The organism is Falsiruegeria mediterranea M17 (genome assembly GCF_900302455.1).
Taxonomy (GTDB): domain Bacteria; phylum Pseudomonadota; class Alphaproteobacteria; order Rhodobacterales; family Rhodobacteraceae; genus Falsiruegeria; species Falsiruegeria mediterranea.
In genome coordinates this window covers 1-56011 of the sequence record NZ_ONZG01000013.1, presented here as the reverse complement: position 1 = coordinate 56011, position 56011 = coordinate 1, and the positions used below count along the sequence as shown (strand labels likewise).

Here is a 56011-nt window from a genome sequence, read left to right as displayed (position 1 = left end):
GGTGGGGCAGGATGGCCAGGCGGCGATTGCCGGCTACAAGCTGGACGGTGAACAGCTGTTTTTTCCTAACGCACGGTAGCCTCTGCGCGACCTATCGGTCTTGCGTCCTGCGGACGGCGGGGGCCAGGCTCATGCGGGCAATGCCCGCATGAGCCTGGCCCAACGGGAGGAGGTGTCCCGCCAGGGGCATCGACGACGGGCGGGAGTGCTTCGGCTGCTGTCGATTTGGTCAGCGGCCAAAGCCTTCGGTGATCGTGTTTTGAAACGAGACAAAAAGGGCCTGTCAGCCGCTGGCGCCGTTGTGGTGGATCTGGCCTGCGTGGGTCAGGTCATAGCTGCCCATCTCGTCTGCGCGGGCAGCGAAACGGTCTGAGCGCAGGAATGACAAGAGCGCCTGCATAGGCGCGTCAAAAGCCGCGCGGCGCCAGATCGCCAGATCGACGCGCTCGCTGTGGGTGGGAACAAAGCCCAGCCGATAGAGCTTGGCCATGGCCCCCAGCCCAAACCCGACCTCTCCCTTGCCGCCTTGCAGAGCAATGGCCATGTCCTCTTCGGTGCGGGCACAGGGGGCTGGAGTTTGCAGGTCTTCCTGGGACAAGTCATGTGCGGCCAGTTCTGACAGGAACAGATGTTGGCTCGCCGCCGTCGATTGGCGCAGGACAACGCGCCGCCCTGCCAAATCGCCAAAGCCCTCGATGCCCACGACGTCGGGGGCCAACAGCAATCCGCGTTGCCGGCGGGCCACTTCGATTAACACCACCGGTGCCTCGCCCAAGCGATCACGCAGGGAACCGGCGTTGAACCCGTCCTCTTCATGGATGTGTAACGAAGCAGCCTGGGCAGAGCGGTCGGCCAGCCGTGTCAGCCCGTCGAAAGAGCCGTCATAGTAGGTTGCCAGCCCCGAGCCGCTTTCGCGGATCGCCCAGTCCAGCAAGGGGTCGTGACTGCCTGCAACGATAGCGGGCAGGGGCGGTTCAGCCACTTGCGGACCTGTACGTGACGAGGCCAACCAGGCGGTGATTTCGGCCCGCGGAAACAACAGCTTGCCGGTGGCCCGCACGCAAGGGATCTCGCCCGAGGAGGCAAGGTCATAAACCTTGCGTTCGCCCAGGCGCAGCAATTCGGCCAATTCGCGGGTGGTCAGGTAGTCGGACATCTAAGTTTGGCTACGTTTGATAACAGGCTGAGTTTTCACCAGATACCACCAGCGCCTGAATGTCGAGGCACGCTGTGCGGGCCCGAAGCCGCAGTCGTGGGATTAGTCGAGGCGCACCGATGAGCTGGTGGTGCTGTCGGCCGCGGTGAACCCCACGGCTTGCAGCGCATAGGGGGCGGCAACGGTGATCACGGCCATTGCGGCAAGAGCGGCAAGAAAGGCTTTCATTTCGTGTCCTCCGGTGCTGTGGCACGACGCAAATAGGCGATCAGATCAGCGCGGTCCTGCGCCTGTGTGATCCGTTGCATCGGCATCTTTGATCCGGGAATATAATGGTCCGGGCCCAGATCGAAAAGCTGATTTATCGTGTCATCAGACCAGATAATGTCCGACCCCGTCAATGTCCGGGAATAAAGATATCCCGGCACGGTGCCCGCCGCCCTGCCAAAAACTCCGTGAAGTGTCGGCCCCGCGCGCCGCTGCCCGTCAGGCGTCAGCGCGTGGCAGATCGAACATTTGCGAGCAAACTGTCGCTCGCCATTGTCCATCCCATCGGGGTCTTTGAGAAAACTGCGGGCGTCCTGCGCCATCTGCTGATGTTCGCTGAGCGAGGCGAGCGGCCAGCTGTACATGGCGTCATCAATGCCGCCTGCGTGGATGTTTCGGCCATCGGCCGAAAAGGCCAGCGCCCAGATGGGGCCGCGCAGGGTGGCGCGAAAATCGCGCGTGATGCGCCAGCTTTGGGTGTCGATCACCATGATATAGCCCTCACCATCCCCTACAGAGAGATGACGCCGGTCGGGGCTGAGCGCCAGAGCCAGAATGGGGCGGCGGTCCAAGGTGAAATCGTGTAGCTCCTCGCCACTTTGCAGATCCAGAATTCGGGTGCCACCATCGACTGCACCATAGGCGAGCCAGCCGTCATCCGGGTTGATCAGCAGCTCGTTCAGGCCAAATCCATGTCGCAGCAGTTGTTGGCGTTCTTCGCCTGTTTCCACGTCCCACAGACGCAGGGTGCCGTCGGTTCCAGCAGAATAGAGCTGCGATCCGTCTGGTGAAAAAGCCACCGAATTGATGCCACCGTTTCCCACGGGCAACATTTGCGGCGGGCTGCCATCCAGTGGCCAGATCCCGATGGTGCCGTCCCAGCTGGCACTGGCGACATGGGTCTTGCTGGCGGCGAGATCGACGATCTTGCCTTTGTGGCGGCCCAGAACCTCGCCTCCGGGCCAGTGGCGCAGGGTAAAATCATCGCCCGCGGAATAGACACCGGTGCCGTTGAACAGCACGACGTTGACAGCAGCCTCGTGTCCTTCAAGCCATTGGGGGGCGCCATCGGTCCAGAGCCCCACCGTGTTGTCGAAACTTGCGGTGGCGATGCGACCGTCAGGGGCACTGGCGATTCCCATGATGGGTCCGCCGTGGCCCTTGAGGGTATAGAAATCCGCCACCGCCGTGGCAGGCGGCAGCAACAAGAGCGCGGCCAGCAGCGCGCGCATTTATTCGGCGGGGGAGGCCGCGCCGCCTTTGGGTTCGGCGTCTTTGACCTCTTCCAGCCAGTTGGGGTGATGTTCGCGCGCCCACTGTTCTTCGACTTCGCCAGTGCTCATGGCGTCGAACGCACCCTCCATTCCGACAGAGCCCAGATAGATGTGGGCAAAGATGATGGCGAGGAAGCCGTAGGCGACCATCACGTGCCAGATTTGGGCATATTGCATTTCTTCATGGGGCGACATCTGCTCGGGCAGGTTCAGGCCCATGAGCTCGGGCAGACCGGTGGCATTGGCGATGACAAAGGTCTTGGCAAACATCGGCATTTCAAAGGGAAACAGCAGCGACAGGCCCGACAAGCTGATCGAGATCCCCAACACTACGCAAGCCCAGAAGATTATCTTTTGTCCCGCGTTGAACTTGCGGGCGGGTGGGTGCGAGCCTTTGGTGAACAATCCCCCGCCAGCGGCCAGCCATTTCAGGTCGTGCCGGTTGGGAATGTTGTGGGCGACCCAGTTTACAGTGATGATCACCAGCCCCAGCATAAAGGCCCAGGCGATGTTGTTGTGCAGCCATTTGCAGCCCTGCGCGATCATGGCAAAGCCGTCGCGGCCAAGCAGCGGGATCAGGAAATCGCGGCCATAGAGCGTGATAAGCCCGGTCGCGCCCAGGATCAGGAACGACCCGCCAAAGAGCCAATGGCCAAAACGCTCGAAGCCGTTGAAGCGCAGGATGCGGCGGCCGGTGCGTTCGCCCTCAATACGGATCTTGCCACGCAGGATGAAGAACAGGACCAGCACACCCAGCATTCCACCCAGAATGTAGGTGCCATAGGTGCGCAGCGGGCCGGTTCGGAAGGTCAGCCACCACATGCCACCGTCCTGGATGATCACATCCGAGGCTGGTCCACGAGAGGAAACCGTAATGTCCGCAGAACCATAACGAAGCGAACGATAGAGATCGCTGTCGGACGCCACACCGCGTGTGCCAAGTTGCCCGATCAACGCCTCGGTGTTGCTAGCGCCTGTGTTAGAGGATCGATACTCGTCATCGACCTTTTCGCCGCGCTGTCGCGCCATGATGTCTTCGAGCGTTGTGGCGCCACCAGTTTCAGCGCGAGGCGCCTCTGGGGCAGCCTCTTGCGCAGCAACGGGGAGGGCCGTCACGAAACAGGCAAGGATAAGGGCGGCAATGAAACGGAACATGTCGGCAGTCCTGTTGTCTATGCGTCAGGGAACGGCCCGCAAAGGCGGGCCATCCCAAGGATCAGAGTGGGGTCACATCAGTGCGACCCCAGCGGCATCAGCCGCCTTTCTGTTCATAGGCGGTTCCCCAGCCCCAGGCGCCGGTGCCAAAACCGCGCGCGACAACGCGTTCGCGGTAGATGGCTGACACCACGTCGCCGTCACCGGCGAGCAGGGCCTTGGTGGCACACATCTCGGCGCAAAGGGGCAGCTTGCCCTCGGCGATCCGGTTGCGGCCATATTTGGCGAACTCGGCGGTGGAGTGGTTCTCTTCGGGGCCACCGGCGCAGAAGGTACATTTGTCCATCTTGCCGCGTGAGCCGAAGTTGCCCGCCTGCGGATACTGCGGCGCGCCAAAGGGGCACGCGTAGAAGCAATAGCCACAACCGATGCACAGGTCCTTGGAGTGCAGAACCACGCCTTCTTCGTTCTGGTAGAAACAATCCACCGGACACACCGCCATGCAGGGCGCGTCGGAACAATGCATGCAGGCCACGGAAATCGACCGTTCGCCAGGTTGACCATCATTGATGGTCACCACGCGGCGGCGGTTGATGCCCCAAGGCACTTCATGCTCGTTCTTACAGGCCGTTACACAGGCATTGCATTCGATGCAGCGTTCAGAGTCACAAAGAAACTTTGCTCTTGCCATGTTGGGTCCTCCTTACGCTGTCCAGATTTTGCAGAGAGTGGTCTTGGTCTCTTGCATCTGGGTCACTGAATCATAGCCATAGGTCTGTGCCGTGTTCGAGCTTTCGCCCAGCACATAAGGATCTGCGCCTGAGGGGTATTTGTGCCTCAGGTCGTCCCCTTGGAAATGGCCACCGAAATGGAATGGCATGAAGGCCACTCCGGCTCCGACCCTTTCGGTCAGCATCGCCATCACTTTGACTTTGCCGCCCTCGGGGCCCTCGACCCAGACCTGAGAACCATCCCGAATGCCAAGGTTGTTGGCATCGCGTGGATTGATCTCGACGAACATGTCCTGCTGAAGCTCAGCAAGCCAGGGGTTCGACCGGCTCTCGTCGCCGCCGCCTTCGTATTCCACCAGACGACCAGACGTCAGGATTATCGGGTAATCCTTTGAAAAGTCGTTCTTTTGGATCGACGCATAGAGGGTCGGCAAGCGATAGCTCTGACGGTCCTCATAGGTGGGATAGTCTTCCACAAGGTCACGACGCGGAGTATAGAGCGGTTCGCGGTGCAGCGGGATCGGATCCGGGAAGGTCCAAACCACGGCACGGGCCTTAGCGTTGCCAAACGGGGCGCAGCCATGTGCGATCGCAACCCTCTGGATGCCGCCCGAAAGGTCGGTCTTCCAGTTGGTCTTGGGACCGGCAACCGCGTCGATTGCGGCGCGTTCGTCGTCGGTCAGATCACCATCCCAGCCAAGATCCATCAGCATCTGCATCGTGAACTCAGGATAGCCATCCTGAATTTCCGAGCCCGCTGAGTAGACCCCTTCGGCCAACAGGTTGTCGCCATCGCGTTCCACGCCAAAGCGGGCGCGGAATGTCAGGCCACCTTCGGCCACCGGTTTGGACATGTCATACAGGTTCGGCGTACCGGGATGACCCATCTCGGCGGTGCCCCAGCATGGCCATGGCAGACCATAGTAGTCGCCATCTGCCGGTCCACCGTTGGCGCGCAGTGTGGTGCGGTCAAAGGTGTGCTGGTTCGCCATATGCAGCTTGAGCCGGTCCGGATCCTGCCCGGTGTAGCCGATGGTCCAGAGACCTCGGTTGAACTCTCGCGTGATGCTTTCGACGTTTGGCGTTTCCGGATCATCCATCTCGATGTTGCGGAACAGACGGTCGGCCCAGCCGAACTTGTTGGCGAACTTGGCCATGATGACCTCATCCGGCAAGCTCTCGAACAGGGGATCGACAACCTTGTCGCGCCATTGGAACGAGCGGTTCGACGCGGTGACCGAGCCACGGGTTTCGAACTGCGTACACGCTGGCAGCAGATAGACCCCGTCGGTGCGGTCATGCAGAACGGCCGAGACAGTCGGGTAGGGGTCGACCACCACCAGCATGTCCAGCTGTTCCATCGCCGTCTTCATCTCCGGCCCGCGCGTTTGCGAGTTGGGCGCGTGACCCCAGAGAACCATGGCCCGAACCTTGTTCGGCTGGTCCATGTTGTCGACGTCCTCAAGAACCCCGTCGATCCAGCGGCTGACCGGGATACCCCGTTCATTCTGGAGCGACTTGTCCTTGCCGTCCTTGTCCTTGATGGAATCGAATTGGCTGGCAAGCCATTCGGGCTCTTCTTCCCAGACACGTGCCCAGTGACCCCATGCACCTTTGGACAGGCCATAGTAGCCGGGCAGGGTGTGGGACAGCACGCCAAGGTCGGTTGCACCTTGCACGTTGTCGTGGCCGCGGAAGATGTTGGTGCCGCCACCGCTGGTGCCCATGTTGCCAAGAGCCAGCTGCAACACGCAGTATGCGCGCGTGTTGTTGTTGCCGTTGGTGTGCTGCGTGCCACCCATGCACCAGATCACCGTACCGGGACGGTTGTTGGCCATGGTACGGGCCACGCGGCGCAGCTGCTCACCGGGGGTGCCGGTGACGCGTTCGACCTCTTCGGGGTTCCACTTGCGAACCTCATCTCGGATCTGATCCATGCCCCAGACACGGGTGCGGATGAACTCCTTGTCCTCCCAGCTGTTTTCAAAGATGTGCCACAGGATGCCCCAGATCAGGGCAACATCCGTACCCGGACGGAAGCGGACATATTCATCAGCGTGGGCTGCAGTGCGCGTAAAGCGCGGGTCGCAGACGATGAGCGGTGCGTTGTTCTGCTCTTTCGCGCGCAGAACATGCAACAGCGAGACGGGGTGCGCCTCGGCCGGGTTGCCGCCGATGATGAAGATGGCCTTGGAGTTGTGGATGTCGTTGTAGCTGTTGGTCATGGCGCCGTAGCCCCATGTGTTCGCCACACCCGCAACAGTGGTCGAGTGACAGATCCGAGCCTGGTGATCCACGTTGTTCGTGCCCCAATAGGCGGCAAACTTGCGGAACAGATAGGCCTGTTCGTTGTTGTGCTTGGCCGATCCCAGCCAGTACACGCTGTCAGGTCCGCTCTCTTCGCGGATCTTCATCATGCCGTCGCCGATCTCGTTGATCGCCTCATCCCAGCTGATGCGCTTCCACTCGCCACCCTCTTTCTTCATCGGGTACTTGAGACGGCGTTCGCCATGCGCGTGTTCACGCACAGACGCGCCCTTGGCGCAGTGGGCGCCCAGGTTGAAGGGGCTGTCCCAACCGGGCTCTTGCCCGATCCAGACCCCGCTGGAAACCTCAGCCACCACGGTGCAGCCGACGGAACAATGGGTACAAACGGATTTCACTGTATCAACGGCGGTGCCCGCCGCTGTCTGGGCGTTGGCCTGTGTCACGGTTCCACCCGTGGCACTGATCGCGGCCAAACCGCCGATCGCCAGGCCCGAACCACGCAGGAATGCGCGGCGGTCGACGGTTTTCTCGCCAACCTGGGACAGGATACTTGTCCGCTGGGGGCGTCTCGCAACCCCGTTGGTCTTTTTCCTTAACATTTCTTTCCTCCCTTGCTGGCCACGTGATGTGGCTGGCTTGGTACTCTCTCCCTAAAGCCGGGGATCAAGGGCCTCTCGCTACCTCTCTCTCCGGGGTGACCGGCGTCCGGTGGTTCCGGGCGGCGTCATTTTATGGCCCGCAGTGCGGGTGTGTCAGAAACGGGCGCTGTCCAGATAGGCGCGGGTGTGCGCTGTGTCCTGAATGCGGGTTTCGTTCACGGGCGGTTCGGCTGCTTCGGCCTTGCCGCTTATTGTGGCTGCGGCGACAGCAGCAGGGGCTGCAGTACCGGCCAGTTTCAGGAAGTCGCGGCGGGTTGCGCCGGTTTCCTCAGTTTTGCTCATGGGATTCTCCTCTCCCTTGGCAGTTATGGTACCCAGGCGGGCACCGGTGTGTGGCGGTTCAGTCCGCCGTCATCCGAAAGCCGTCGCGCTCAATCTCCATGAACACCCGGCCGGCAGCGCCGACCGAGGCATAGAGCACCGAGTGTTCGGCGGCTTCGAGATCTGAATAAAAGTGTCCGGCCCAGGGGCCGATGTGTTTGTTAAAGAACGCTTTTTGATCCTCGAGCGAGGCAGGCGTACCAAAGCGACCGACGATGAGCCCGGCCATCATCTCCATCAGCGAGGCGATGTTGTCTTCAGGCTCATAGACATTGGGCGCGCGGGTGATCGCGCGAACGGCCATGTCGTTGCGGAGCTGCGCCAGAGGTTTCTCGTTGAGAAATCCGGTGAGGTAATAGCTGGCATAAGGCAGCAGCTCACCGCGTCCCAGACCAATGAAAAGTGCATTGAATTCGCGCTCGGAGGCGGCGGGTTTGGTGACGCGGGCCACACGGGAGAGCGCCGTGATCGCCTGGCCAAGGTCGGTGTTGTCCCCTGCAAGACCCGCGATCTGGTCCAGCAGCATCTGATCCGGTGGACCGGCCAGGATCAGCCCGAGGAAATTGTAGAAATCGGCGCGCAGCCGGTCTTCCTCGGTGACTGTGATATCTGGCTGCTGGGCTGTGACCATGGGTTATCCTTCGAATTCGAACCGCATGCGACGCGGTGTTGGGGAGTGCACAGGGAGGGCGGGCTCTTCGCCGACCCCTGACGGGGTCGCCTCATCGCCCGCGTCGGATGCTGGCGCATCCTCTTCCAGCGCCGCCAGCGGTGTGGGATCGTCTGGGTCGGGGAGGCTGGGAGCGGTGTCGTCGTCGAGGTCTTCGGCGGTGGGGTCTTGTTCTTCGGGATCTTCGTCTGCCTTGGCCAGCGCCTCGACATGGGCCAGCATGCCCTTGCCGACCTGATAGGCGGTTTGCAGGTTTTCGACCACACACGCCGCATCAGTGTAGTCCTCGCCGTAATCCACGAGCCCGTCGACATTGGCCAGCACCGGGTTGAGCCGCCACAGCCTGCGCAGCGCACGACGGCGAAGACGATCAGGCACGGCTTTTGCCATGAAGCCCGTGACATCATCGCCCATTTTAAGGGTGTCCGGATCGGGGAGGTTCAACTCGGTCAGGATTTCAGCGTCGCTGCGCTCATCCGTATCCAGTTCCGCGTCTTCCTGTTGCAAGGCCAAGGCGACCTCTTCCGCTTCTGCCTCGGCCTGAACGGCAGCTTTGCGCTTGCTCCAGAAATCGCGGGATTGGGTCATTGCACGACCCTCCTTGGTGCCCTGTAGACATCTGATGTTTGCCGGATCCTTGGATCGCCCTTGCCATCTTCGGTCAAGTCAACGCGTGACTTGTCGCGGCGGCGTTTGACGAAATGCTCGGGTTGGAAATGCTCTTGCGTGAAATCCCGGACCCAGGCGATCAAGCCCGGTGTCATGGGGATTTTCTCGACGATGTCTTCGCCTGTGTCTGCGTAATCCTGCCCCTCGAACGGGGAGGCGGTCACAAGGACAGCCTCGAGCGGTGGGTCGCCATCGCGTTCCTCGCGCAGCACCAAATAGATCGAGGGCAGGCTGTCTGCCAGATTGGCAACATAGGCCTCGGCCTCGGCCGCCCAGAGAACAAGAGGAAGGGTGGCGGCGTGGTAGTCCACGACCGCCCCCTCGCGGCGCACCTCGACCCAATCCGCAGGGCCTGCACCTGGAAGCACCGCAACAGCCTTCCACGTCCATTTGGCCCAGCGGGTTACGCCGGGTGATTTCCGGACGACCACGCCCAGAGGCATTTCTATGTGAATAGCGGCCTGCGCCACGATCTCCTCCCCGAAAGGCTCTCCCCTTCCTTCCGTAGGAGGAACTATAAACGGAACAGGCAGTCTGCCAAGCCCTGCGGTGGGCAAACTGTTCATTTAGTTGTTACATTTTTTGGAGCAATGGCGGAATGCTGTATCGCCTGTCGTCACGACCTAGGACGTGTGGCGTGCAGGGAAAGGGAGGGCGCGAAAACGTGATCCAGTTTTGGCGCGGGGTTTACCCATGCACCGTCCTGCGCCTAGGTTGTGGTCAGGAGAGAAACGGGCCGCCCAGGGTGGTCCGAGGGGAGAATATGGTCAAGTCATTGATTCTATGCGACTGCGCCGGGTCACAACATCTGGATGTGTCGGCGATCGAGGCAGGGTGCGGGTTGAGTTGCAGCAAGGTTCACACCGCCCTGTGTACCACTGAATTGTCGGCGGTCGAGGCAGCTTTGAGCGAAGGGGAGGTGCTGATCGCCTGCCAGCAAGAGCGCGCGACGTTTGAAGCCTTGGCCGAGGACATGGAAGTTGACCTGCCCGGATTTGTCGATCTGCGGGACCGTGCCGGATGGGGCGAGGGGGACGCTGGACCCAAGATGGCGGCGCTTGCGGCCGAGGCGATGTTGCCGACACCGGAAACGCCTGCAGTGGATGTGATCAGCGAAGGTGTGTGTTTCGTTATCGGAGCAGGTGAGGTTGTTGAACCGTTGGCTTCAAAGCTGGGGTCTGTCCTTGCTGTAACCGCTTTGATCACGGATGAGGCCGAGGTGATGCCGTCCGAAGGGTTTGATGTGATCCGAGGGCAGGTGCGGCAGGTGCGCGGGGCATTGGGCGGCTTCGAGGTCCGCATAGACCGCCTTCAGATGCTGGAACCTGCGGGGCGTGGGGCGCAGCTTTGGTCCGATGCTAAGGATGGCGCGCGCTCGGCCTGTGACATCGTGATTGACCTGACTGGCGGGGTGCCCTTTGTGCCTGCACCAGAAAAGCGCGAGGGGTATTTGCGTGCCGATCCGCGTGATCCGGTGGCGGTGGCCGATCTGGCGTTTGAGGCGGTGCAGATGACCGGCACCTTTGAAAAACCGCTCTATGTACAGGTTGAGGAAACGCTTTGCGCCCATTCCCGTGCCGAGCAGGTGGGATGTTCGAACTGTCTGGAGATCTGCCCGACCGGGGCGATCACGTCTGCGGGCGATCATGTTGAAATTGACCCGATGGTCTGCGCCGGATGTGGGGCCTGCGCGGCGCTGTGTCCGTCCACTGCGATCACCTATCAGGATCCGGCCGTCAGCTTTGTACTGGCACGGATGCAAATGTTGGCACGGAGCTATCGCAAGGCTGGAGGCGCAGCACCGCGCCTGTTGGTGCATGATGTGCATGGGGCGGAAATGATCCGGCTGGCAGCGCGCTTTGGCCGTGGATTGCCTGCGGATGTCATCCCGATGGAATTGCAGGTGATTTCCGGATTTGGCCATGCCGAGATGCTGGCTGGCCTGGCGCATGGGTTTGCACAGGTTCACCTGTTGTTGGCCCCAACCACCGAACGGGACGCACTGGATCGCGAGTTGGTTCTGGCCGAGGCAATCGGCGGAACGGGCAAGCTGGGACTGATCGACGTTACAGATCCTGATGCGCTGTCTGACCTGCTTTATGAGGCCGAAGTGCCCGTGCCCTTGGGTGATCCGGTGCTGCCGATGGGCAACCGGCGTCAGATCGCGCGTCTGGCGGCGCAGGCGCTTAACCCGGGCGGGTCGACGCTGCCGTTACCCACAGGCGCGCCTTATGGCGCTGTTGAGGTGAACACCGACAGCTGTACGCTTTGTCTGAGCTGTGTATCACTGTGCCCGTCTGGCGCCTTGATCGACAACCCCGATATGCCGCAGCTGAACTTTCAAGAGGACGCCTGTCTGCAATGTGGCATGTGCCAAACGATCTGTCCCGAGCAGGCGATCACTCTGGTGCCGCAGCTTGACCTGAGCGATGGCGCCCTTAGCCAGCGAGTGTTGAACGAGGAAGAGCCGTTTGCCTGCGTCGAATGCGGGGCGCTTTTTGGGGTGAAATCCACCATCGAGCGGGTGATGGACAAGCTGGTGGGCGTTAATCCGATGTTTGCCACCTCAGATCAGGCGAAGGTGATGCAGATGTGTGACGATTGCCGGGTCGAGGCGCAGTTTCACAGTGAAAACAATCCCTTTCAGGCTGCTCCTAAACCGCGTGTCGTGCGGACCGAGGACTACTTCAGCAAGCGCAAGGATCACTGAAGTTGCAGCGGTGCCCCCAGATCGGCCGCAGGCACAGCGGCCACAAACGCCAGGATTGCGTCCAGATCATCAAGCGTGATCTCCACCGGCACGATGGGCGGAGGGCGCTCGGGGCTGAAGGGGTCTGTGACGTCCTCCACTTGTGTGAATGCGCCGTGGGGTTTGAGGACATAGAACTGCTGAAACCGGTCCGACCAGTCCGGGAAGGCGCGCAACACCGCAAAGGAAGGCGTCGAGCCCAGTCCGCTCATCCGGTTGCGGGGGCCCACCACATGGCAGCGTCCGCAATGGGTCAACGCAAGATCTGCGCCAAGGGATGCGTCACCATCAAAATCGGGGGCCTCTTCAATCTCGACGATTTCGAAATTGGCGGTAAAGGGATTGGCCCCGTCGATCTGAAAGCTCTCTATGGTCCGCTTGCCGATGTCCGACAACATCCATTCGCGAAAGCGCTGCGGCCTGGGCTGGTCCGGCGCGCGCAGGTAATAAGTGACCTCTTCGAATTGAAACACCGGATCTCCGGTTGCGCTGTCCGTGATTTCCAGCACTCCGTCAGTTTCCGCCACCTGAACGCGCACTCCGGTCTTGAGAGAGAAGCGCGGAAGGATATGTTTCAGCAAACCAGATCGTGCCACTTTGTCCGGCGCAGTCAGTCCAAGCGCCTCTTGGCTCCAAGAGGGGCTGGCGGTCAGGACAATGCTCAGGCACAAAAGGACAAAGCGCATGGTGCAAGCCTAGGGCGGCAAGGTATGATGCGTCAAATACAGGAAATGAATGAACGGAGACCCATGCGATGAGCGGCGATTACAACATGTCCATGCGCAAGTTCCTGAAACAGGTTGGTGTGACCAGCCAGCAGGCCATCGAAGAGGGGCTGCGCAAGGCAGGCGCGCCGAGCGGCGGCAGCTTTGAAGCCAAGGTGGTGCTGACCGTCGATGGACTTGAGGTCGAGCATGTGGTCACAGGTCAGATCAAGGATGGCGACGCATGAGCCTGCGCGACGCGGTTCTGGCGAACCTGAAGAAAATCACTGACCCGGTCAGCGGGAAGGACATCGTGAGCGCGGGCGTCATGCGCGCGCTGAACGTCGAGGGCGACACCGTGCGTTTTGTCATCGAGGTGGACCCAAAGCTGGCAGAGCGGATGGAGCCGGTGCGCGCTGCCGCCGAGCAGGCGGCGCAGATGGTGGATGGCGTCAACAAGGTCACGGCGATGCTGACCGCGCATTCGGAAAAGGCACCGCCGGATCTGAAACCCAAACCCAAACCTTCGGAAACCGGCCCGGCGCCGGTTGCGGGTGTTGATCGCATCGTGGCCATTGCCAGCGGCAAGGGCGGCGTGGGCAAATCCACCGTCTCGGCCAACCTGGCCTGCGCTTTGGCTGCCGAAGGCCGCCGGGTGGGGTTGCTCGACGCTGACGTCTATGGACCATCGCAACCGCGCATGCTGGGCGTCTCGGGTCGTCCTGCCAGCCCGGATGGCAAGACCATTCTGCCGCTGCGCAATCATGGCGTCACCATGATGTCCATGGGACTGATGACCAATGAGGGTCAAGCGGTTGTCTGGCGTGGTCCGATGCTGATGGGTGCGTTGCAGCAGATGATGAACCAGGTGCAGTGGGGTGCATTGGATGTGCTGATCGTCGATTTGCCACCCGGCACCGGTGACGTGCAGCTGACACTGACGCAAAAGTTTGCGCTGGACGGGGCCATCGTGGTCTCGACTCCGCAGGACGTCGCTCTGATCGATGCGCGCAAGGGCATCGACATGTTCCGCCAGACCAAGACGCCGATCCTGGGCATGATCGAAAATATGTCGACGCACATCTGCTCGAACTGCGGCCACGAAGAGCACATCTTTGGTCATGGTGGTGTGGCGACTGAGGCTGAAAAGCTGGGTGTGCCGTTGATTGGCGAGATCCCCTTGCACCTGGACGTGCGCCTTGCAGCTGACAGCGGTGCTCCGATTGTGGTCGCCAAGCCCGACAGCCCGCAGGCCGAGGCGTTCCGCGCCATTGCCCGCGACATGATCGCCAAGGGGCAGGCCTGATGACACCCAGCTTTCCGCCACTGATGCAGGGACACCCCGCAAGTGGCGGAGAGGATCCTTTTGACAAGGCGCAGGCGCTTGCGGCGCTGGGCTGCGATGGCGGTAGCGTCGTGCATTCGGTGCAAGCCGACCGTCTGCGCGCGGCCCTGGTCTTTGCCCCCGAAGTGGCACTGGAACAGGCCATGGTCATGCTGCCGCTCTGCGCCGTGGGGTTCCAGAACGCCCTTGGCGCGCTTGCCCCGCCCGAGGTTGCGGTGCATCTGGGCTGGGACGGTGTGATCCGTGTCAACGGAGCACGCTGTGGGCGGTTACGGATTGCGGCATCGACCAAAGCGCCGGAACAGCTGCCGGATTGGCTGGTGGTCGGGATCGACATCACAATCCTGCAAACCGGCGAAGACCCCGGTGCAAACCCCGATGTCACCGCGCTTTATGACGAGGGCTGCGCCGAGGTGGAGCCGCTGGCCTTGCTGGAAAGCTGGGCGCGGCACACGCTGGTTTGGATCAACCGCTGGGACGCCGAAGGCAACGCGCCGTTGCACGCCGAGTGGATGGGGCTGGTGCAAGGTGTGGGAGAGCCCGTGCAACGCGCTGGGCACGAGGGTACCTTTCTGGGTGTCGATGAAGATTTCGGAATGCTGGTGCGCGAAGGGGAGGCGACCTCGCTCATCCCGCTGAGCTCGCTGTTGGAGGATGAGACATGAAACTGGCCAGAGCCATCCATTTCGACGACAGTGACAGGAATGTTTTTCATTCCCCGGCTCGCACGGGGGAACTGTGTATTTCCGGGGGCTTTGAGTTCTCCAACTGGTCCGACGGGGATCTGGAAGGCAAATCCCGGCAGGCGTTTTCGAACGGCTGGCTGGGGCTTGAGACCTTTGGCCGGGTGACTTTTGTGGCCGTGACCCAGATCGAACCGTCGGAACGCGACGCCGCAGAACAGGCGCTGGCGCAGCATTTCGTGGATCTTTATGGTGCACCTTCGGTCGAGGCGGCCCTGTCAGTGGCGCAAGAAGAGATCGATCAGATGGTGGATCTGTGCGACGAACATGACGCCAACACGTTGCTGACTGTGGCGCGCGAGTTGGACGAGGGTGGCGTGCGTGAGGCGTATCGGGTGATCGAACCGCAAGAGGCCGAACTGGATCTGCTGGCGGTGCATGTCACTGACGATTAGGGACAGGAGGACGCCGACATCGATCAGGCCCCGGAGGCGATCATGTCCCTTATCTTTGTCGCCTTTTCAAAATGGTCCAGTTTGTGAGTCTTGATCCACCATTCCGCCGCTTCCATCAGCAGGTCTGGATCATCATTCTTGTTGGCAAAAAACGCGTAGAAAGACAGACCGACGCCCTCTCCCTTCTTGGAGATCTTTTCGTTGCAGATTGCGACGGCTTTTTCTCTCAATGTTGATCTCATTTCGAGTGCTGTCCCTTTGTGCTGCCATAGTGCCTGGAACATAAGGCGAACAAATGGACGGCGCAACTTGCTGTTGGTGGCAATCAGCCGCGCGGTGCAAAATCGCCGTACTGCCCGCGTTTGAAGATCAGCCCGCGACCGGGGCGATGCATCGCTGCATCCACCTGACCCACTATGATCGAATGATCGCCGGCGTCATGCACCGCGTGCTGGCTGCATTCGAACCGCGCCAGGCACCCGCTCAGCAAAGGGGCGCCCATTTGGCTTTGCGTCCAATCCGCGACCGAGAAATCGGCGCCATCCATGGCAAAACCCTTGGCGACGCTGTGCTGATCCTCGGCCATGACATGGATGACGTAGTGCTGGGCGCCCATGAATTCGGCGTATCGGGTCGAGGTCTTTGCTGGGCACCACAACACCAAAGCAGGATCCAGCGACACCGAGGTAAAGGAGTTGACCGTGATTGCCATCGGCCCTTGCGGCGACATGGTGGTCACAACGGTCACGCCAGTACCGAAACAGCCAAGCGCCTCGCGGAAGGCCAGCGTGGTGTCGGGGCCGGGGGTGAAATGGGTTTCGGTCATCGCGCGCCTGTCCTGATGGTCTTGGCCCACGTGCCACGAGCCGCGCGCCTTGTCCACGGTTTAGTTCAAGTCCTGCAACAGGCGACCATGTTTTTTGGTTTCAGTCACAACTTCACCAAAAGTGCGAACCCCGCGCGCCTCGAGCATGGGGATCATGCAGGCCAGCACCTGTGCCGTGGCGCGGGCGTCCCCTAGGGCCGTGTGTCGGTCGCGGTCCTCAATCACGATGCCCAACCGATCACAGATCGCATCCAACGTGTGGGTCTCGCTGGCACCAAAGAGTACGGCGGACAAGAGCACGGTATCCAGAACCGGGTGATCCCATTCCACCCCACAGGCCTCGGCCTGCCTGCGTAGAAAGGCCAGGTCAAAGGGCGCATTGTGGGCGACCAGAACCGCACCGCTGGCAAAGCCGTGGAACCCGCGCGCTGCCTCGACCACATCGGGCGCACCTGCGACCATCGCATCGGTGATCCCGTGCACCGCGCTCGAGGTCGTGGGGATTGGGCGTTGGGGGTCAACCAGCGTGTCAAAGGCTTCGCCCTCGACAATCCTGCCGCGCACCATCCGCAAGGCCCCGATCTGCACGATGTCATCCTTATGCGGCAGCAGTCCGGTGGTTTCGGTGTCAAACACCGCATAGGTCAGTTCAGACAAGGGCGTGTCTTCGGTCCGGGCCTGGCCTGCGGTATCCAAAAGATTGAAGTCATAGACCAGCGGGCGGGGCTGCTCGGTTGACAGGGTGGTTTCGGTTTCTTCAAAGGACAGCAGATATCCCGGCGCACCGTCCAGCGGCCGCATCAGGGCCGGGCAGCTCAACCCGCCATGGAGGCTGGTCAGGACACATTGAACCGGCAACCCGGTCCGGTTTACCTGGGCACGGGCCTGATCCAAGACCTCTGGTTCAAAGTAGTCGGTCAGGGGCGCATTCAGTCGCGGCTGTGCGATCCGCGCCAACAGGTCCGCCGATTGCCCGTCATAGAGCACGATATTCAGATCGGCGCTCAGCACGGTCATCGCCACGGGGATATCCGTCAACAACGCGGTCAGTTGATCCCGTTCTGCCGCCAGCTGCGCCGTATGATCTGCAAGATTTGCGGCCAGATCCTGCGCCGCGCTGCCTGCACGATCCGCAAGACCCGCAGCGGCCGGCGCAAGATCGCCAAGATAGCGGGCCAGCTCGGGATCGATGTCCGTATCCGCATCCGAATGGGCGCGCACCCGCATGAGCGCGGCCACTTTTTCGATGGGTTTGGCGACGTTTTCGTCAAAGAGCAGCCAAATGCCCGCGCTCAAGGCCAATAGGCCAAAGCTCGCCAAGATCGCGGCAAAGGTGAACCCGCCAGCCACCCCGACGTCGGCGGTGCGTTGCAGGCCCATGTAGAGAGAGATCAGCAGGACCGTCACGCTGCCAAGGGCAATCAGGCAGAAAAACAGGAAGATCCGCAGGCGCAGGCTCAGATTCGCGAGCATCACTACACCCCGCAAACCGCCGCAACAACGCTGTCGTCCGGGGACACCGAAATCCAGGACGCGCCACTGACGTTTCCATCGGAGTCAAATTCTACGCCATCGGCCAGATTTGCGCGACGTGATCCGGCGCAATCAACGGCCACTGGCAGTTTCGACACTGGCGCCCACCGACCCATGAAATACAGCTCGGCCAGGCGTTGATCGGGTCGCGTGCCGTGGGTCTGGATCGAGGCTGTGTCAACAGCGGCAAAACGGTCTACGAAGGGCACGACATAGGTCCAGGGGCGATACATGGCGCGGTTCTCGACGGTTTCTATCACCTCGAATTCTGCTGGCAGAGAGGCGCGCGTGCGCTCGTACCAGCCATATTCGCTGGCAATTGTCACCGCGATCATGGCTGCCCCTGCAACCACCGGCGTCAGCCAGCGGGGCAGGCCCGGCACCCAACGCCCTACCAACATCATGACGCCTGCGGCGGCGAGACCGGCAAATACCGTTGCGATCAACTCCAGAAACATTGCCTATTCTCCAGATCCAGTTTTCATTTCGTTCCAAATTCGGTCGCCGAAGGCGTTCAGCGCTCTCATCCCAGCATGCCCTTGCCGTGACCCACCGCCGATTGCATCGTCTTTACCACGACAAAGGCGTCGCGCAGATGACTTCGCTCAAAGTCCGACAAATCGGTGGGGGCCAAATAGTTGTCGGGTGCCAGGCCCGCCTTGATCCGCGTCACCTGATGCTCCAGGCGAGTTTCGGCGATCAGGTCATAGGCGTCCAGCAAGTCACGCGCACCTGACGGGCTGAGCACGCCAGTTTCTTGCGCCGCGTGCAGCCGCGCGCGGGTGCCTGCCACCGTCAACTGTCCCTGCAACGCATAGATACGCCCCAGATCGACCACCGGCACCACGCCGTTGTGTTTCAGATCCAATGTGTTGCGATGCTCGCCCGAGCGGATGGTGGCAAACCCGCGCAGCAGGCCAAGGGGTGGCGTATGTTTGAGTGAATTCGAGATCATATGGGCGACAAAGATCGAGTTGGAACTGGCTGCCTTCAGCGTCTTTTCTTGCAGATCTGCAAACAGATCAAAGCTGCCGCCAATGGGGCGCAGGTCAAACATAACGCTCGCCAGCATCTGCGCTTCGGGGTTGGGTTTGGTGATCCAGCCCTCGAAATATTCGCGCCACACGTGCACCGGCTGACACCAACGCGGGTTCGTGGCCATCATGTCGCCGGGGCAGTAGAAGTATCCGCAGGTGTCCAGCCCGTCGCTGACGAACTTTGCCAAGTCCGCGAAGTAAGGCATGTCGGCGTCTGTCACCGCATCGTCCAGCATCAGGCAATTGTCCTGATCGCTGACGCCGGTCTGTTCTTGCCGCCCCTGACTGCCACAGGCCAGCCACAGATAGGGCACCGGAGCCGGTCCCAGCTTGGCCTCGGCCAAGGCCAGAAGGCGGCGGGTGGCGGTGTCGGCGATGTCGGTGATCAGGCGCGTCACCACCTCGTGCCGGTTGCCGCTGGCCACCAGCTGCACCAGCAACTGCGGGATTTCGGCGGTGACCTTGGCCATCTCCTCTGCCGTGGTCGCTTTGGCGATCTGGCTGACCAATTCAGCGGAACTCACAGCCTGATAGCGGGTCAGGTCGGTTTGGGTGACGATGCCCACGACGCGGTCACCTTGGGTGATCGGGATATGGCCTATGTGATGCTCCATCATCGCGTGCAGCACGTCCGAGCCGATGGCCGATGGCGAGAGTGTCAGGGGACCCTCGGTCATGATCTGCGCCACAGGGGTGGTGGCGGGCAGGGCCTGGGCCACCACTTTGCCCGACAGGTCGCGGGTGGTCAGGATGCCGCGCAGCGCGCCATCTTGCGTTACGCAGAGCGAAGAAATCCGGCGCTCGCGCATCAGCTGTGCAGCGGCCTGGACGGTGTCGTCCGGCGAACAGGTGGTCGGATCATGCGCCATCAACGTGTCGACGGAACTGGTCGCGAGCGTCTCTTGTTGGGTACGCGGCGTGCGGGCGCGGTTGAAGAACTTCGCGACCACCTCATGCCGGGCGATGAGATCGGAAAAGAGCGCCGACGGCAGAACCAGCAGAACGGAATGGGCATCTGCGCGGGCGCTGGTCACGGCCTTGCCATCGCGCAACAAGCCCCGCTCGCCAAAGGAATTGCGCAGGCCAAGATGAGAGACCACGACGCCGTTTTCATCCGTGACCTCGATCTGTCCCTCGTAGACGATGAAGAGGCCGGGCAGGGCCTCACCCAAGTCATAAACGGCAAAGTCGCGCTCGACCTCCCACACGTCCAGCTGCGGCGCGATGGTGTCGAGCTCGGCAACCGGCAGCGCGTCATAGGGGTGTACGGACTTCAGGAAACGGGTGATCTGCGCATATGTCAGGGGCATGGGACATCAGCCTGCGATAAAAGGAAAAAAGCCCCGCCCGGTAAAACGCCGGGCGGGACCATGGTCAGTTGAAGCAGACCCCAATCGGGAGGGAACAGGGTCTGCGGCACATATCAGTGATCCTGAGCTGCGCCTGCGCCACGGGGAATGCGGACGCTTTCGACCAGGTCTTTGATCTCCTGCGGGGTCTCTTTGGTCATGCCGGAGACGACATAGGCGACCCCGAAGTTGACCGCTGCACCGATAGCGCCGAACGAGGTCGACTTGACGGTGCCCAACAGCGGGTCCGCGTCGGTGAACGAGTTGGTGCCCGGGATGAACAGCCAGCCCTTGTGCAGGAAGATGTAAACCAGTGTGACGATCAGACCGGCCAGCATGCCAGCCACGGCACCGGTGTTGTTAACGCGGGTCGAGAAGATCCCCATCATCAACGCCGGGAAGATCGAGGCAGCAGCCAGACCAAAGGCCAGAGCAACCGTTTGCGCGGCAAAGCCCGGAGGGTTCAGACCCAGATAGGTTGCCACCGCAATGGCCACGGCCATGGCGATACGGGCCGACAGCAGCTCGTTCTTTTCGCTGATCTGCGGGTTGATTGCACCCTTGATCAGGTCGTGGGACACAGCCGACGAGATGGCCAGCAACAGGCCCGCAGCGGTCGAGAGAGCAGCCGCAAGACCACCAGCAGCAACCAGACCGATCACCCAACCCGGCAGGTTGGCAATCTCGGGGTTGGCCAGAACCAGGATGTCACGGTTGAACTTGGTCAGTTCGTTGCCTTCCCAGCCGTTTTCGGCGGCTTTGGCCTGCATCGATTCAGATTTGTCGTTGTAGTACTGAATCTTGCCGTCGCCGTTCTTGTCTTCCCAATCCAGCAGACCGGTTTTCTGCCAGGTCGCCATCCAGTCATAGCGCGGATCACTTTCGATCTGCTCGACGGTGACAGCCTCGGCGTTCGTCCCATTCGGCCACATCATGTCGGTGATGTTCAGACGTGCCATGGCACCCACAGCAGGCGCGGTCAGATACAGCAGGGCGATGAACACCAGGGTCCAGCCAGCCGACCAACGGGCGTCAGCAACACGCGGCACGGTAAAGAAGCGCATGATCACGTGGGGCAGACCCGCAGTACCGATCATCAGCGACAAGGTGAAGAGCACCATGTTGAAGGTGTCGGCGTGGTGTGCAGTGTATTCTTTGAACCCAAGCTCGGTCACCACCGCGTCCAGTTTCGCCAGCAGCGGCTCACCCGAAGCAGCGTGATCACCGAACAGGCCCAGGGCCGGGATCGGGTTGCCTGTCAGCTGCAGCGAGATAAAGATCGCCGGGATGGTGTAGGCGGTGATCAGAACGCAGTACTGAGCAACCTGGGTGTAGGTCACACCCTTCATGCCGCCAAACACGGCGTAGGCAAAGACCACACAGGCGCCGATCAGCAGACCAGCAGTGTTCGAAACCTCAAGGAAACGACCAAAGGCCACGCCCACGCCGGTCATCTGACCGATAACATAGGTGGTCGATGCAACGATCAGACAGATCACGGCCACGATGCGGGCGGTCTGGCTGTAGAAACGGTCGCCGATGAATTCCGACACGGTGAACTTGCCGAACTTGCGCAGATACGGTGCAAGCAGCAGCGCCAGCAGCACGTAGCCACCGGTCCAACCCATCAGGAACGAGGAGTTGTCGTAGCCGGTAAAGGCAATCAGGCCCGCCATCGAGATGAACGAGGCCGCCGACATCCAGTCAGCAGCAGTCGCCATACCGTTGGTGACCGGGTGAACGCCGCGGCCGGCGGCGTAGAACTCTGATGTGGACCCGGCGCGGGCCCAGATCGCGATGCCGATGTAAAGCGCGAAAGAGGCGCCCACAAACAGCAGGTTAATGGTAAACTGATCCATCTGCCTTATTCCTCAACGCCAAATTCTTTGTCGAGTTTGTTCATGCGCCAGGCGTAGAAAAAGATCAGGGCCAGGAACACCAGGATCGAGCCTTGCTGGGCGAACCAGAAGCCAAGATCGGTGCCACCGACGCTGATGCCTGAGAGCATGGGGCGCAGCAGGATGCCGAACCCGAACGATACGACAGCCCAGATTACCAGGCTGACGAGGATGATCCGCACGTTGGCCTGCCAATAGCCTTTGTCGCTTTCAGCAGTTTGTGCGGAGGTTGTTGTTTGATCCGCCATGAGCGCGGTCCTCCTTGGTTTCCTCCTGATCTGCCCGATTGCGGAGCGGACAAACCTTCTCTGTTTGCCCGCGCTCGTATTTGAAACGCGGGCATGCCTCCTCTGGTCCGCCAGGGCGGGTCCATCGGATCTTGCTGGTTTTGGAAACCCAAGGCCCCCTTAAGGGATAGGGGGGAGCGGGGGGCCTTGGGGTCCGGTTACGTCATCGCTGACGCAACAATCTCGTTCAAACCTTGGGCGATCTCGTCGATGTCGCCCATGCCGTTCACGGACTGCAACGCACCCTTGGCGTGGTAGTATCCGATCAGTGGCGAGGTCTTCTTGTAGTATTCCATCAGCCGGATTTTCAGGCTTTCGGCGTTGTCATCGGCGCGAACGGGTTGACCAGCGGCCTTTGCCTGTTCCGCGCGACCGACGATGCGGTCGACAAGGATTTCGTCATTCACCTGCAGCTCGATCACGGCATCCAGGTTTTGGCCTGTCTTTTTCAGCAGCGCCTCTAGCGCGTCGGCCTGGGCCAGCGTGCGAGGGAAGCCGTCAAAGATGAAACCGGTAGCGTCCGATCCTGTCAGCTTTTCTTCGATCAACCCGATGACGATCTCGTCCGTCACCAGATCACCGCGCGCCATGACCTCGGCCACGCGCTTGCCCATTTCCGAGCCGCTATCCTTGGCCTCGCGCAGCATGTCGCCGGTGCTCAGCTGCACCATACCGAGCTTTTCCACCAGGATCTGCGCCTGCGTGCCCTTGCCGACCCCGGGGGGGCCGAGAAGGATGACATTGGCAGTTCGCGCTAGGGTATCGGTTGTCATCAACTTACCCTCACGCGCCTGCACGATTGGCGATCAGATCGTCCACAACCGACGGATCGGCCAGGGTCGAGGTGTCGCCAAGCGAGCCAAAATCGTTTTCGGCGATCTTGCGCAGGATGCGGCGCATGATCTTGCCCGAGCGGGTTTTCGGCAGGCCAGGGGCCCACTGGATGACGTCAGGGGATGCAATCGGGCCAATCTCGGTGCGGACCCAGGTCCGCAGCTCTTTCAGCAGCTCATCCGACGGCTCGCGGTCATTCATCAGGGTGACATAGCAATAGATGCCCTGACCCTTGATCTCGTGCGGATAGCCGACCACGGCGGCCTCGGCCACAGCGGCATGAGCCACCAGTGCGCTTTCGACCTCGGCCGTGCCCATGCGGTGGCCGGACACGTTGATCACGTCATCGACGCGGCCGGTGATCCAGTAATCGCCATCGGCGTCGCGCTTGCAGCCGTCACCGGTGAAGTAATAGCCTTTGTAATCCGCAAAATACGTCTTCTGGAAGCGCTCGTGATCGCCCCAGACGGTGCGCATCTGACCGGGCCAGCTGTCCTTGATGCACAGCACGCCCTCGACGTCGTTGCCGCTGATCTCGACACCCGACTGCGGGTCCAGAACAACCGGCTCGATGCCAAAGAATGGCTTCATCGCCGAGCCGGGCTTCATCGCGTGGGCGCCGGGCAGGGGGGTCATCAAGTGACCGCCAGTTTCGGTCTGCCACCAAGTGTCAACGATCGGGCAGCGACCGCCGCCAACAACCTCGTTGTACCAGTTCCAGGCCTCGGGGTTGATCGGCTCACCCACAGTGCCGAGCGTCCGCAAATCGCTCAGGTCGCATTTTTCGACCCATTCGTTGCCCTGACCCATCAACGCGCGCAGAGCGGTGGGGGCGGTGTAGAATTGGTTCACCTTGTGCTTTTCACACACCTGCCAGAAACGGCTGGCGTCGGGATATGTCGGTACACCTTCGAACATCAGCGTAGTCGCGCCATTGGCCAGCGGGCCATAGACGATATAGCTGTGGCCGGTGACCCAGCCCACGTCAGCGGTACACCAGTAGATGTCGCCGTCATGATAGTCGAACGTCACCTCATGCGTCATCGCCGCATAGACCAGATAGCCGCCGGTTGTGTGCACCACGCCCTTGGGCTGACCGGTGGAGCCGGAGGTGTAGAGGATGAACAGCGGGTCTTCGGCGTTCATCTCGGCCGGGGCGCAGTAGTCGGACGCTTCCAGAGCCATTTCGTTGTAGTCAAAGTCGCGGCCGTCGATCCAGGTGGTTTGACCACCGGTGCGCTTGACCACCAGGCATTTCACGCTGTCCTTGCAATGCAGCAGGGCCGCGTCGGCGTTTGATTTCAGCGGCGTCTTGCGACCACCGCGCGGGGCCTCGTCCGCGGTGATGACAACCTTGGCGTCACAACCGTTCACACGGGCTGCCAGCGCGTCGGGGGAGAAACCGGCAAAAACGATGGAGTGGATCGCACCGATACGGGCACAGGCCAGCATGGCATAGGCGGCTTCGGGGATCATCGGGAGGTAGATGACAACCCGGTCGCCTTTGCGCACGCCCAGTTCTTCAAGAACATTGGCCATGCGGCACACGTCGCGGTGCAGCTCTCTATAAGTGATGTGCTTCGCGGGATCAGTCGGCTCATCGGGTTCCCAGATGATTGCGGTCTGCTCGCCGCGGGTCTCCAGATGACGGTCGATGCAGTTGGCCGAAACGTTCAGCGCGCCATCCGCAAACCAGTTGATCGAGACCTCGCCAAAGTTGTAGTTGACATCTTTGACCTGCGAAAACGGCTTGATCCAGTCGACGCGCTTGCCTTGCTCAGCCCAAAACCCTTCGGGATCGGCGATCGAGGCTGCATACATCTCTTCATATTTCGCGGCGTCCACGTGGGCCCGCGCAACGGTTTCTGCAGATGGGGGAAAGACCGTTGCTTCGGTCTGGGCTGCGGTTGTCATATGAGGCTCCTCCCTCGACTTAACTGTTCAGAGACCGTTTTCACCCGAAGTGCAGGTTTTGTCGATCTGGTTCCATCCCTGCGTAAATAATAGTCAGAGCTGAAAATAAGGGAATAACTTACGGTAATCTAACGATTAGCTTGTAAAGTCGTTTCTTGAATGTGTGTGGGTTTTGTAAATTTTATGATCCGTTGCCTGTGAAAGATGATAATTTTCAGCGGCTTCCATGTTAACAGGCATTTACCCAAATTGGGTATCACTTGGGGCAAGCCATCGGACGTTGGGTCACTTTGCCTCTAATTTCGGTGTGACATATTGTTTCGGTCAGCCTTGGCTGTGCGCAAAAATGCTGCGCGTGCGTCTCTCAGACGACTCGGATTGGTCGGGGGATGGTTCAGGACTTGGCAGGCTTGTGTGTTGGCGCTAGCTTTACCCCCAAGCGCCCTCCGATGAGGGGGCGCATGAAAGGGAGAGACTTTTATGAACAAGATGTTGACGGGTGCAGTGGCCGCTGCTGCCAGCTTTGCTTTTGTGTCCGAAGCCATGGCGACCGAATGGAATGTGTCGCTGTGGGGCAAACGCCGCGCGTTTACCGAACATGTCGAGAAACTAGCCGAACTGGTTGACGAAAAGACCGGTGGCGGGTTCACGCTGAACATCAGCTATGGTGGCTTGTCCAAGAACAAGGAAAACCTGGACGGCATCTCCATCGGTGCCTTCGAGATGGCACAGTTCTGCGCGGGTTACCATCGCGACAAGAACCGAGCGATCACCGTGCTGGAGCTGCCTTTCCTGGGTGTGAACACTCTGGACGAAGAGGTGGCCGTCAGCCATGCGGTGTATGATCACCCTGCTGTGCAGGAAGAGATGGCACAATGGAATGCGCGCATCATCATGACCTCGCCAATGCCGCAGTACAACCTTGTTGGCACCGGCGAGCCGCGTGATGAACTGGCCGAGTTCAAGGACATGCGCGTCCGTGCAACCGGTGGCATCGGTCAGGCCTTCTCGGCTGTTGGTGGTGTTCCGACTTCGGTGACCGCGACCGAAGCGTACAACGCGATGGAATCGGGTGTTGTCGACACCGTGGCCTTTGCCCAGCACGCGCATTTGGCGTTTGGCACGATCAACCGCGCTGATTGGTGGACCGCGAACCTGAACCCCGGCACGGTGAACTGCCCGGTGGTGGTGAACATCGACGCCTATGAGGCGCTGAGCCCCGAGCACCGCGAAGCACTCGACAGCTCGATTGACGAGGCCATCGGTCACTATCTGGCCAACTACGGCGCCCTGCTGGAAAAGTGGGACAGCGTCCTGGCCGAAAAGAACGTGACAAAGGTCGAACTGGCTGAAAGCGAGCTGGATGCTTTCCGCAAGGCGGCTGCTGACCCGATCCGCGAAAAGTGGATTGCTGACATGACCGCCCAGGGCCTGCCTGCGCAGGATCTCTATGATCTGGTCATGAGCACGCTGAAAGCGCAGCGCGGCGGCAACTAAAGTACTCGGGCCGGGCGGCAGATACGCCCGGCCTTTTTCCTGAAATACTCCCCACCGACAAAAAGGAGTTCTGCCATGGCAGGACAAGCCTCGGTATTAGAGGATCTCAGCCTGCTCAGCAGGTTGGATCGGTCGCTTTTGACGATCGAGCGGTTTCTGGCATTGCTCAGCGGGTTGGCTGTTTTCAGCTTGATGGTGCTGGCAGTGGTGTCGGTCGGGGGGCGCAACGCATTCAATGCACCGCTGCCCGGCTATGTGGATTGGATCGAACAGGCGATGCCGCTGATTGCCTTTATGGGCATCGCTTACGTACAGCGCGATGGCGGCCACATCCGTATGGATCTGGTGGTCAGCAAGCTGTCCGGGCGCGCGCTGTGGTTCTTTGAGCTTTTGTCCGTGACGCTGATCCTGCTGTTGATGATGGCACTGGTCTGGGGCAGCTGGGAGCATTTCCTGCGCGCCTTCGATTTCAATGCACCACTGTGGAGTCGCGACAGCTCTATCGACATCGGCATCCCGATCTGGCCCGCCAAATTATTGGCCCCGGTGGCGTTCGCGGTGCTGTGTTTGCGGTTGATGTTGCAGATCTGGGGTTATGGCCGCGCGTTGGTCTTGGGGCTGGAAAGCCCCGTCGCAGTGCCCTTGATCCAGGATACGGCGGCCCAAGCTGCCGCCGAGGCCGAGCAGCTTGAGGGGCACGACAATGGATAGCATTGATATCGGCCTTTGGGTCACCGGCGGCCTGCTGCTGATGGTTGTTCTGGGTATGCGCGTGGCCTTTGCCGCGGGTATGGCGGGGCTGGTTGGCCTGATCTGGATATTCTGGGCCAAATTCGGCTATGAGCCGGACAAGTTTGGCAAGGCGCTGACCGTCTCGGTCAAAATCGCGGGGCAGGTGCCCCATTCCAAGGTGTCGAGCCAGGCGCTCAGCCTGATCCCCACCTTCATCTTGATCGGTTATCTCGCCTACTACGCGGGCCTGACAAAGGCGCTGTTCGAGGCTGCCAAACGCTGGATTGCCTGGTTGCCCGGTGGGTTGGCCGTATCGACGGTTTTTGCCACTGCAGGGTTCGCAGCCGTGTCAGGGGCCTCTGTGGCGACATCTGCCGTCTTTGCCCGCATTGCCATCCCTGAGATGTTGGCGATTGGCTACAACAAACGCTTTGCCGCGGGTGTTGTGGCGGCAGGGGGCACGCTGGCCTCGCTGATCCCGCCATCGGCCATCCTGGTGATTTATGCCATCATCGTAGAACAAGACGTGGGCAAACTGCTGCTCGCAGGCTTCATCCCCGGCGCTTTCTCGGCAATTATTTACGGTCTTTTGATCGTGGGTATCGCCGTGATCTTCAAAAACGTGGGTCCGCCTGTGACCGGTTTTACCTGGCGCGAACGCTTTGCTTCGCTGCCGGGCGCATTGCCAATCGTCTTTGTCGTCGTGATCATCATCTGCTTTGTCTACAACCCCTTTGGCGGCGACGCCTGGGGGACGCCCACCGAGGGCGGGGCTTTGGGCGCGTTTGTCGTGTTCTGCATGGCTGTGCTGCGGGGCATGAAATGGGCCGAGTTCAAATCGGCGCTTTTGGAAACTGCCAAGCTGACTGTGATGATCTTCACCATCATCTGGGGCGTCCTGATTTACGTGCGGTTCCTCGGCTTTGCAGATTTGCCCGGCGCATTTTCCGATTGGATCACCGCGCTGGAAATGTCACCCATGCTGATCCTTGTCTGCATCCTGCTGGCCTATGCGGTGCTCGGGATGTTCATGGATGCCATTGGTATGCTGTTGTTGACGCTGCCCGTTGTCTATCCGGCGGTCATGGCGTTGAACGGTGGCGAAAGTGTTGCTGCTGCCGACAGTGCGTTTGGGATGAGCGGTCCCATGTGTGCGATCTGGTTCGGGATCCTGGTGGTCAAGATGGCCGAATTCTGTCTGATCACACCGCCCATCGGCCTTAACTGCTTTGTGGTGGCAGGCGTGCGTCCGGATCTGAGCGTGCAGGATGTGTTCCGTGGCGTGATGCCGTTCTTTGTGGCGGATGCCATCACGATTGCACTGCTGGTCGCGTTTCCGGCAATTGTCCTATATTTGCCGTCTTTGGCGCAATAGAGGCGAAATAACGGGATTGCCTGATTTGGGCATTCCCGCTTAGGATGCATTCAAAATTTCCGTTGTTTTGAGTTTGTTTGATGCCAGAATTTTCAGGTCCAGGTGTTTACGTCGAAGAATTGCAAGGCGACGCACCGTCCATCGTGATGTGTGGGACGTCTGTGACTGTTTTGATCGGTCATCTGCCGGTGTCTGATCTGCCGAGCGAGACCCTGTTGCCTGTACTTTCGAACGGCAGCTCGGATCTGCAATATTCAGACTGGCCGGATTGTGTTCTGAAGCGGGCGGTTCACGGGTTTGTCCAAAACGGTGGTCGTGATCTTTATGTGCTGGGTGTGCCGGCCAATGACACCAAGATTGAAACCGAGCCTTTGGAATTGCTGGACCGAAACTTGGACATCCATCTGGTTGCCGCGCCGGGTTTCGTGGATGCGCAAAGCCATGCCGCCCTGATCGATCATTGCGAAACGCATGAAAATCGTTTCGCTGTTCTGGATGGACCGGCTCAGGTGTCGAATGCCTCGGATTTTGCCGGCATCCCATTGGCGCGTACCGGGAAGGCCGCCATGTATCTGCCCTGGTTCCTGGCCGGAAACAAAGACGCCCCGACAGAGCCGACGCCGCCGTCGGGGCATGTATGCGGGGTCTTTGCGCGCGTCGCTCACGACCGCGGCGTGTGGAAAGCCCCTGCCAACGAGCGGGTGATTGATGCCCATGTTCTGACCCAGGATCTGACTGATGCCGACCAAGAAGGGTTGAATGCGGCCAACGTCAATGCCCTGCGCCAGATCAAGGGCCGGGGCATTCGCATTTGGGGTGCGCGCACCCGTGCGCCAAACGGACACGAAATGCGCTATGTGTCCGAACGCCGTCTGATGAGCATGGTGGAACAGTCGCTCTTGCGCGGCATTGAATGGGTCGCCTTCGAACCGAACGAGCCGCCCACCTGGACCCGCGTTCGCGCGCAAGTGTCTGCTTTCCTGACCGCGATCTGGCGCAGCGGAGCGCTTGTCGGAGAGACAGTGGAACAGTCATACTTTGTCCGCTGCGGGCCCGAAACGATGACGCAGTCCGACTTGGACCAGGGTAGATTGGTGTGCGAGGTGGGGGTCAGCACCTTACGCCCGGCCGAGTTTTCAATTCTGCGAATTGAGTTTCAGACGGCGCTCCCGAACCCGGAAGCGCCATCCGAGTGATCAGGTCACACCCGTCTCACGCATTTGCGGCAGCAGGAAGGGGACGCCTTTGCCAGGGGCGCGGCTGACGTCGATGGAACAGCCATAAACGTCTTCCAGCAGACCCCGGGTGATGGTGTCGACGGGCGATCCGCTGGCGGCGATGCGGCCCTTGTGCATGACGGTGACCTTGTCAGCAAACATTGCCGTCAGGTTCAGGTCGTGCATGACCACCACCACGCCACCGCCCGCAAGGGCAAAGTCGCGTGCCACGTCGAGCACGGTGAACTGATGCGCGATGTCCAGGCTTGCCACCGGCTCATCCAGAAACAGCCAGCGTGGTTGCCCGTCATCTGCCGGTTCCCAAACCTGCGCCAGCACACGCGCAAGCTGCACACGCTGCTGTTCACCGCCCGAAAGGTCGGAATAGAACCGCGGTCCGAACCCTGCCAGATCAACGCGGGCAAGGGCGCGCGCGGGCAGGGTAGGGTCCTCGCCTGACAGACCTCCCATTTGACCCATGCGCACGATCTCGGTCACAGTATAGGGAAAGGCCACCGTCGCCGCCTGGGGCAGGACCGCCCGCAGCGGTGCCAGCTGCCAAGGTTTCAACGCGCGCACGTCCTGACCGTTCAGGGTGATCTGGCCGGTGTAGTCGTGCTCGCCTGTCATCGCCTTGAGCAGCGTCGACTTGCCCGAGCCGTTGGGGCCGATGATTGCGGTGACCTTGCCCGGCTCGGCGCGAAAATTCACCCCGTGCAGGATGTCCTTGCGCCCGATTTTGACGCGGATGTCTTTGGCTTGCATCTTTACATCCCCAACTGGCCAAAGCGGCGTAACAGAATCCACAGAAAAACGGGCGCGCCCAAAATGGCCGTGACGATCCCGATGGGCAGTTCCGCCGGAGCCACGATGACACGGCTGATCATGTCGGCCCCCAGCAACAGGCTAGCCCCCAGAAGGGCCGCGTTTGGCAGCAGCCGGTGGTGATCCGGCCCGGTAGACAAGCGCAGCAGATGTGGCACCACGATGCCGACAAATCCGATCCCGCCCGAAATGGCGACGGCGGCTCCGGTGGCAGCAGCCACCGACAAGATGGCGATGTTCTTGGTGCGCTGCACGTTGATGCCGATGTGGTGGGCCACGGCCTCTCCCATCGACAGGCCGTTGAGGCCACGCGCGATAAAGACCGAGGCGAGTCCGGCCAGAGCCATGATCGGGGCTGCCGTGGCAATTTTGGTCCAGGTGGCCGCAGCCAACGAGCCCATGCCCCAGAAGGTCAGATCTCGCAATTGCTGATCATCGGCCATGAAGACCAGAATGCCGCCCAAAGCACCGGTCATGGCGCCAAGCGCAATGCCCGCCAGCAGCATGGTCGCCACCGATGTCTGTCCGTGCCGTGTCGACACGCGATAAAGCAGGAGCGTCGAGATCCAGCTGCCCAGAAACGCCGCGATGGCGGTCAGCCAGCTGCCCGCCCAGGCCAGCACGGCCACGGGGAGCATGCTGCCCAACACGATCGAGACGATGGCACCAAAGCCCGCACCGGCGCTGACACCGACGATGCCGGGATCGGCCAGCGGATTGCGGAAGAGGCCTTGCATCATCACACCCGACAGTGCCAGTGCGCCGCCGACCATGATGCCCATGACCATGCGGGGCAGGCGGATGTCCACCAGCACCACCCGGTCCAGTGTGCTGAGCGCGTTGCCCTGCGCCAGATCTGACAGCGCCCGCCACAAGGAGGCCTCGGAGGCGCCAACCGCAAGGCTGCCCAGGCTGACCGCGATCAGCAAGGCGCCCAAAACCCAGGTCATCCGGCGGGCCAGGTCCCGCCGGTCAACCTCGACCACGGCCGTGTGATCGGCCAGGGCTGTCACGAGTCTGTTCCCTGTTGCAGGGCCTGGGACAGCTCGGTGATGACGCTGGCCGTGCGCGGACCAAAGCCCAGCAGATGTAGCCCGTCCATGCGCACGATGCGCCCGTGCTGACCGGCCGGTGTCAGTGCGATGGCGGGCATCGACAGCAGCTCTTCGATGGCCGCGCCATGATCACCACCGCGGGCCATCATCAGGATCACGTCCGGGGCGGCCAGGCTGACCGCCTCGGGCGACATTTCCTTCCAGCTTTCGAACTCGGTCACTGCGTTGACACCACCCGCCAGACGTATGATGCCATCCGCGCTGGTGCCGGTCCCGGACGCGGTGATCTTGCCGCCGCGCGTCGACAGGATGAACAACACCCGCTGCGGATCAGAGATCGAGGCATCAATGGCGGCGGCATGGGCCTTGTCGATCTCGGCCCCTACCTGTGCGGCCAGTTCATCAGCGGCAGCCTCTTGTTCCAGAGCGGCCCCCACAGCGCGGATTTTTTCCACGATACCATCGCGGGTATACTCGTCAGCAATTTCAATCATTTCAACATTGGCATTGCGCAAAACGTCGATGGTTTCGGGCGGGCCAGAGCCTTCGACCGAAATGATCAGATCTGGAGAGACCGACAGCACGCCCTCGGGCGCAAGCGCCCGCATATAGCCGATGTCGGGCAGCTCGTTTGCGGCCACCGGATAGGTCGAGGTGCGGTCGCGCCCCACCAGACGGTCCTCTTGCCCAAGGGCATAGACAATCTCGGTCACGGCTCCGCCGATCGAGATGATCCGGCTGGCCCGGTCTTCGGCGGCAACGGTGGTGGCAGCCAGCACAAGTGCCGCCGTTGTCAAAAGCGTGCGCATCAGGCGGTTTCCTTGTGCTTGGCTGATTTGAGCCCTTCAACGATTGTGCCCCATTCCGGCCGACTGTCGCGGGCCTCAGTCCGGCGACCAAAGACATGGAAGATCAACCCGCCCTCGGCATCAAAGGCCTCGACCGATACGGCGGGGCCGCGTTGGGTGGGTTTGGTGACGGCCCAGACCTCGGCGATGTGATCGCTGCGCAGGTGCAGGTTGAACCGTGGGTCCAGCACGTTCTGCCAGGGGCCCATGGATTTCAGTGTCTCGATAGGGCCGCCGTGAATTTCGATGCAGCCCTGGTTGCCGACAAAGACCATGACTTCGATCCCCTGATCGCGGACGGCTTCCAGCATGGTGTCGATCTCAGCAGGTTCAATCAGGCGCGCCAGAGGCTCACCGGCAATGCGATAGGCGCCCAGACGGTTCATCTTGAGCTTTGACGTCAGCCGCAGGAACTGATGCGTGTCCGTCATCTTGGCCCACTCAGCGCGCAGAATGTCGGCCTTGTCGGCGTTGGCCTTGGGGGCCTCGACCGGCTTGCGGGGGTCGACCTCCAAGGTTTGTGGCTGGTGGTCGAGGCGCAGATCACGCACCAGGGCGTTCCAATGGGCAAGGTCCGATCCGTCACGCAGGAAAATCTTGTGCACGGCGTCGCCGGCGGCGTCAAAGATCTGCAGCGAGCGGCGAATTGTGCGGTCCGTGGTGCGTTCAACAGCAAAGGCCGACACCCAGTGAGAGGGGAACATGCGCAGGTCGATGTCGGCGGTCAGCACCATCGAGGCATGTTTGCCCGCGTGGTAGTTTACATACTGCCCTACCTTTTCGATCACGCAAGAGCGGTTGCGGGTCAGGGCCATGACCTCTCCCAACCCCTGCAGGCGCGGAAAGATGTCGTTCAGGTCAGCCGAGATACGGGTGACGTCTATGCCCACATGGGCGGCGACCAGTTGGGCTTCGGTGATTCCCAGCTTGTCGGCCAGATCGCGGTCGCGCAGCGAGAGGTTGTCCTGACGCGCGGCCAGGATATCGCGCGGGGACAGGGCAGGGGCCTGTTCGGTCATGTGTGTTCCAGTTCTGTTTGGCGGTGAGGCAGCTGGCGGCACACGACGGCCCCGGGGCGGGCAAGGCGGCTGGCGGTTCGTTCACATCGTAACGATCAATGTTGACTAAATTAGTAAAATTTAATACCGAGCGCAAGATCGCTGAAAACGCGATTCCAAAAAAGATCAAAAAAACAGACCCAAACGCCAGCACGTGCCAGCCCTATTCGGTCTTCGTATGCATCGAAGGGATAGATATGCGTGCACGTAACCTGAGGGCCGTTCTGATCGGCTCTGCCTCTTGCCTCAGCCTGGTTGCCGGATTGGCAGCTGCGCAGGAAACCGGTGAGGATGACGAATTCCTGGGCACCATCGAGTTGGGCGAAAGCAAACGCGAAGTTCAAACCAGCACTGCCGTTCCGGTCACCAACATCGACCAGGAAGAGATTGACGACCGCCAGGCCTCGACCATCGCAGAGTTGATCGACTCGGTCCCCGGCGTGACCTTGGTGAACGGGTCGACCCCACAGTCTTCGGGCATCTCGATCCGTGGTTTTGGTGCCGACGGAACCTATGGCACGAACCCGCGCGTTCTGATCACCGTGGATGGCGCGACCACCGGCGGCGAGGAAATCTATCGTATCGGCAACCAGCTGTTCACCGACCCCTCTCTTTACAAATCGGTGTCGGTCATTCGCGGCACAGTCGGCTCGTTCGAGTTCGGCTCGGGCGTCGTGGGCGGCGTGGTTCAGCTTGAAACCAAGGACGCTTCGGACTTCACAGGCGGCGAGATCGGTACGCGGTTCCGTCAAACGCTGGAGGCGCAATCCAACGGCACTGGCTGGGCTTCATCGTCGATCCTGGCCTTCCAGCCGACTGAGGATGCCGAATTCCTGTTGAACTATACCTATCGGGATCAGGATCAGTACGAAGACGCGCGCAGCAACACCATCACCGGCACGGATTTCAAGGACTATTCTTTCCTGGCCAAGGGGCGGTACACCTTCGGGACGGACCGGGAACATGCCGTGTCGACCTGGTACAACGTCACCCATTCGAATGACAAGGATGTGCCCTATGATATTCTTGGCGCGTCTTCGGGTGGCGGGTTCTACTTCGGCAACGTTGACCGGGTGGTCGACAGCCGCACCGCCGGACTGCGGTATGCGTTCACGCCTGCAGGCAATGATCTGGTCAATGTCGAAGCAACGCTGACCTATACCGAGCAGGACATCGACAGTACCTATATTCCAGGTTCTTGTTCTGGTTTCCCGGGCTGTGACAACGCCGTGTCGAACCTGTTGAATGCCGATCACAATTACAAAACGACCAAGCTGACCGTCAAAAACAGCAGCTTCTTTCAGACCGGTTCGGCCTCGCACGACCTGCGCTTTGGGGTGGAATTCATCAACCGTGAACGCGCTGATGCCAACTCGGCACCGGGCGGGACGGACCGTCGTTGGGCAATCTTTGCAGTGGATGATATCGAAGTCACCGATGCTCTGACCCTGACACCGGCACTCCGTTACGAGTCGCAGAAGGTGAAGGGCACCGACGAGATTTCTCCCGGCGCGACGCTCCCCTACAACGGTGAATTCGACAACAGCGCTTTGATGGGTGGTTTGTCGGTACGCTATGAATTTAACAGCGGTTTTGCCGTGTTCGCCAGCGCGGCCTATACCGAGGTGTTCCCGATCATCGACCGCCTGGACAAGCCGTCGTCGGTCTGGGTCCCTGAGAAGGGCACCACGTATGAGGCGGGTTTCTCGTACCTGCGCGACGATCTGTTCTCGACCGGTGACCGCCTGGCATTCAAGCTCAACTATTATGACACCGCTTTGAAAGATGTCCGCGCGACCGGCAACGTTCTGACCGAAGTGGACGTCAGCGGTGTCGAGATCGAAGCCTCTTATGCCCATTCCAGCGGCTTTTACGTCGATCTGAATGGCACCAAGGCCAGCGGTGATCAAACGGCGCCTGGCGGCACCACCACCGACTGGATCTTCGCTCCGGTTGGATCCGTGGCTTTGACAGTCGGCAAGAACTTTAGCCAGGCCTTGGATGTCAGCTGGGAGGTTGTTGCGGCCGAAGGCACAAACGCGATCAACGGCTCGGGGTATCTTGGCGGCTATGCGGTCAACAACCTGCGTGCAACCTATCGCCCGCAGAATGGCGTGTTTGCTGGAACCGAAGTTCGCGTCGGGATCGAGAACATTCTCAACAAACAGTATCAGACACAGTTGTCGACCCGTCCGGCTGCGGGTCGCAACTTCAAGCTGACCGTCGCAAAGACCTTCTGAAGCAACTGGAGAAAAGGCAAAGATGGCACATAAAGCTTTGAAAGACATAATGTTTGCCCTGCTGGCGCTGCCCCTGACTTTGCGGGCAGGCAGCACCCTGGCACAACAGGCTAAACCTGCACCCGGCGTCGCCATCGAGCTGAGTGCAACCCAGGACGAGGGGGCGGGATGCCGGGTCAGTTTCCTGATCCAGAACCGCCACCCCTCGGACATCGCCAGTGCCGTCTATGAAACGGTTCTGTTTGGCGAGCAGGGGCAAGTGGTGCGCATGGCGCTTCTGGATTTTCAGGAGTTGCCAGCGGATCGTCCCCGCGTGCGCCAGTTTCATTTCCCGGACATGGCCTGCGCTCAGATCTCAAGGGTGCTGATCAACGGGGCCGAGCGCTGCGAGGCGCCGGGGTTGGATGACAAGGCCTGTGTGCGGGACTTGGACCTGAGCACGCGCACCAAAACTGAATTGATCGGGTGATCCATGGAGCGTATCGAACAGGCGCTGATCGGCGTTCTTGAGCTTGGTGGACCGGTGGTGGTCGCGCTTCTTCTGACCTCGGTCGTGACGGCGGCATTGGTGCTGTACAAGCTGTGGCAATACCGTGCGGCGGGCGTCGGTCGGCATATCGAACTGTCCCATGCGCTGGACGCCTGGGACCGGGGAGACGAGACATTAGCTTTGCGCCACCTGGCCAAAAGCCGCAGCTATCTGGCCCCGGTGATCGAGATGGCCGTCGATGGTGGGCCGGGTGAGCTGTCAGAACGCACCGATGCCGAAGCAGAAGAGCGGTTCAGCCAGTTGGAGCGCGGCCTGAGCGCGCTGGACATGGTGGCCCAGCTGGCGCCGCTGTTGGGCCTGTTCGGCACTGTTCTGGGCATGATCGAGGCGTTTCAAAAGCTGCAATCCGCCGGCAGCTCGGTCGATCCCTCGCTGTTGGCCGGCGGCATCTGGGTGGCGCTTTTGACCACTGCTGCAGGTCTCGCCGTGGCGATGCCAACATCGCTGATCCTAACCTGGTTCGAGGCGCGCATGCACCGCGAACGCGTCTTTGCCAACCGCGCCCTGCGCACGGTCTTTGCCCCTGGCCAGAAGGTTCTGCGCGAGGCATCTCCGGTCATGCAATCGGTGGCCCATGGCGCTTGAGACCGCAAAACGCCGCCGCAAGCGGCTTTCGATGACGTCGTTGATCGATGTCATCTTTCTGCTTTTGCTGTTCTTCATGCTCACTTCGACCTTTTCACGTTACAGCGAGGTCGAATTGACCGGCGGCGCACCGGGCGCACCCAGCCAATCCGAGCGCGTGACGCGTTTTGTCAAACTGGATGGCGACAGGTTGTTGGTCGATGGCCAGGACACCGACTTTGTGGCAATTGCTGAACGGCTTGCGACCGAGACCGAACAGATGCTGGTGCTGGCGTTTTCAGATCAGACATCCTCGCAGCAGTTGATCGATGTACTGGCCGTCCTGCGGCCTTTGCCTAATACGCAGACCATGGTGCTGAACTGAGATGAACCTGGCCAAGAGACCAAAATCAGGCCGCGAGCCCACGATTGCCCTGATCAACATCGTCTTTCTGATGTTGGTGTTTTTCATGATCGCAGGGACCTTGGCGCCGCCGCTCGACACCTCGTTGGAACTGGTGGAAACCAGCGATCTTGAGGGGCGAGAGCCGCCCGATACGCTGGTCATTCACGCCGATGGTCGGCTGTCCCTGCGCGACGCGACGCTGACCTCGGTTGCGGCCTATGTTGAACGTGTCAGCGTAGCCGCCCCGCTTGAAGAGGTCCGGATCGTACCCGACCGCGCCTTGCCCGCACGCGAGTTGGTTCGCGCTGGTGCGGAACTGCGCGCATTGGGGGCGACCCGTGTGTTTGTCGTGACCGAAGGACGCTTGCAATGATCCCGCATTCCCGACTTGTTGCTGTTGTTGCGGTGCTGGTGGCCTTTGGGGCGCATGCGGGCGGATTGGGTGGGTTCGGCAGCCGGGACGTTGCTGAAATCGAGGGCGGCGGTGATGTGGCAGAGGCCGCCCTGGGCGCGTCTTTTGCCGATATGACCGCCGGCACGATCAGCCCGGCCGAGACCCTTGAAGTTGAGCAGCCAACCCAGGAAGAGGTGCAAAAGACACAGGCCGAACCAATTGAGCTCGCTCCAAAGGCTGTGCCAGAGAAGCTGATCGAGGTGGCAAAACCTGTTGAGGTGTCGAAACCCGTCGCCGTGGCGGTTCCGGTACAGCACAAACCGCAGAATCTTCCTCCCGCGGTTCCGATTGCTGTGGATCAGGTGAGCAACGAGGCGGCCGCGAAACCGTTCGAAATGGCGATGGCAACCCCGGCCGAGGCCGAGATAATGCCGCAGGAAAGTGAACCGGTTCAGGCTGTAAAGCCCGTAGAGGTGGCCGAGCCGGTTGTTGAAACGGTGTCTGAGCCTGTCCAACCGATCGAGAGCAAAGAACCTCAGCCCGAAGTGGCCCCGGTGGACGCACGAATGGCCGCGATCCGGCCCGTGTCCCGGCCCGAGCGGCACGTGCGGACAAAACCTGCCAAGCAGAAACCCAAGAAAACAGAGCCCAAACCCCCGGTCGCGGCCAAAGCGGGCAACAGCACGCAGAACGCTAGGAAGGGGACCGAGACGGGAACCAAGCAAAAGAGCTCCGCCAATTCCCGCAAGTCAGCCTCGACCTTGGGCGCGGCTGGCAATGCGGCCGCCAGCAACTATCCAGGGTTGGTCAAGCGCAAGATCCACCGCGCCCGGCGCAAGTCAGTCAAGGTGCGCGGCTTGGCGCGGGTGAGTTTTCGCATCGCCGACAGTGGGGCGCTTGCGGCAGTTTCGATCAGCCGCAGTTCAGGCTCCAACCGACTTGATCAAGTGGCGCTTGCACAGGTGCGGGCGGCGGCTCCGTTTCCCAAACCCCCCGCAGGTGCGAGGCGCAGATTTTCGGTTGAGATCAAGGGCAACTGATCCGTTGTTTTGACGCTGAACGGAAGCTTGCAGAACCGCGATTTTCTGTTTCTCATCTTCGATCCGAAAGGGGGGGGTTCGATATTGCGGAGAAGCTCCCGCCCGTCGTCGATGCCCCTTGCGGGACATCTCCTCCCGTTGGGCCAGGCTCATGCGGGCTTTGCCCGAATGAGCCTGGCCCCCTGCCGTCCGCAGGACGCAAGGCCGAAAGGCTGTGCAAGGATCAATGTCCTTGGTCAGCGTTTGCGTTGCGCGTCCCGCAGCAAAGCGGCCAGCCGATAGAACCCGTGCGCCATCTTGGTGTAGGGAGTCAGGAGAAAGAAGCTCAGCACTGCGCCCAGGTGAATGGCCAAAAGGGCTGGCATCAGCAGGGTCGCCCCCAGCCAATAGAGCAGCAGGCCACTGAGCCCGACAAACCCCAGAAGCGCGATGAACCCGATCTCTCCACCCCAGGCGGCCACATCGCCTAACTGACGATCCGCGCGCAGTTTCAGCGCGATCATCCCACCGCAGCCCAATGTCAGCAGCAGGCCGCCGGACACGCCCAGAAGCTTGGGCAGGGACCAGAACGGGTAGGGGGCGGGCGCGTCGAAGACATAATGCAGAACCGTGCCGACGCTGGTGGCTGCAAAACACAGCAGAAATCCCCACATAACCGCCTGATGCATGTGGCGGCGGGCTTGGGTAAAGCGGTCTTCGTCTTCGAAGTTGCACCCCTCGCCATGTCCGGTAGCCAGATCCGTCATCCGCGCCGTCCGCGTGAGGGCCACCTTGACGTCCGAGATCTGCAACATTGATCCCCCAACGGCACGCCAATATCGGCGCAGGCTGATCGCCAGGCTGACCAGCGGCAACAGGAAAGAAGGCAGAAAGATTGCCACCATCGCGTTGTGAGACAGCACCGCATAGAACCCATTGCCTCCGGCCGAGCCAAGGGCGCGGATGGCCCAGAACAGCAGCGCGAACCCGGCGACCAGGGCCAGAGCGATGGCACCGCCCTGGGTGTGGAACCTGCGCGCCAGCGGGGCGGGCCAGGTGTAGGCCTCCCAGCTGTCGCGGCGCACTTCGGCAAGGGCTTTGGGCAGGTTCAGGTCGAACTCATGCGGGGCGGTGTATTGGCAGGCATAGTAGCACCCCCGGCAGTTGTGACAGAGGTTGGCCAGTTGCGTGATCGTGCCATCGGCAAATGCGCGTTCGGCGTGCAGCGCCGGAAAGACCGAACAATAACCTTCACAGTAGCGACACGCGTTGCAGATGGTGGCCTGACGCCGTACCTCTTCGATCAGTTCAGTTTGCATAATCTGCTGCCTCCTGTCCGGCGATGCGGCCAAATACGGTGCCGATGGTCATGCCGAACCCGGCCAGATACCCCTGACCCAGGATCGATCCCGCCATGGTTTCGCCCGCCGCCCAAAGGTTTTCGATCTTGTTGCCTTGCGCAGAGCATTGCGCGCGCGCGTCGACCTTGAGGCCGAGATAGGTGAAGGTCACGCCGGTGCGCAGCGAATAGCCGAAGAAGGGCGGGTCAGAGATCGGGCGTGCCCAATTCGTCTTAGCCGGTTCAATGCCGGACGTGGCAACCCCATCCAGCTCGGTCGGGTGAAAGCCCGATGTATCGCCACAGGCGGCATTGAACGCTTCGACCGTGGCGCGCAGCTGCGCGGGCGGCAGCTCCATCAACTCGGCCAGCCCCTCCAGCGTGTCAGCCTGTAGCGGGGGAAAGACCGAGGGCATGAACAGTTCACGCGCCTTGGCGTCGATGATGGCATAGCCCACCTGATCCGGCTGCGCCGCCACCAGACGCCCCCATATGGCATAGCGTTTGGGCCAGACATCCTCGCCCTCGTCATAGAACCGTTCCGCGTTTTTGTTCACCACGATGGAAAAGGGCACGCAGTCCAGCCGGGTGACGATGCCGCCGTCGAACTTGGGCGCGCGCCCGTCGATGGCGACGGCGTGGCATTGGGTCGGATCGCCGACGCTGTCGATGCCTTGATCCAGCAGATCAGCCAGCACGACACCGCGGTTGTAGGGGGTCCCGCGGATCAGAAAGTTCTGCGCCGCAGGCCCCCAGGCACGTGTGAGCCATTCCGTGTCAGCCTGAAAGCCACCCGACGCCACGATCACCGCTTTGGGGGTGATCCGATGCGACTGTCCCAGGTGGGTGTAATCGACCCATTCGATACGATTGCCGTTGAGTTCCAGATGGGTCACATGCGCCTCATAGAGCGCCGTGACCCCAAGCGCCTGGGCCGTGCGGTAATAGGCGTTCACCAGCGATTTGCCGCCGCCCATGAAGAAGGCATTGGTCCGGCCCAGGGACAGCGTGCCCGACAGCGAGGGTTGAAAGCGTACACCATGCCCTTCCATCCAGGGCAGGCATTCTTCGGACGTGCGGATCGCCAACCGCGCCAGGTTCTCGTCGGTCTTGCCCCCCGTGACCTTGAGCAGGTCGGCGAGATATTCCTCTTCGTCATAGGTGTCGGTCAGGGGGCCAAGAGGGCCTGCGTGCATGCAGCGAAAGTTGCGGGTGTGGCGCGAGTTGCCACCGCGATAGGGTTGTGGTGCAGTTTCCAGGATCAGAACCCGGGCACCTGCGCGTGCGGCCACCATGGCGGCACACAAGGCCGCGTTGCCGCCGCCGATCACTGCAATGTCAAAATCATTCATGGCTTGTGTTCCTTACTGAACTGGGCCTACGCCACGTGGTTTGATTTGACCAATCAGGGTTTTTCATCAATTAATGCGTAATGCTTATCAATTTCGACTTTGGCGACCTGCAGGCCTTTCTGGCGGTCAAGGAAACCGGCTCGTTCCATGCGGCTGCGGAGCGGTTGAATCTGTCCCAACCAGCCGTCACCCGTAGGGTGCGCAAGCTGGAAGAGGCCTTGGGCTCGACCCTGTTCGAGCGCACCACGCGCGCGGTCAAGCCGACGCTGGCCGCCAAGCGCTTGCAGGCCCGGGCAGAGGCAATTTTGGAAGACGCGCAAGACACCGCGCGGGCCATGCGTGATGACAGCGTGGCCTTCGCCCATCAGCGCAGCCTGATCGTGACCGTGGCCACGATCCCAACCGTGGTGTCTCGGGTGATCACGCCCGCGGTGGCGGCCTTTCGCGCGGCGGGGCATGTGGCCCGGATTCGCATCTTGGACGCCGATGCCAATGAGGTCACAGAAGCGGTATCGGGTGGGGATGCTGATTTCGGCCTGTGTTCAATTCCGGCTCTTGAGCGGACAACGATGTTCGAACCCCTGTTTGATGACCGCATCGTTCTGGTGGCGCCGCCAAGTCACGACTTGGCCGGCAAGGCGGGGATCCTCGCCTCTGATCTGTCGGACGTGTCCTTGATTCTGCCTGCGCGCGGTACCGGAAACCGCCTGTTGATCGACGAGGCCATGGCCCGCGCAAGGGTGCATCCGGTCTGGACATACGAAGTGGGTCGCACGGCGACCGCGTTGGATATGGTTGCGGACGGTCAAGGCGTCGCGTTGGTGCCGCTCTCGTCCATCGGCCGTGCGCAGGTCGTTGTTTGCACTTTGGATTTGCCCGATATCCAGCGCCCTATCGGGCTGCTGACACGCACGGGCCAGGCTGATACGACCGCGGCCGCTGCCTTGAAACAGGCGATACGGTCAATTGTTGCCTGATGAACGGCAGATGTGGTGGAAACGGAACCTGAAATGGTGTCACAGGGCACTTTCAGAGACGATAAGCCCCGAGCGCCAGCAGCCGCGCGCTTGAGAGCGACGCCGATGATGAACTGAGCCTAAAGTCACGCATTTTCAGCGTTCTACGTCGCGTCATGTGTGGTCAACGTGCATTGTATGCCCAATCGTTCTTGGGGCTTAGGGTCAGGACCTAGAAACATGCTCAGACCTCTATGGTGATCGCAACCAACAGTAGACGTTCGACAAATCAAACCCATTGCTTCCATCGGCGACACCATCGTGGTTCTGCCGTCACTGCGGGCGGTTTTGTTCATCGCGGTTCTGTCTTGGGCTGTTTGAATTAGATGGTCCTGCGGAGAACAGACGCAGGGGGCAGGGTCCCCATATCTGTTTCCACTGGTTTGTCCGTGTGGTTGAACCAGAATTCCTCTGACCCACAGCGGCGCGTGCGCACACCCACTGGCATTGCACGATATGACAGGTCACTCCGCGCGCAAAGCGCGATCATCAAACGGTCCAGCCCCGTATCGTCTAGGATTGCACTGCAGTAAATCCGATTTCCTTGCGCAACGGCACAGGGTTGCCCAAGCTGCGTGTGCAAGATCGTCGGCACTTCCCCTTCGAGTTCTTCGATGTACCCGGTCACGGCACCGCCGCCCACCAGCGGGCGCGGCATATCCGGCCGCAGGCTTTCGACCCGCGATACGGTTACATCAAGGTCTGCAAAGTCAGGTGGCAAAGGGGTGGGAATGCGAAAGTCATGGGTGCGCGCATTGGTTCGGGGACCCAACAATACAGTGCAGGGTGCATTCTCCAATGCTGCCTTCAATTCCGAGCCAAGCGTCATCAGGCCAGGGGCCAACACAACCTTGTATTCGGAAAAGTCCAGCGCTGTCGGGGGCAGAATATCAACCGAAAGACCGGCCCGCCGCAGGGCACGGTAGACGTCGAACACGATCCCGAAATAATTCAGGTGCGCGCCATGTGGTTGCGTAGACCAGGCCCATTCGGATGCATAGTCAAAGATCAGCGCGACAGGCGCCGTGCCCGGCTGGACCTCTGGCGCATCGGCCAGCTCGCGGGTCATTTCGGCGACCTCTTGCATGGCCGGGGCGTCCTGTCCATCGGGGCGCAGAAGGCCCGCGTGCATTTGCTCTTGGGCGAATGGGGCCTGACGCCAACGGAAATAACACACGGCCTCGGCCCCATGGGCAAAAGCTTCCCAGGTCCATAGACGCACCATGCCCGGCAGGGGGGCGGGGTTGTAGGGCGCCCAGTTCACCGGGCCGGGTTGCTGTTCCATCACCCACCAGCGGCCGCGTCCAACGGCGCGGTAAAGGTCATGGTGGAACGCCTGAAAATCCGGATCGCCCTGCTGCGCGTACATGCGCTGATGTTCTGGGGTGGCTCCGACGCGGTCCTCAAGGAAACCCAGCGGATAGCTGTCCCATGTTGCGATTTCCAGATCCTTGCCCACCTCGAAATGGTCGAAATCGGTGATCCGCCCCATGTAATTGTGTGAAATGGGCGCGCTGCTGTGCGGGCGGATTTCTTCGACCTGTGCTTGATTGAAACGCACCACCATATCCGAGGAATAGCGGCGGAAGGCCATCGTATGCGATGGGTTTGCCTCGGTCACGGTCATGTTGGGCAGATCGATGTCGTCAAAACTGCGGTATTCCATCGACCAAAAGACATTGCCCCACGCACTGTTGAGCGCGTCGATGTCTGCATATTGTGAGCGTAACCAGGTGCGGAATCCGGTTCGGGCAGCTGCAGAGTAGGACAGTGTCGTGTCATGGCAGCCGTATTCGTTGTCGGTTTGCCATGCCGCCACATAAGGCGACGCGCCATAGCGTTCCGCCAGCAGACGCGTGATGCGGCGGCTTTCCTCAAGGTACCCGGCGTGGCTGAAGCAATAATGCCGCCGTGATCCGAATTTGCGTGGGTTGCCTTGGGCATCAATTGCCAACATGTCAGTATGGCGATCCAGCATCCACCTTGGCGGCGTGGCGGTTGGGGTGCCGAGCACGACTTTGAGCCCGGCCTGGCCCAAGGTTTCTATGGCGCGATCCATCCACCCCAAGGTCATCTCACCAGGGTTTGGTTCAAGTCTCGACCAGGCAAACTCACCGATGCGAACCCAGGTTAGCCCGGCCGCAACCATGCGGCGCGCATCGTCTTGCCATGTCTCCTCGGGCCAGTGCTCGGGGTAGTAACAGGTGCCTAGCGTACGTTTCATTCCGTGCCTCAGAGAAGGACCCGATGTTCGGGTTGACCTTTGATGGTCGTTTGGACGGCAAAGGTCTTGCCTGCCAGACTGTCACCTTCGCGCCCCTGGGCGGCGGAGGTGACATAGAGTGTGGTCAGATCCGGTCCACCAAAAGCCGGGCAAGAGGCTTGCGGAGTGGGGACGGGATAAGTTTCCAGCAATGCGCCATCCGGAGCATAGCACGCAACCCTGCTGGCGCCCCATTGTGCGTTCCACAAGTTGCCCGATGCATCGACAATGGCACCGTCGGGGCCGAATGCTTGGTCGCGCAAATCCAGATGAACCTCTGGCGCACCTGTCGGCCAGCCATCATCGTTCAAAGCTTGCTTCATGATCCTGCCATCTGCGGTGTCAGTGAAATAGGCGATTGTTCCATCGGGGGTAAAACAGATCGCGTTCGAGATAGTGATATCACCAAAGAGCTGGCGCAGCTCACCGCGATAGTAGCGATAGATCGCCCCGGCGCCGGGTTCAGCCTGAAACCCCATTGTGCCAATCCAGAACCCGCCATACGGATCGGCGCGCCCATCGTTCGAGCGCGTGCCCCGGTTGTCTGCTTCAAGCGGGATGAGCTTTTCACGACGCCCCGACCCAATGTCAAAGCGCCACAGCGCGCATTCGCTGGCCATGATCAGCGTTTCGTTGTCCACCCATCCGGCAGCTGAAACGCAATCGTCGAAGTCCCAATGATGCTCACCTTGCTCGGTCAAGGTAAGGAGGCGTTTGCGCAGAATGTCGAACCAGAAGAACTGTTCACGTGCGGGGTGCCAGAACGCGCCTTCACCCAAGGTGCAGGCTGTCTGCGATATCACGTTGGCCGTCACGATTTGGCCTCGTCATAGGCGGTCACGATACGGGCGGCGAGCTCGGCGACCTGATCGGCTGAGTAACCGGGTTTGTAGATGTTTGACCCCAAGCCAAAGCCGGTAATCCCAGCGTCGAACCAATCCCCAAAGTCGGCCGCACCGACACCGCCAACCGCATAGGACTTTGTACCTTTAGGCAGAACCGCCGACAGCGCCTTGTACCCGTCGAGGCCCAGTTTGAAAGCTGGAAAGAACTTCAGCCCGTCGGCTCCGGCTCGAAGGGCGGCAAAGGCCTCGGTCGGGGTGAAAACACCCGGGTAGGAGGACATGCCATGTGCCTTTGTGGCCTTGATGACGTCAGGGTTGGCATCTGGTGATACAACCATCTGCGCGCCGATCCCTGCCAGACGCTCGACTGACGCAACATCCAGGACCGTTCCGGCCCCCAGTGTCGCGCGATCACCTGCGCGCAGAACCATCCGTTCGATGCTGTCAAATGGATCAGGAGAGTTCAGCGGCACTTCGATCTTGGTAATCCCGGCGCTCAGGAAGGCATCGAGGATAGGCTCGGCCTCATCAGGTTTGATCCCACGCAGGATGGCAATGATTTCGCGGCTCATTCAGGTGGTCTCTTTCAAATGTGCATAGGCGGCACGTAAGCCGCTGAGTGTCGGGGTGTCGATGTCCAGTGCGTGCAGCACCGCGCCCTGTGCGGCCAAGGCAGCTTCATAGGATTGCGCCACGTCGTTGCCGCCCAGAACTGCAACCTTGTGATCGCGCCACAAAGGGCGCGTGGCCGCCAGTTCTGCGCCGATCAGAAGCCCGGATAGGCGCGCGCGCGCAGCGGTGCCAGAAAGATCGTTCAACAAGCTTTCGGCACGCAGGGAAAACAGTGCGCCTGCCAAAGCATGCGGTTGATCCAGCCCCTGAGACACACCGATGTCAAAGGCATCTGCGTCCCAACCACGAGTGGCAACGGAATGGCGCAACACGGATTGCCCTTCGAGCAGGGCGAACAGTTCACCCGTCATGAAAGTTTGAAAGGAAACGATCCGACCCTTTACGATCCGCACCCATTTATTGTGCGTGCCCGGCAGGCAGAGAACCCCGCTAAAGGTCGGCTCTTCGAGCAGGACACCGGCGATCTGGGTTTCCTCCCCGCGCATGACATCGGCTGGTGAGGCCTGTTTTACCCCTGGCAGAATGCGCACGTCCCAGGTTTTGCAGCGCGCGCGTGTGGCCTGGCCTATGCCGGGCGGCGAGCAGGGGGTGGCGACATAAGGCGCTTCGGTCCAGCCTTGCCGGGACCCGGCCATGCCACAGATCAGAACGGGCAGGGACTGGGAAGGCGGAACACCTGCCAACAGGTCGGTCAGCACAGGTTCGAATTGATCCTGATCCAGCCGTCCCATGCCCTGATCGCTGCGGCGGTGATCCAGAACCCGACCATCATGGGACATGAGCCAGACGCGCACATGCGTCGTGCCCCAATCCACCGCAACCCAATCTGGATGTATTGCGTCAATGCTCATCCGGTCACCACAACACCACCGTCCACCACCAACGATTGCCCGGTCATCATACGGCTGGCTTTAGAGGCCAGGAACAAGGTAGGCGAGACAATGTCGTCAGGCACCAGATGCTCTTTGAAGCATTGCCGGTCCAGATGCGCAGCCAGAGCTTCGGGCTCGGCCCACATGTCCAGTTGCTTTTGCGTCAGCACCCATCCCGGCGCCAGCGCGTTTACGCGGATGCTGTCAGGGCCAAACTCTCGCGCAAGGCTCCGGGTCATGCCATTGATGCCCGAATTCGCTGTGGTGTAGGCTGGGTAGCCTGCGTTTCCCATCATGTAGCTGATCGAGGTAAAGTTGATGATCGACCCACCACCTGCGGTCTTCATGCCAGCGATCACGGCCTGGCAGGCAAAGAAATAGGCTTTGAGGTTCACCGCTTGCGACCAATCCCAGAAGGCTTCGTCCACGTCCAATGTGGCATGGCGTTGATCGTTGGCAGCGTTGTTGACCAGAACGGTGATCGGCCCGTGCGTGTCTGCGCAAGTGTCGATCGCGGCCTGCAGCGCTGCTATGTTGGTGATGTCACATTGTACGAAAAGCGGGCGATTGCCGGTTTCACGCTCCATTTGGTCAACGAATGCGCTTGCATCAGATCGCCCAACAAAACCCACTTTGGCCCCTTGCCGCAGGAACCCTTCGGTCAAGGACGCGCCAATACCGGACCCGCCGCCCGTGATAAAGACGGACGCACCAGATAGATCATCATAGACCGTGCGCATCAGTGGCTCTCCCGTGTGACGGGGCGGGTGTCTTTGCCCACCAGAAAATCCAGATCGGCGCCCTGATCAGCTTGTAGAACGGTATCGACATACAGCTTGGCGTACCCGCGAGAGTAATGCGCGGGCTCGGGTGTCCAGTCGGCGCGGCGTTTCGACAGTTCAGCGTCATCCACCAGCAGCTCTAGCATGCCCTGGGATGCGCTGACCTTGATGCGGTCGCCGGTTTTGACCAGGGCAAGCGGGCCACCGGCCTGTGCCTCGGGCGAGACATGCAGGATTACGGTGCCAAAGGCCGTGCCCGACATGCGCCCGTCCGAGACGCGGATCATATCGCGTACGCCTTCGCGGACCAACTTGGCAGGGATTGGCATGTTGCCGACCTCGGGCATGCCGGGATAGCCCATGGGACCAGCACCTTTGAGCACAAGGATCGTGTCAGGCGTCACTGGCAGGTCGTCGCGGTCGATCTGTTCTTTCAGCTCTTCGATGGTGTCAAAGACAAAAGCCGTGCCTTCATGCTCCAGCAGATGATTCGAGGCGGCCGAGGGCTTTACGATGGCTCCGTCCGGGGCAAGGTTGCCGCGAAGAACACGCAGCCCGGCGGCAGGTTTCACCGGATCATCAAAGGGGCGGATGACATCCGTGTTGAAACATTCAGCCCCATCCGCGTAGGCGGTGATGTCGCCATTCAGAACCGTCGTCGCTGACCGTAGATGCCCTTTGCCCAGAAGCTCTTGCAACACGACGGGCATGCCGCCGGCATAGCAGAAGTCTTCCATCAAGTACTTGCCCGAGGGCATGCAATTGACCAGCAGAGGGATCTCGCTGCCCAGCTCGAAATCCGCGAGTTTCAGGTCAACACCCACACGTCCGGCCAAAGCCAGCAAATGCACCACGGCATTGGTTGACCCGCCAACAGCAGCATTGGCCAGGATTGCATTCTCAAAGGCTTCGCGCGTCAGGATGTCAGATGGTTTCAGGTCTTCGTCTACCATCTCGACAATCCGTTTGCCGGTTAGATGGGCCAACGCCATGCGACGGGCGTCGACCGCTGGAAGGGCCGCATTTGTCGGCAGGCTCATCCCCATCGCCTCGACCAAAGACGCCATGGTCGAGGCCGTGCCCATGGTCATACACACGCCCTTGGACCGGCTCATGCCGGATTCAGCGGCCATGAAATCGCTCAGTGTCATGTCCCCCGCGCGCACCGCTTCGGAGAATTTCCACACATCCGTGCCCGAGCCTATGTCCTTGCCCTGCCATTTGCCGTTCAGCATCGGGCCAGAGCTGACCACGATGGCAGGCAGGTCGACCGAAGCCGCCCCCATCAGCTGCCCCGGTGTGGTCTTGTCACAGCCCCCCAGCAGGACAACGCCGTCGATGCCATAGGCGCGAATGCTCTCTTCCACGTCCATCGACAGAAGGTTGCGAAACAGCATGGCGGTGGGTTTCATCTGGGTCTCGCCCAGCGACATCACTGGGAATTCGACCGGGAAACCTCCGGCCTCCCACACGCCGCGTTTCACGCCTTCGGCCAGGTCGCGCAGGCCCGAGTTGCAGGGGGTGAGTTCCGACCAGGTGTTGCAGATGCCAATCACCGGCCGCCCGTCAAAGGCATGATCCGGGTAGCCCTGATTTTTCATCCACGAGCGGTGGATGAACCCGTCCTTGTCCAGCTTGCCGTACCAGTCGGCGCTGCGGCGTTTCTTGGTCATGCGGCTTTCCTTTTGCGGGCCCATTCAGGGATCCAATTGCCATGCGCGGCAAGCATGTCTGTGATCAGCGAGCGGATCTGGCGCAAGTCCAGTTCGGCGGCGGTGTGTGGGTCCATCATTGCGGCGTGGTAAAGGTGTTCAGGCTCTTCATCCAGAAGCGCACGCACAGTCAACTCTTGCACGTTGATCTGGCTGCGCATCAGCGCGATCAGCTGTGGCGGGATGTTGGTGACGATGGTGGGTTGCACGCCGTTCATGTCCACCAGACAAGGAGTTTCCACGGCAGCGCCCAAAGGAAGCTGGGGGATTTGCCCGGTGTTGGGCAGATTGCCATAGGCGGCATAGGGCAGGCCTGTGACGATGGCGTTCATCATCTCGGCGGCGAACTCGTGGCTTTTGGGCACGTCGATGCTTGCAGCGGTATTCAGGGCCTTGGCCTGATCAGCCCATTCCGCGCGCTGTTCAATGCAACGCTTGGGGTATTCGTCCAGCGGGATACCAAAGGCTTCAATCAGGTCATCGCGCCCGTCTTTGATAAACCATGGAACGTATTCGGCCAGGTGTTCAGAGCTTTCGGTACAGAAGTATCCCAGGTGCTCCATCACTTCATACCGCACCTTGTTGCCACACCGCGGCATCAGGAGCGGTGGCTTTGGCAGCGCGCCTGATTGATACCCCTGCCGCAGAGCCGGGTAGAGGTCCTTGCCCGATGCATCCTCTAGCCGAAGGAAGAAAGCGACGTGGTTTACGCCCGCCACCTTATAGCGGATGTCACCTTGGGGCATGCCCAGATCATGGGCCATCTCCTGCACGGTGTTTTGTACCGAATGGCACAGGCCCACCTGTTTGATAAGGGGGAACCGCTCGGACATGGCCCAGGTGTTGATGGCCATAGGGTTGACGTATTGCATCATCAGGGCGTCGGGGCAGACGGCCTCCATATCCTGCGCGACCGACCAAAGATGCGGCACGGTGCGCAGGCCCCGCATGATGCCGCCGACGCCAAGGGTGTCGGCGATGGTCTGGCGCAGGCCGTAGCGCTTTGGCAGCTCAAAGTCTGTTACGGTGCAAGGATCATAGCCGCCGATCTGAAAGGCAGTGACGACGAAATCCGCCCCCTCCAGCGCGCGGCGTTGGTCGGTGTGGGTCTCAACCCGGGCGCCTGTGCCCATGGTTGCGATCATCTTGCGCGCCACTGCGGCGCTTTCCACCAGACGATCGGCGTCGATGTCCATCAAGGCGATCGTGGCATCGCGCAGCGCCTCGAAATGCAGCATGTCGCCCACGATGTTGCGCATGAAAATTGTGGACCCAGCCCCGATGAAGGTGAGTTTGGTCATTTGACAGCTCCAAGCGTGAGACCAGCGATGAAATGGCGTTGCATCATGAAAAACATGGCAACCGGGGGCAGGGCGGCAACGATGCTGCCCGCGCTCATAAGATGATACTGCGCCACGAATTGTGAGTTGAACGAGGTGATGCCGGCGGTGACAGGTTGTGCATCCGGGCCTTGTGTCAGAACGATGGCCCAAAAATAGTCGTTCCAGATGAAGGTGAAGATCAGGACCGACAGGGCCGCAATCGCGGGTTTCATCAGGGGCAGCACGATGTACCAGAAGATACGCCATTCTGCGATGCCTTCGACCCGGGCGGCCTCGATCAGCTCAAAGGGAAGCGCACGGATGAAGTTGCGCATGAAGAGTGTGCAGAACCCTGTCTGGAAAGCGATGTGAAACAGCACCAACCCAAGTTTGGTATCATACAGACCGGCTGAAACAGTCAGGTCGCGCACCGGCACCATCAGGATCTGAAAGGGTACGAAATTTCCGGCGATGAACATGAAGAAAATCAGCAGGTTACCCCGAAAGCGATAGATACCCAGGGCAAAGCCCGTCATGCACGACAGCGCCACGGCACCGATCACTGTGGGTACCGTGATCAGAACCGAGTTCAGCATGTAGCGCGGCATATCCGATTCTAGAAACACCTTGCCGTAATTGGTGAAGAACTCGAACGATGAGGGCAGGCCCCAATAGTTGCCGTTGGTGAAATCCGCCAAGGGACGAATGGAAAACATCGCCACCGCAATCAAGGGCAAGAGCCACATGATCAAGGCAAGCGGCACCAGCGCCTGATAGGTGATCTGAGCGCCGCGGCTGCGTTTTTCTATGGGGGTGGGGAACATGTCTGGGTCCTCCTCAATGCCGCGCGGCTTTTTCGTCTTGGTACATCGACCACAGGAAGTAGCCGATAAAGACGAGCATGATCAGGAACAGAACCACCGCGATCGCCGAGCCATAGCCCATTCGAAAGCCGTATTCGGATAGTGCCTTTTCGAACATGTAGAAGCTCAACACCCGGGTCGAGCCAAAGGGGCCGCCGTTGGTCATGATCGAGATCAGGTCAAACGACCGCAAGGCACCGATGATGGTGACCACAAAGGCGATGAAGGTGGCCGGTTTCAGCTGTGGCAAGATCACGTGCCAGAGCATCCGCCAACCTTTGGCCCCGTCCAGGCGCCCGGCCTCGATCTGTTCTGGATCGACGGCGTTCAGGCCGGTCAGGTACAGGATCATGCAGTATGCGGTCTGCGGCCAGAGGCCCGCCGCGATGATGCCATAGGTGGCCAGCGTTGGATCGCCCAGAACGTTGATCGGGTCCATCCCGACGACGCCCAGAACGGCATTCAACAGTCCCTCGCGTGGCAGGTAGAACCAGCTGAAGACAAGGCCGACGACAACCTGACTAATGACGAAAGGAAAGAAAAACAAAGACTTGTACAGACGAATGCCAACGATAGTCTGGTTCAGGAACAGCGCGATAAGCAGTCCGGCAGGGATCGCCAACAGATAAAGCACCAGCCATTTGACGTTGTTCCAGAGCGAGATTTCGAACGCGCGATCCGTCGCCAGTTCGCGATAATTGTCCAGCCCGACATAGGTGGCCTGTCCCAGTCCGTCCCAGTCATAAAGCGAGATGTTAAAGCTCTGGAGGATCGGGATGATCACATAGGCCAGAAAGAACAGAACGCCGGGCGCCAGAAACAGTAGCGGCGTCAGCGTCATCCGGTTGCGCCGGACCCAGCTCATGTCGTCATGTGCGGTAGCCATAAGTTTCCTCCCGATAGCCCCCGGCGCAGTGTGGCGCCGGGGGCTGTGTCGTGGTTATTTGTAGATGCGCCCGCGTGCGCTCTCGAGACGGTTCAGGATGTCATCCAGGTTGTCCGGGAACACCATGAACTCTTGCAGGCCTTCCATTGCCAGAGCGGCCATTTCTGCCGGGAAGTCGCGGTCAAAGAATTGTGCAATACCGCCGGTGGCATTGTTTGACAGCATTTCGAACCCTTGCTGCAGGAACTCGTCATCGCCGACCGATGCGTTGGCATTGACGGGCAACTGACCCAAGGCGTCCGCCGCGTTGATCTTGGATTGCACGTCCGGCGACGTGACGTATTGCAGGAAGGCGCGCGCCGCCGCTTTGTTCTGCGCATTGGCTGCGATGTGGAAGGTGTCGGTTGGGGCATCTTCGCCCATAGCGACATCAGCGATCTTGGGGAACTGGTAGAAATCGATCTGGTCATCGCCCAAGCCCGCTTCGCGCAGATGCGGCACCACAAAATTGCCCATCAGGTAAGCCGCTGCTTCGCCTTTGAGCATGAAGGGCAGAGCTTCTTGCCAGCTGTAGGTCTGGTGGTCGTCGATGAACGCGCCCATGTCGATCAGCTTGCGCCAGTTGGCGAAGGTCTCGCGCACACGATCGTCGGTCCATTCCACTTCGCCGCGGGCCAGCTGCATGTGGAAGTCAAAGCCGTTGGTGCGCATGTTGAGATAGTCGAACCAGCCACCAGCGGTCCACAGGAACTTGGACCCAATGGTGTAGCATTTGCGGCCTGAATCGATGATTTTCTGGCAGTTGGCCATTTCTTCTTCAAAGGTGGTCGGTTCGCTCAGCCCCAGTTCTTTGAAGATATCCTCGCGGTAGTAGATGCCCCACTGGTAATAGGTATAGGGCACGCCCCATTGCTTGCCGTCCATGGTCATCGCGCCCTTGACGCTGTCCAGACCTGGCAGGTCGCCGCTGGCGTACATGTCCGAGATATCTTCGAACAGGCCCGCGCGCACATAGGGTCCCATGCGGTTGGCGGCATACCAGTTGACGACATCGGGTGGGTTGGCCGTCAGCGCATTGCGGATCTGGCTTTTCCAGGCTTCACGGTCAACCACCTCCAGTTCAACTGTCAGGCCGGGATGCTGTTCATCGAAACCGGCGGCAAGTCCTTCCATAACAGCGCGCGGCGCCGGGTTCGACATATCCGAAATGATGCGCAGGGTGCCTGATAGATCGTCGGCCAGCGCCATCGTTGTCAGGCCCGCGCTCAGGGCGAGCGTCCCAACGGTCGCTTTCAAGGTGTTCAGCATAAGGTTCCTCCCAGATGATGCCGATATGCGTTTTGTAGTAGTTCCAAATAATGAAACTAGATATCAACTATTGAAACTATGTCCGCCTTTGGTTACAGCTGTCAACAGTTTCCTCACGAACACGAGGGAGTAGGAGGAGGGCAGATGGGCGCTATGGATAAAAGCCCGCAGACCGCGGATGGCACGGTTGGCAAGGCGTTACACGTGCTGGACATGGTGGCTGCACACATGCGGCCGGTGCGGTTCAACGATATCCTGACCGACAGCCCGTACCCTAAGGCGACGCTCTACCGCTTGCTGCAAACTTTGACCAATCAGGGCATGCTGAGCTTTGATCCAGACGGTGGAACCTATGCGCCGGGGATCCGATTGGTCCGGCTTGCCCATTCGGCTTGGCGTCAAAGTTCGCTAGCGCCTTTGGCGCGTCCGCATTTGGATGAATTGTCGTCGCAAGTCCAAGAGACCATTCACCTTGCCCAGCTGGACCGTGGACAGGTGCTCTATGTTGACAAGCGAAACGCAGCCACACCTGTCGAGATGTTTTCGCAGGCGGGGAAGGTGGGGCCGGGCTATTGCACCGGGGTTGGCAAGGCGATGATGGCTTACCTAAACGACGATGCGCGCGAAGACGCGATACGTCACCAGTCTTATTTCCGTCATACCGACCACACGCTGACCTCGCCCGACGCCTTACGTGCGGAGCTTGCGCATATTCGCAGTCGCGGTGTCGCCTATGACCGCGAAGAGCACGAGGTCGGGATCATTTGCATTGCAGCGCCGATCCTGTTGCCAGGGGGGCGTATGATCGGCGCCCTCTCGATCACAACCTCGACGCAGCACAAGTCGCTGAGGGATCTGGATCAACTGGAACCCATGCTGCAGGCCTGCGCCAACAACATCGCCGGAGCTGCCGAAAACTGGCAGTTCCCAAGCTGACACGAAAAGGGGAGGAACGCCCATGTCCGGCGTCACGCTGAGAAATGCGGTCAAAAGGTACGGTGACGTACAGGTGATCCACGACATTGACCTGCAGATCGACAATGGCGAATTCTGCGTCTTTGTTGGCCCGTCGGGGTGTGGCAAGTCCACGTTGTTGCGGATGATTGCCGGATTGGAGGAAACCTCAAGCGGCGAGATCCGTATTGGTGATCGGGACGTGACGCGGATTGATGCCTCGGAACGTGGGGTGGCAATGGTGTTCCAGACCTACGCGCTTTACCCGCATATGACCGTCGAAGAAAACATGGGCTTCGGCCTTAAAATGAACGGACACCCCAAAGCCGAGGTTCGTGAAAAGGTCTCGGAGGCCAGCCGGATCCTGCAATTGGACCAGTACCTGAAACGCAAACCCAAAGCATTGTCTGGCGGACAGCGCCAAAGGGTGGCCATCGGTCGGGCCATTGTGCGCGGTCCCGAGGTGTTCCTGTTTGACGAGCCGCTCTCCAATTTGGACGCCGAGTTGCGCGTCGACATGCGGGTCGAAATCGCGCGCCTGCACAAGGAGATCGGCGCGACGATGATCTATGTGACCCATGATCAGGTCGAGGCGATGACGCTGGCGGACAAGATTGTGGTCTTGCGGGCAGGTGTGGTCGAACAGGTTGGCAGTCCGATGGATCTGTATAACGATCCCGACAATCGATTTGTCGCGGGCTTTATCGGTTCACCCAGCATGAACTTTCTGAACGGCGTGGTTCAAGGGGGGCAAGTGCGTGTCCCCGCGCTGGGCAATCGGATGATTTCTGCGGATGTTGCGCTGCCTGCCGAAGGCCAAGAGGTGCTGGTCGGCGTCCGCCCACAGCATCTGACTGTCGAAGCGGGTGAGGGCGGGGCCACTTTGGATTTGCGCGAGCGTTTGGGGGGCGTTTCATACGACTATCTGGTCACGGGAACAGCTGAGAAACTGATCGTGGAAAACCGTAACGAGGACACGTTGCCGGAGGGAAGCGCTGTCATCGTGGGCTTTGAGGATCGCGATTGCATGTTCTTCGATGCCCAGAACGAAAAGCGTTGCCGTTAGTCAGGCCTTAGGCTCAGGAGCCATTGATTTTCACTGTACTGCGTGATTCACCACGCCCAAAACGAGCGGTGAACATGTCTGACCTTTTCTGGCTAAACAACGAGCAGATGGCCCGTCTGGAGCCCTTCTTCCCCAAGTCCCACGGGAAGCCTCGCGTGGACGACCGACGCGTCCTGAGCGGGATTATCTTCATAAACCGCAATGGGTTACGGTGGCGGGACGCAGCCAAGGAAT

The 56011-nt window shown here is 60.5% G+C and carries 56 protein-coding genes (1 of these 56 cut by a window edge); 20 read left to right on the top strand and 36 right to left on the bottom strand.

The genetic code is table 11. The annotated features are described in order from the left end of the window. Positions 1 to 79, top strand: the end of a protein-coding gene (locus tag TRM7615_RS21190; protein WP_108791494.1) for an ABC transporter substrate-binding protein. The gene continues 737 nt to the left of window position 1, outside the view; the window shows 79 of its 816 coding nt (coding positions 738–816); its start codon lies beyond the left edge, outside the window; the stop codon is at positions 77 to 79. A gap of 204 nt (positions 80 to 283) precedes the next feature. On the opposite strand, the gene TRM7615_RS21185 is transcribed toward TRM7615_RS21190, so the two are convergent. The 10 genes from TRM7615_RS21185 to TRM7615_RS21145 all read right to left on the bottom strand — a co-directional run bounded on the left by TRM7615_RS21185 (position 284) and on the right by TRM7615_RS21145 (position 9640). Then, positions 284 to 1156, bottom strand: a complete 873-nt coding sequence (locus TRM7615_RS21185) for a substrate-binding domain-containing protein (protein ID WP_108791492.1) — start codon at positions 1154 to 1156, stop codon at positions 284 to 286. A 102-nt stretch (positions 1157 to 1258) separates the two neighbouring features. Next, positions 1259 to 1384: a hypothetical protein gene (locus tag TRM7615_RS26140; protein WP_268877564.1), complete on the bottom strand. Its 126-nt coding sequence runs from the start codon at positions 1382 to 1384 to the stop codon at positions 1259 to 1261. Beyond that, positions 1381 to 2655 carry a c-type cytochrome gene (locus TRM7615_RS21180; protein ID WP_108791490.1) on the bottom strand — a complete coding sequence of 425 codons (1275 nt, stop codon included), beginning with the start codon at positions 2653 to 2655 and terminating at the stop codon, positions 1381 to 1383. The genes TRM7615_RS26140 and TRM7615_RS21180 overlap by 4 nt, the downstream gene beginning before the upstream one ends. Beyond that, positions 2656 to 3852 carry a formate dehydrogenase subunit gamma gene (locus TRM7615_RS21175; protein ID WP_108791488.1) on the bottom strand — a complete coding sequence of 399 codons (1197 nt, stop codon included), beginning with the start codon at positions 3850 to 3852 and terminating at the stop codon, positions 2656 to 2658. A 97-nt stretch (positions 3853 to 3949) separates the two neighbouring features. Then, positions 3950 to 4543, bottom strand: a complete 594-nt coding sequence (gene fdh3B / locus TRM7615_RS21170) for a formate dehydrogenase FDH3 subunit beta (protein WP_108791486.1) — start codon at positions 4541 to 4543, stop codon at positions 3950 to 3952. A 12-nt stretch (positions 4544 to 4555) separates the two neighbouring features. Continuing rightward, positions 4556 to 7450 (bottom strand): formate dehydrogenase subunit alpha, encoded by a 2895-nt coding sequence (locus TRM7615_RS21165; RefSeq protein ID WP_108791484.1) that lies wholly within the window; start codon positions 7448 to 7450, stop codon positions 4556 to 4558. Between the two features lie 153 nt (positions 7451 to 7603). After that, positions 7604 to 7792, bottom strand: coding sequence for a ubiquinol-cytochrome c reductase iron-sulfur subunit N-terminal domain-containing protein (locus TRM7615_RS21160; protein ID WP_108791482.1), 189 nt, complete (start codon positions 7790 to 7792; stop codon positions 7604 to 7606). A gap of 58 nt (positions 7793 to 7850) precedes the next feature. After that, positions 7851 to 8462 carry a TorD/DmsD family molecular chaperone gene (locus TRM7615_RS21155; protein ID WP_108791480.1) on the bottom strand — a complete coding sequence of 204 codons (612 nt, stop codon included), beginning with the start codon at positions 8460 to 8462 and terminating at the stop codon, positions 7851 to 7853. Between the two features lie 3 nt (positions 8463 to 8465). Continuing rightward, a complete protein-coding gene (locus TRM7615_RS21150) occupies positions 8466 to 9089 on the bottom strand; it encodes a DUF3306 domain-containing protein (RefSeq protein ID WP_108791478.1) in 624 nt (207 codons plus the stop codon). Beyond that, a complete protein-coding gene (locus tag TRM7615_RS21145; protein ID WP_108791476.1) occupies positions 9086 to 9640 on the bottom strand; it encodes a DUF3305 domain-containing protein in 555 nt (184 codons plus the stop codon). Before TRM7615_RS21145 ends, TRM7615_RS21150 begins: the two co-directional genes overlap by 4 nt. Before the next feature lie 293 nt (positions 9641 to 9933). Between TRM7615_RS21145 and TRM7615_RS21140 the strand changes: the two genes are divergently transcribed. Continuing rightward, positions 9934 to 11880 (top strand): 4Fe-4S binding protein, encoded by a 1947-nt coding sequence (locus TRM7615_RS21140; protein ID WP_108791474.1) that lies wholly within the window; start codon positions 9934 to 9936, stop codon positions 11878 to 11880. On the opposite strand, the gene TRM7615_RS21135 is transcribed toward TRM7615_RS21140, so the two are convergent. Further along, positions 11874 to 12605: a cytochrome c family protein gene (locus TRM7615_RS21135; RefSeq protein WP_108791472.1), complete on the bottom strand. Its 732-nt coding sequence runs from the start codon at positions 12603 to 12605 to the stop codon at positions 11874 to 11876. The two genes, TRM7615_RS21140 and TRM7615_RS21135, sit on opposite strands and share 7 nt — an antisense overlap. 68 nt (positions 12606 to 12673) lie before the next feature. On the opposite strand from TRM7615_RS21135, the gene TRM7615_RS21130 reads away from it, so the two are divergent. Genes TRM7615_RS21130 through TRM7615_RS21115 form a run of 4 tightly spaced genes read left to right on the top strand, consistent with a single transcriptional unit; the run spans position 12674 to position 15106 of the window. Further along, on the top strand, positions 12674 to 12871 hold the full coding sequence (locus TRM7615_RS21130) for a DUF6494 family protein (RefSeq protein ID WP_108791470.1): 198 nt from the start codon (positions 12674 to 12676) through the stop codon (positions 12869 to 12871). Next, positions 12868 to 13929 (top strand): Mrp/NBP35 family ATP-binding protein, encoded by a 1062-nt coding sequence (locus tag TRM7615_RS21125; protein ID WP_108791468.1) that lies wholly within the window; start codon positions 12868 to 12870, stop codon positions 13927 to 13929. The genes TRM7615_RS21130 and TRM7615_RS21125 overlap by 4 nt, the downstream gene beginning before the upstream one ends. Further along, on the top strand, positions 13929 to 14633 hold the full coding sequence (locus TRM7615_RS21120; RefSeq protein ID WP_370739832.1) for a biotin/lipoate--protein ligase family protein: 705 nt from the start codon (positions 13929 to 13931) through the stop codon (positions 14631 to 14633). Before TRM7615_RS21125 ends, TRM7615_RS21120 begins: the two co-directional genes overlap by 1 nt. Continuing rightward, entirely contained in the window at positions 14630 to 15106 is a 477-nt protein-coding gene (locus tag TRM7615_RS21115) for a DUF6505 family protein (RefSeq protein ID WP_108791464.1), read from the top strand. The genes TRM7615_RS21120 and TRM7615_RS21115 overlap by 4 nt, the downstream gene beginning before the upstream one ends. 23 nt (positions 15107 to 15129) lie before the next feature. Here the strand turns inward: TRM7615_RS21115 and TRM7615_RS21110 are convergent, their stop codons facing one another. From TRM7615_RS21110 to acs, 9 genes are all read right to left on the bottom strand, one after another. Beyond that, on the bottom strand, positions 15130 to 15390 hold the full coding sequence (locus TRM7615_RS21110) for a DUF6500 family protein (RefSeq protein WP_235824171.1): 261 nt from the start codon (positions 15388 to 15390) through the stop codon (positions 15130 to 15132). A gap of 41 nt (positions 15391 to 15431) precedes the next feature. Then, positions 15432 to 15932: a flavin reductase family protein gene (locus TRM7615_RS21105; protein WP_108791730.1), complete on the bottom strand. Its 501-nt coding sequence runs from the start codon at positions 15930 to 15932 to the stop codon at positions 15432 to 15434. A 60-nt stretch (positions 15933 to 15992) separates the two neighbouring features. Next, complete coding sequence (locus TRM7615_RS21100; protein ID WP_108791460.1) at positions 15993 to 17405, bottom strand: 3'-5' exonuclease; 1413 nt, start codon at positions 17403 to 17405, stop codon at positions 15993 to 15995. A 2-nt stretch (positions 17406 to 17407) separates the two neighbouring features. Then, positions 17408 to 17923: a hypothetical protein gene (locus TRM7615_RS21095; protein WP_108791458.1), complete on the bottom strand. Its 516-nt coding sequence runs from the start codon at positions 17921 to 17923 to the stop codon at positions 17408 to 17410. A gap of 65 nt (positions 17924 to 17988) precedes the next feature. Further along, positions 17989 to 19812, bottom strand: a complete 1824-nt coding sequence (locus TRM7615_RS21090; RefSeq protein ID WP_108791456.1) for a DUF294 nucleotidyltransferase-like domain-containing protein — start codon at positions 19810 to 19812, stop codon at positions 17989 to 17991. Positions 19813 to 19925: 113 nt separating this feature from the next. Further along, on the bottom strand, positions 19926 to 21710 hold the full coding sequence (locus TRM7615_RS21085) for a sodium:solute symporter family protein (RefSeq protein ID WP_108791454.1): 1785 nt from the start codon (positions 21708 to 21710) through the stop codon (positions 19926 to 19928). Between the two features lie 5 nt (positions 21711 to 21715). Next, positions 21716 to 21997 carry a DUF4212 domain-containing protein gene (locus TRM7615_RS21080; protein ID WP_085796004.1) on the bottom strand — a complete coding sequence of 94 codons (282 nt, stop codon included), beginning with the start codon at positions 21995 to 21997 and terminating at the stop codon, positions 21716 to 21718. Positions 21998 to 22194: 197 nt separating this feature from the next. Further along, positions 22195 to 22809: an adenylate kinase gene (locus TRM7615_RS21075; protein WP_108791452.1), complete on the bottom strand. Its 615-nt coding sequence runs from the start codon at positions 22807 to 22809 to the stop codon at positions 22195 to 22197. A 10-nt stretch (positions 22810 to 22819) separates the two neighbouring features. Then, positions 22820 to 24784, bottom strand: coding sequence for an acetate--CoA ligase (acs, locus tag TRM7615_RS21070; protein WP_108791450.1), 1965 nt, complete (start codon positions 24782 to 24784; stop codon positions 22820 to 22822). Between the two features lie 480 nt (positions 24785 to 25264). On the opposite strand from acs, the gene TRM7615_RS21065 reads away from it, so the two are divergent. The 4 genes from TRM7615_RS21065 (at position 25265) to TRM7615_RS21050 (ending at position 29584) form a co-directional block, all read left to right on the top strand. Further along, a complete protein-coding gene (locus tag TRM7615_RS21065; protein ID WP_108791448.1) occupies positions 25265 to 26281 on the top strand; it encodes a C4-dicarboxylate TRAP transporter substrate-binding protein in 1017 nt (338 codons plus the stop codon). A gap of 75 nt (positions 26282 to 26356) precedes the next feature. After that, positions 26357 to 26992, top strand: a complete 636-nt coding sequence (locus tag TRM7615_RS21060; RefSeq protein ID WP_108791446.1) for a TRAP transporter small permease subunit — start codon at positions 26357 to 26359, stop codon at positions 26990 to 26992. Then, positions 26985 to 28388, top strand: a complete 1404-nt coding sequence (locus TRM7615_RS21055; RefSeq protein ID WP_108791444.1) for a TRAP transporter large permease — start codon at positions 26985 to 26987, stop codon at positions 28386 to 28388. The genes TRM7615_RS21060 and TRM7615_RS21055 overlap by 8 nt, the downstream gene beginning before the upstream one ends. An 80-nt stretch (positions 28389 to 28468) precedes the next feature. After that, positions 28469 to 29584 (top strand): phage tail sheath family protein, encoded by a 1116-nt coding sequence (locus TRM7615_RS21050; RefSeq protein WP_108791442.1) that lies wholly within the window; start codon positions 28469 to 28471, stop codon positions 29582 to 29584. On the opposite strand, the gene TRM7615_RS21045 is transcribed toward TRM7615_RS21050, so the two are convergent. The 4 genes from TRM7615_RS21045 to TRM7615_RS21030 are packed head-to-tail and all read right to left on the bottom strand — an operon-like array spanning position 29585 to position 33352. Continuing rightward, entirely contained in the window at positions 29585 to 30370 is a 786-nt protein-coding gene (locus TRM7615_RS21045; protein ID WP_108791440.1) for a heme ABC transporter ATP-binding protein, read from the bottom strand. It lies immediately after the preceding gene. A 2-nt stretch (positions 30371 to 30372) separates the two neighbouring features. Beyond that, on the bottom strand, positions 30373 to 31380 hold the full coding sequence (locus tag TRM7615_RS21040; RefSeq protein ID WP_108791728.1) for a FecCD family ABC transporter permease: 1008 nt from the start codon (positions 31378 to 31380) through the stop codon (positions 30373 to 30375). 59 nt (positions 31381 to 31439) lie between these two features. Then, positions 31440 to 32294: a heme/hemin ABC transporter substrate-binding protein gene (locus tag TRM7615_RS21035; protein ID WP_108791438.1), complete on the bottom strand. Its 855-nt coding sequence runs from the start codon at positions 32292 to 32294 to the stop codon at positions 31440 to 31442. After that, the gene (locus tag TRM7615_RS21030) at positions 32294 to 33352 is read right to left on the bottom strand and encodes a hemin-degrading factor (RefSeq protein WP_108791436.1); all 1059 of its coding nucleotides are present in this window, start codon (positions 33350 to 33352) and stop codon (positions 32294 to 32296) included. The genes TRM7615_RS21035 and TRM7615_RS21030 overlap by 1 nt, the downstream gene beginning before the upstream one ends. A gap of 236 nt (positions 33353 to 33588) precedes the next feature. Here TRM7615_RS21030 and TRM7615_RS21025 point away from each other — a divergent pair, with 236 nt between their 5' ends. The 6 genes from TRM7615_RS21025 to TRM7615_RS21000 are packed head-to-tail and all read left to right on the top strand — an operon-like array spanning position 33589 to position 38585. Next, a complete protein-coding gene (locus TRM7615_RS21025; RefSeq protein WP_108791726.1) occupies positions 33589 to 35631 on the top strand; it encodes a TonB-dependent receptor domain-containing protein in 2043 nt (680 codons plus the stop codon). 22 nt (positions 35632 to 35653) lie between these two features. Next, positions 35654 to 36100 carry a hypothetical protein gene (locus TRM7615_RS21020; protein WP_235824170.1) on the top strand — a complete coding sequence of 149 codons (447 nt, stop codon included), beginning with the start codon at positions 35654 to 35656 and terminating at the stop codon, positions 36098 to 36100. A 3-nt stretch (positions 36101 to 36103) separates the two neighbouring features. Then, entirely contained in the window at positions 36104 to 36766 is a 663-nt protein-coding gene (locus TRM7615_RS21015; RefSeq protein WP_108791432.1) for a MotA/TolQ/ExbB proton channel family protein, read from the top strand. Beyond that, a complete protein-coding gene (locus tag TRM7615_RS21010; protein WP_108791430.1) occupies positions 36756 to 37130 on the top strand; it encodes a biopolymer transporter ExbD in 375 nt (124 codons plus the stop codon). Before TRM7615_RS21015 ends, TRM7615_RS21010 begins: the two co-directional genes overlap by 11 nt. A 1-nt stretch (position 37131) precedes the next feature. After that, positions 37132 to 37524 (top strand): ExbD/TolR family protein, encoded by a 393-nt coding sequence (locus TRM7615_RS21005; RefSeq protein WP_108791428.1) that lies wholly within the window; start codon positions 37132 to 37134, stop codon positions 37522 to 37524. Further along, on the top strand, positions 37521 to 38585 hold the full coding sequence (locus TRM7615_RS21000) for an energy transducer TonB family protein (protein WP_108791426.1): 1065 nt from the start codon (positions 37521 to 37523) through the stop codon (positions 38583 to 38585). Before TRM7615_RS21005 ends, TRM7615_RS21000 begins: the two co-directional genes overlap by 4 nt. Before the next feature lie 236 nt (positions 38586 to 38821). Here TRM7615_RS21000 and tcuB read toward each other — a convergent pair whose 3' ends face one another. Further along, positions 38822 to 39883, bottom strand: a complete 1062-nt coding sequence (gene tcuB, locus TRM7615_RS20995; protein WP_108791424.1) for a tricarballylate utilization 4Fe-4S protein TcuB — start codon at positions 39881 to 39883, stop codon at positions 38822 to 38824. Beyond that, on the bottom strand, positions 39873 to 41255 hold the full coding sequence (tcuA, locus tag TRM7615_RS20990) for an FAD-dependent tricarballylate dehydrogenase TcuA (RefSeq protein ID WP_108791421.1): 1383 nt from the start codon (positions 41253 to 41255) through the stop codon (positions 39873 to 39875). Before tcuA ends, tcuB begins: the two co-directional genes overlap by 11 nt. A gap of 80 nt (positions 41256 to 41335) precedes the next feature. Here tcuA and TRM7615_RS20985 point away from each other — a divergent pair, with 80 nt between their 5' ends. Continuing rightward, the gene (locus TRM7615_RS20985) at positions 41336 to 42232 is read left to right on the top strand and encodes a LysR family transcriptional regulator (RefSeq protein ID WP_108791419.1); all 897 of its coding nucleotides are present in this window, start codon (positions 41336 to 41338) and stop codon (positions 42230 to 42232) included. Between the two features lie 361 nt (positions 42233 to 42593). Here the strand turns inward: TRM7615_RS20985 and TRM7615_RS20980 are convergent, their stop codons facing one another. From TRM7615_RS20980 to TRM7615_RS20935, 10 genes are read right to left on the bottom strand one after another with little or no spacing between them, the layout of a single operon-like run. Beyond that, a complete protein-coding gene (locus tag TRM7615_RS20980) occupies positions 42594 to 44495 on the bottom strand; it encodes a beta-galactosidase (RefSeq protein WP_108791417.1) in 1902 nt (633 codons plus the stop codon). An 8-nt stretch (positions 44496 to 44503) separates the two neighbouring features. Continuing rightward, a complete protein-coding gene (locus tag TRM7615_RS20975) occupies positions 44504 to 45349 on the bottom strand; it encodes an SMP-30/gluconolactonase/LRE family protein (RefSeq protein ID WP_235824169.1) in 846 nt (281 codons plus the stop codon). Continuing rightward, positions 45346 to 45951 carry a 2-dehydro-3-deoxy-6-phosphogalactonate aldolase gene (locus tag TRM7615_RS20970; RefSeq protein WP_108791415.1) on the bottom strand — a complete coding sequence of 202 codons (606 nt, stop codon included), beginning with the start codon at positions 45949 to 45951 and terminating at the stop codon, positions 45346 to 45348. The genes TRM7615_RS20975 and TRM7615_RS20970 overlap by 4 nt, the downstream gene beginning before the upstream one ends. Beyond that, a complete protein-coding gene (locus TRM7615_RS20965) occupies positions 45952 to 46863 on the bottom strand; it encodes a 2-dehydro-3-deoxygalactonokinase (RefSeq protein WP_108791413.1) in 912 nt (303 codons plus the stop codon). It abuts the gene before it with no gap. After that, positions 46860 to 47624, bottom strand: coding sequence for an SDR family NAD(P)-dependent oxidoreductase (locus TRM7615_RS20960; protein WP_108791411.1), 765 nt, complete (start codon positions 47622 to 47624; stop codon positions 46860 to 46862). Before TRM7615_RS20960 ends, TRM7615_RS20965 begins: the two co-directional genes overlap by 4 nt. Next, complete coding sequence (locus TRM7615_RS20955) at positions 47624 to 49339, bottom strand: IlvD/Edd family dehydratase (protein WP_108791409.1); 1716 nt, start codon at positions 49337 to 49339, stop codon at positions 47624 to 47626. Before TRM7615_RS20955 ends, TRM7615_RS20960 begins: the two co-directional genes overlap by 1 nt. Continuing rightward, complete coding sequence (locus tag TRM7615_RS20950; protein ID WP_108791407.1) at positions 49336 to 50679, bottom strand: alpha-glucosidase/alpha-galactosidase; 1344 nt, start codon at positions 50677 to 50679, stop codon at positions 49336 to 49338. The genes TRM7615_RS20955 and TRM7615_RS20950 overlap by 4 nt, the downstream gene beginning before the upstream one ends. Then, complete coding sequence (locus tag TRM7615_RS20945; protein WP_108791405.1) at positions 50676 to 51524, bottom strand: carbohydrate ABC transporter permease; 849 nt, start codon at positions 51522 to 51524, stop codon at positions 50676 to 50678. Before TRM7615_RS20945 ends, TRM7615_RS20950 begins: the two co-directional genes overlap by 4 nt. 13 nt (positions 51525 to 51537) lie before the next feature. Then, complete coding sequence (locus TRM7615_RS20940; protein ID WP_108791403.1) at positions 51538 to 52449, bottom strand: carbohydrate ABC transporter permease; 912 nt, start codon at positions 52447 to 52449, stop codon at positions 51538 to 51540. A gap of 54 nt (positions 52450 to 52503) precedes the next feature. Beyond that, positions 52504 to 53757: an ABC transporter substrate-binding protein gene (locus tag TRM7615_RS20935; protein WP_181893315.1), complete on the bottom strand. Its 1254-nt coding sequence runs from the start codon at positions 53755 to 53757 to the stop codon at positions 52504 to 52506. 144 nt (positions 53758 to 53901) lie between these two features. On the opposite strand from TRM7615_RS20935, the gene TRM7615_RS20930 reads away from it, so the two are divergent. The 3 genes from TRM7615_RS20930 to TRM7615_RS20920 form a co-directional block, all read left to right on the top strand. After that, positions 53902 to 54693 (top strand): IclR family transcriptional regulator, encoded by a 792-nt coding sequence (locus TRM7615_RS20930; protein WP_370739831.1) that lies wholly within the window; start codon positions 53902 to 53904, stop codon positions 54691 to 54693. A 22-nt stretch (positions 54694 to 54715) separates the two neighbouring features. Next, positions 54716 to 55777, top strand: coding sequence for an ABC transporter ATP-binding protein (locus TRM7615_RS20925; protein ID WP_108791401.1), 1062 nt, complete (start codon positions 54716 to 54718; stop codon positions 55775 to 55777). Positions 55778 to 55851: 74 nt separating this feature from the next. Continuing rightward, positions 55852 to 56011, top strand: a 160-nt coding sequence (locus tag TRM7615_RS20920) for a transposase (RefSeq protein ID WP_133241814.1), incomplete at its 3' end; no start/stop codon positions are given.

Coding starts and splice junctions, on each gene's coding strand:
- TRM7615_RS21185 (WP_108791492.1), bottom strand. CDS start 1,156: ATGTCCGACTACCTGACCACCCGCGAATTGGCCGAATTGCTGCGCCTG.
- TRM7615_RS26140 (WP_268877564.1), bottom strand. CDS start 1,384: ATGAAAGCCTTTCTTGCCGCTCTTGCCGCAATGGCCGTGATCACCGTT.
- TRM7615_RS21180 (WP_108791490.1), bottom strand. CDS start 2,655: ATGCGCGCGCTGCTGGCCGCGCTCTTGTTGCTGCCGCCTGCCACGGCG.
- TRM7615_RS21175 (WP_108791488.1), bottom strand. CDS start 3,852: ATGTTCCGTTTCATTGCCGCCCTTATCCTTGCCTGTTTCGTGACGGCC.
- fdh3B (WP_108791486.1), bottom strand. CDS start 4,543: ATGGCAAGAGCAAAGTTTCTTTGTGACTCTGAACGCTGCATCGAATGC.
- TRM7615_RS21165 (WP_108791484.1), bottom strand. CDS start 7,450: ATGTTAAGGAAAAAGACCAACGGGGTTGCGAGACGCCCCCAGCGGACA.
- TRM7615_RS21160 (WP_108791482.1), bottom strand. CDS start 7,792: ATGAGCAAAACTGAGGAAACCGGCGCAACCCGCCGCGACTTCCTGAAA.
- TRM7615_RS21155 (WP_108791480.1), bottom strand. CDS start 8,462: ATGGTCACAGCCCAGCAGCCAGATATCACAGTCACCGAGGAAGACCGG.
- TRM7615_RS21150 (WP_108791478.1), bottom strand. CDS start 9,089: ATGACCCAATCCCGCGATTTCTGGAGCAAGCGCAAAGCTGCCGTTCAG.
- TRM7615_RS21140 (WP_108791474.1), top strand. CDS start 9,934: ATGGTCAAGTCATTGATTCTATGCGACTGCGCCGGGTCACAACATCTG.
- TRM7615_RS21135 (WP_108791472.1), bottom strand. CDS start 12,605: ATGCGCTTTGTCCTTTTGTGCCTGAGCATTGTCCTGACCGCCAGCCCC.
- TRM7615_RS21130 (WP_108791470.1), top strand. CDS start 12,674: ATGAGCGGCGATTACAACATGTCCATGCGCAAGTTCCTGAAACAGGTT.
- TRM7615_RS21125 (WP_108791468.1), top strand. CDS start 12,868: ATGAGCCTGCGCGACGCGGTTCTGGCGAACCTGAAGAAAATCACTGAC.
- TRM7615_RS21120 (WP_370739832.1), top strand. CDS start 13,929: ATGACACCCAGCTTTCCGCCACTGATGCAGGGACACCCCGCAAGTGGC.
- TRM7615_RS21115 (WP_108791464.1), top strand. CDS start 14,630: ATGAAACTGGCCAGAGCCATCCATTTCGACGACAGTGACAGGAATGTT.
- TRM7615_RS21110 (WP_235824171.1), bottom strand. CDS start 15,390: ATGTTCCAGGCACTATGGCAGCACAAAGGGACAGCACTCGAAATGAGA.
- TRM7615_RS21105 (WP_108791730.1), bottom strand. CDS start 15,932: ATGACCGAAACCCATTTCACCCCCGGCCCCGACACCACGCTGGCCTTC.
- TRM7615_RS21100 (WP_108791460.1), bottom strand. CDS start 17,405: ATGCTCGCGAATCTGAGCCTGCGCCTGCGGATCTTCCTGTTTTTCTGC.
- TRM7615_RS21095 (WP_108791458.1), bottom strand. CDS start 17,923: ATGTTTCTGGAGTTGATCGCAACGGTATTTGCCGGTCTCGCCGCCGCA.
- TRM7615_RS21090 (WP_108791456.1), bottom strand. CDS start 19,812: ATGCCCCTGACATATGCGCAGATCACCCGTTTCCTGAAGTCCGTACAC.
- TRM7615_RS21085 (WP_108791454.1), bottom strand. CDS start 21,710: ATGGATCAGTTTACCATTAACCTGCTGTTTGTGGGCGCCTCTTTCGCG.
- TRM7615_RS21080 (WP_085796004.1), bottom strand. CDS start 21,997: ATGGCGGATCAAACAACAACCTCCGCACAAACTGCTGAAAGCGACAAA.
- TRM7615_RS21075 (WP_108791452.1), bottom strand. CDS start 22,809: ATGACAACCGATACCCTAGCGCGAACTGCCAATGTCATCCTTCTCGGC.
- acs (WP_108791450.1), bottom strand. CDS start 24,784: ATGACAACCGCAGCCCAGACCGAAGCAACGGTCTTTCCCCCATCTGCA.
- TRM7615_RS21065 (WP_108791448.1), top strand. CDS start 25,265: ATGAACAAGATGTTGACGGGTGCAGTGGCCGCTGCTGCCAGCTTTGCT.
- TRM7615_RS21060 (WP_108791446.1), top strand. CDS start 26,357: ATGGCAGGACAAGCCTCGGTATTAGAGGATCTCAGCCTGCTCAGCAGG.
- TRM7615_RS21055 (WP_108791444.1), top strand. CDS start 26,985: ATGGATAGCATTGATATCGGCCTTTGGGTCACCGGCGGCCTGCTGCTG.
- TRM7615_RS21050 (WP_108791442.1), top strand. CDS start 28,469: ATGCCAGAATTTTCAGGTCCAGGTGTTTACGTCGAAGAATTGCAAGGC.
- TRM7615_RS21045 (WP_108791440.1), bottom strand. CDS start 30,370: ATGCAAGCCAAAGACATCCGCGTCAAAATCGGGCGCAAGGACATCCTG.
- TRM7615_RS21040 (WP_108791728.1), bottom strand. CDS start 31,380: ATGACCTGGGTTTTGGGCGCCTTGCTGATCGCGGTCAGCCTGGGCAGC.
- TRM7615_RS21035 (WP_108791438.1), bottom strand. CDS start 32,294: ATGCGCACGCTTTTGACAACGGCGGCACTTGTGCTGGCTGCCACCACC.
- TRM7615_RS21030 (WP_108791436.1), bottom strand. CDS start 33,352: ATGACCGAACAGGCCCCTGCCCTGTCCCCGCGCGATATCCTGGCCGCG.
- TRM7615_RS21025 (WP_108791726.1), top strand. CDS start 33,589: ATGCGTGCACGTAACCTGAGGGCCGTTCTGATCGGCTCTGCCTCTTGC.
- TRM7615_RS21020 (WP_235824170.1), top strand. CDS start 35,654: ATGGCACATAAAGCTTTGAAAGACATAATGTTTGCCCTGCTGGCGCTG.
- TRM7615_RS21015 (WP_108791432.1), top strand. CDS start 36,104: ATGGAGCGTATCGAACAGGCGCTGATCGGCGTTCTTGAGCTTGGTGGA.
- TRM7615_RS21010 (WP_108791430.1), top strand. CDS start 36,756: ATGGCGCTTGAGACCGCAAAACGCCGCCGCAAGCGGCTTTCGATGACG.
- TRM7615_RS21005 (WP_108791428.1), top strand. CDS start 37,132: ATGAACCTGGCCAAGAGACCAAAATCAGGCCGCGAGCCCACGATTGCC.
- TRM7615_RS21000 (WP_108791426.1), top strand. CDS start 37,521: ATGATCCCGCATTCCCGACTTGTTGCTGTTGTTGCGGTGCTGGTGGCC.
- tcuB (WP_108791424.1), bottom strand. CDS start 39,883: ATGCAAACTGAACTGATCGAAGAGGTACGGCGTCAGGCCACCATCTGC.
- tcuA (WP_108791421.1), bottom strand. CDS start 41,255: ATGAATGATTTTGACATTGCAGTGATCGGCGGCGGCAACGCGGCCTTG.
- TRM7615_RS20985 (WP_108791419.1), top strand. CDS start 41,336: ATGCTTATCAATTTCGACTTTGGCGACCTGCAGGCCTTTCTGGCGGTC.
- TRM7615_RS20980 (WP_108791417.1), bottom strand. CDS start 44,495: ATGAAACGTACGCTAGGCACCTGTTACTACCCCGAGCACTGGCCCGAG.
- TRM7615_RS20970 (WP_108791415.1), bottom strand. CDS start 45,951: ATGAGCCGCGAAATCATTGCCATCCTGCGTGGGATCAAACCTGATGAG.
- TRM7615_RS20965 (WP_108791413.1), bottom strand. CDS start 46,863: ATGAGCATTGACGCAATACATCCAGATTGGGTTGCGGTGGATTGGGGC.
- TRM7615_RS20960 (WP_108791411.1), bottom strand. CDS start 47,624: ATGCGCACGGTCTATGATGATCTATCTGGTGCGTCCGTCTTTATCACG.
- TRM7615_RS20955 (WP_108791409.1), bottom strand. CDS start 49,339: ATGACCAAGAAACGCCGCAGCGCCGACTGGTACGGCAAGCTGGACAAG.
- TRM7615_RS20950 (WP_108791407.1), bottom strand. CDS start 50,679: ATGACCAAACTCACCTTCATCGGGGCTGGGTCCACAATTTTCATGCGC.
- TRM7615_RS20945 (WP_108791405.1), bottom strand. CDS start 51,524: ATGTTCCCCACCCCCATAGAAAAACGCAGCCGCGGCGCTCAGATCACC.
- TRM7615_RS20940 (WP_108791403.1), bottom strand. CDS start 52,449: ATGGCTACCGCACATGACGACATGAGCTGGGTCCGGCGCAACCGGATG.
- TRM7615_RS20935 (WP_181893315.1), bottom strand. CDS start 53,757: ATGCTGAACACCTTGAAAGCGACCGTTGGGACGCTCGCCCTGAGCGCG.
- TRM7615_RS20930 (WP_370739831.1), top strand. CDS start 53,902: ATGGGCGCTATGGATAAAAGCCCGCAGACCGCGGATGGCACGGTTGGC.
- TRM7615_RS20925 (WP_108791401.1), top strand. CDS start 54,716: ATGTCCGGCGTCACGCTGAGAAATGCGGTCAAAAGGTACGGTGACGTA.